Raw genomic sequence first — 57,671 nt, 5'->3', positions numbered from 1 at the left:
CACGATGTCACGCTTGCCGTTGGGCACCGGCGGCAACTTGATCGCTGGTTGCGCCGGTGTCACCGGTACTGCGGGCGTGGTGGCTGGCGCCTGGGTGACCGGCGGCGGCGTGGGGTTGCTGGCGGCAACCGCATCGGCTTCCTGGTCGTACAGGTCGACCACCAGGCGATTGCCGTACTGGGCGTTGGGTGCAAGGGTGAAGCTTTTGGGCGTGACAGCCTTTTTCAGGTCGACCACCACGCGCAGGTCGGTGGCGGTACGCTGGGCCGAGCGCACGCTGGTGATAGGCGTGTTCGAGGTGGAGACGTTCAATGGCGAGGCGAGCGTCGCACCATTGATGTCGATGACCAGGCGATCAGGCGCGCTGAGCGTGAAGACGCTGTGCTGCACCGGGCCCGACAGATCGAAGACCAGGCGAGTGTTGTCCGGCGCGCGCCACAGGCGCATGCTCTTGACTTGTGTGACGGCCAGAGCGTCAACGGTCACCGCTGTCAGCAGCAGTCCAACGACGGCGACCAGTGCGCGAATGCGCAGCATACCTTTCCCCACTTACGATTTGTTTTCGGCAGCCAGAGCGGCACACCAGGCTTCACCGCGAGCCCCCTGCGGCGACAGGTTCAGCGAGCGGCCGCCCGCCTGGGGGCTTATGGTAATGGTCAGGTCGGGCTTTGGCAAAACGCCCGCGCCCTTCTGCGGCCATTCGAAAAGACACAGCGGATCGCCTTCGAAATAATCGCGAATTCCCATGAACTCTAGCTCTTCCGGGTCGACCAGGCGGTAAAGATCGAAATGGAAGGCGCGGATATCGCCTATTTCATAAGGTTCGACCACGGTGAAGGTCGGGCTTTTTACTGCGCCAGTGTGACCCAATCCACGGATCAGGCCTCGCGACAAGGTGGTCTTGCCGGCGCCCAGATCGCCTTCCAGAAAGATCACGCCATGGCCGCCGGTGACCTTGGCGAGCGCTGCGCCGAACGCAACGGTAGCCGGCTCGTCGGCCAGAAACAGGGTTATGCCTGACACGCTGAATGCTCCTCCAACAATTCTCGAATGACCGGAGCCAGATCGCTGGCCGCCAGACCTCTGCCCTGCGCGCCCAGGCGTTCGCCAGCGCAGGCGTGTAACCAGACGCCCAGGCCCGCCGCCTGCCAGGCGTCCAGGCCCTGGGCGAGCAACGCGGCCAGCACGCCGGTCAGCACATCACCCAGGCCGGCACCGGCCATGGCCGGGTGGCCTCGTTCGCACAGCCGCAACTGGCCGCTCGGGTCGGCGACCAGGGTTCCGGCGCCCTTGAGCACGCAGACACTGTCGTAGCGACGCGCCAGTTTACGTGCAGCCCCGGGCCGGTCGGCCTGCACGGCCTCGGTGGAAACGCCCAGCAAGCGCGCGGCCTCCCCAGGATGCGGGGTCAGGATGCTGCCGCCCGGCAAGGCCAGGGGCGTGCGCGCCAGCAGGTTGAGCGCATCGGCGTCCCAGACCTGCGGCAGGTGCGCATTGGCGACTGCCGACAGCAGGCTGCGGCCCCAGGCCGCCTGGCCAAGACCAGGCCCGACCACCAACACCGAAGCGCGCTCCAGCACCGCCATCAACTGGTTGGCCGAACTGACGCCCAGGCACATGGTTTCCGGCAGGCGGCTGAGGCTCGCGCCCACATGCTCGGGGCGTGTCGCCACGCTGACCAGCCCGGCACCACAGCGCAGCGCGGCCTCGGCACTGAGCAGCACGGCGCCGCCGGTACCCAAGTCGCCGCCAACCACCAGCACATGGCCAAAATCGCCCTTGTGGGCAGTTGCTGGCCGCGCAGGCAGGTGCGCGACGGTCACGCTGCTGAGCGTTTGCGGGGTATTGGCGTGGTGTTTGGTCTGAGGCATGGGGTCAAAGGCTCCGATGTCTGGCAGAATTATACGCACCTGAGCCTGCAATGCCTTGTCCATCCATGTCCGCCTCCTCTCTAGACCTTCCAGTACTGGCCCAATCGATCAAGGATTGGGGTCGCGAACTCGGTTTTGCCCACGTGGGCATCGCCGATGTCGAGCTTGGCGAGCATGAACAGCACTTGCAGCGCTGGCTTGAAGCCGGCCATCACGGCGAGATGGACTATATGGCAGCGCACGGCACGAAACGTTCGCGCCCTGCCGAACTGATCCCCGGCACCTTGCGGGTGGTTTCGCTGCGCATGGACTATCTGCCCGGCGATACGCAGATGGCCCAGCGCCTGGCTCAACCGGAAAAAGCCTATATCTCTCGCTACGCACTGGGCCGCGACTACCACAAGCTGGTGCGCAAGCGCGTGCAGCACCTGGCCGACCGCATCCAGGAAACCATCGGCCCCTTCGGCTACCGCGCTTTCGTCGACAGCGCTCCGGTACTGGAAAAGGCCATCGCCCAACAGGCCGGGCTCGGCTGGATCGGCAAGAACACCCTGCTGCTCAACCGTAAGGCGGGCAGCTACTTCTTCCTCGCCGAGCTGTTTGTCGATCTGCCACTGCCCGCCGACGAAGCCCAGACCAGCGAGCATTGCGGGCGCTGCCAGGCGTGCCTGGACATCTGCCCCACCGCGGCCTTCGTCGGGCCCTACCAGCTCGATGCGCGGCGCTGCATCTCGTACCTCACCATCGAGCTCAAGGGCGCGATCCCGCTGGAGCTGCGACCTCTGATAGGCAACCGGGTGTTCGGTTGCGACGACTGCCAGATCGTCTGCCCCTGGAACCGCTTCGCCAAATCGACCGGCGAGGACGACTTCAAGCCGCGCCACGGGCTGGACAACGCCGAGCTGGCGGCACTGTTCCTGTGGGACGAAAAGACCTTTCTCAGCCGCACCGAAGGCTCGCCGCTACGTCGCGCCGGTTACGAGCGCTGGCTGCGCAACCTGGCGGTCGGGCTGGGCAATGCACCTTCGACGATCGCCGTGCTCGAGGCCCTGAAAGCGCGGCGCGAGCATCCTTCGGCATTGGTCAGGGACCACGTGGAGTGGGCGTTGGCGCGGCACGAGGCGGCGGGCTGACAGGAACAGTACGACCTTTTCGCGCTCCGACTTGCCCGCGAAAAGGCCGCATTCGATCCCGAAGACTCAATGCTCGTCGTTGTAGTGGAACTTGGGCATTTCCCAGTGAAAGCGGATGGCCAGCAAACGCAAGAGGAAGCCGCCAAACAGCGTCAGCAGCATCGCCTGCTCGGCCGGCACCTTGAAGTACACGCAACCCAGATAGAACCAGGCCGCAGCGAACGACACGCTGGCATACAGCTCCCGACGAAACACCAGCGGAATGTCGTTGCAGAAGATATCGCGCAAGATCCCGCCGAACACACCGGTGATCACCCCGCTGATCGACGCCACCAGCATCCCCTGGCCCATTTCCAGTGCAGTCATGCAGCCGATCAAGGTGAAGGCCACCAATCCGAGGGCGTCGAGGACCAGGAACAGCGAGCGCAGGTGACGCATCAGCGGCGCGATGAAGATCGTCAGCAATGCGGCGAAACTGGTCAGCACCAGGTATTCGGGGTGCTTCACCCAGGTCAGCGGGTAGTGCCCGAGCAGTACGTCGCGCACCGAGCCGCCACCCAGGGCGGTGATGCAGGCGATCAGTACCACGCCGAACCAGTCCATGCCGCGCCGGCCAGCGGACAAGGCGCCAGTCATGGCTTCGGCAGTGATGGCGATGAGGTAGAGCATCAACAGCATGGCGCAGATCCGTGCGAGAAAAGGCGCGCAGTCTACTCAGTCGCGCGTGGCACCAAAAGGGGGCGTATGCACGCCCCCTGATTCATCAGACCTTGATGAAATGCTCGCGGTAGTGACGCAGCTCGGCGATCGACTCGCGGATGTCATCCAGTGCCAGGTGGGTGCTGCCTTTCTTGAAGCTGTCGCGCACGTCCGGCGCCCAGCGCGCAGCGAGCTCCTTGAGTGTGGAGACATCGAGGTTGCGGTAGTGGAAGTAGCCTTCCAGCGCGCGCATGTGACGATAGAGGAAGCGGCGGTCCTGACAGATGCTGTTGCCGCAGATGGGTGACTTGCCCTTTGGTACCCACTGCTCGAGAAAGGCGATGGTCTGGGCTTCAGCTTCGGCCATGTCGATACGGCTTTCGCGCACGCGCTGGGTCAGGCCCGAGGCGCCATGGGTGCGGGTGTTCCACTCGTCCATGCGCGCCAGGACTTCGTCGCTGTGATGAATGGCGATCACCGGGCCTTCGGCCAGGGTGTTCAGCTCGCTGTCGGTGACGATAGTGGCCATCTCGATGATGACGTCGTTGTCCGGATCCAGGCCGGTCATCTCCAGATCGATCCAGATCAGGTTCTGTGGGTTGTGCATGAATGAGCTCCTCGAATAGGCCAACATATTAGCCTAGTGGAGCGTGCTAAACTGCCTGCCGTTTTCTTTTGCCCCGCCAACACGGAACCTCCATGGCCAAACGCCAGCTCAACCGCCGCCAGAACTGGCGCATCGAAAAGATCCAGGGTGAACGCGCCGCCCGCGCCGCCAAACGCGAGCAGCACGCCCTGCAAGAGCTCGAAGGCGGCGACCTGGGGCCCGAACAACTGGGCCTGGTGATCGCCCACTTCGGCGTCACGGTCGAGGTCGAGGCCCAGGACGGCGACGTCGCAGGCCAGGTGTTCCGCTGCCACTTGCGCGCCAACCTGCCTGCCCTGGTCACAGGCGACAAGGTGGTCTGGCGGGCCGGCAACCAGGGCAACGGTGTGATCGTCGCGCAGATGCCGCGCAGCACCGAGCTGTGCCGGCCGAACAACCACGGCCAGCTCAAGCCGGTCGCGGCCAACGTCGACCTGATCGTGATCGTCTTCGCCCCAGCACCCGAGCCCCAGGCCAATCTCATCGACCGCTACCTGGTTGCTGCCGAGCACGCTGGCATCCGCCCGCTGCTGTTGCTGAACAAGGCCGACCTGATCAACGACGACAACGCAGCGACGCTCAATGCGCTGCTGGCGGTGTACCGCGATCTCGGTTACCCGCTGCTGGAAGTGTCCGCACACCACGGCGATGGCATGCAGCGCCTGCAGCAGACACTGGACGAGCACATCAGCGTGTTCGTCGGGCAGTCGGGTGTGGGCAAGTCGTCGCTGGTCAACAGCCTGCTGCCGCAAGCGCAAACGCGGGTGGGCGATCTGTCGGAGTGGTCGGGCCAGGGTACCCACACCACCACCACCGCACGGCTCTACCACTTCCCCAACGGCGGCGACCTGATCGACTCCCCCGGTATCCGCGAGTTTGGCTTGGCGCATGTCAGCCGTGACGATGTGGAAGCGGGCTTCATCGAGTTCCGCGACCTGCTCGGCAACTGTCGCTTCCGCGACTGCAAGCATGACCGCGAGCCCGGCTGCGCGTTGCTCAAAGGGCTGGAGGAAGGGCGTATCTCGGCGCAGCGGATGCACAGCTACCGCTCGATCGTGGCAAGCCTGACGCAAGACACCTACTGAAGATGCAGGAGCGGCGTTGCGCCGCTCCTGCAGATGACGGCCTCAGTTTTCCTTGGGCTCGTCCATCTTCAGCACGCCATCCTCGAAGATGTTCAGCTTCTGGCGCAGCTCGCGCGGCTGCATCGGCGTCGAGCCATCGGCCGGCGCGGCGGAGGCACCAGGGGCTCCTGGCGCCGCATCGGCAGGCGGGGTTGGGTTGGCCGGTGCCTCAGGTGCACCCTGCTCGCCCTCGATATCCCGCTGCGCTTTTTTGGTCAGCACGATGATGTCGATCCGGCGGTTGACCGGGTTGAACGGGTTTTCGCGGTCGAACAGCGACGACGAGGCGTAACCCACCACTCGCGCCACCTGGCCATCCGGATAACCACCCGCCACCAGCGCACGTCGCGCGGCGTTGGCACGGTTGGCCGACAGCTCCCAGTTGCCGAAATCACCGGTACCGGCATAAGGCTTGGCATCGGTGTGGCCGCTGACGCTGATCTTGTTCGGCACGGCCTTGATGGTGTCGGCCATCGCCAGCAGGATGTCTTCGAAGTAGGGCTTCAGGCGCGCACTGCCGAGGTCGAACATCGGCCGGTTCTCGGCATCCATGATCTGGATGCGCAGGCCGTCCTGGGTGATCTCGAACAGGATCTGGTCCTTGAACTTCTGCAGTTGCGGATTTTCCTCGACCTTGTTCTGCAGCTCCTGCAGCAGCAGTTGCAGCCGCTCCTGCTCGACCTGGTCGGCCATGGTCTCGATCCGGTCCTTGTCCATCTGCACGCTGGTGTCAGGCGTCGGCTCGGACTTCTCCTCCGGGTTGATGGTCTTTTCCGGGGCCAGCTGCGGCGAGCCGCCCAGGTCGATGACGTAGGGCGTACCGCTCTCGGAGAAGCCGATCGGATCCTTGAAGTAGCCGGCGATGGCGATCTTCTGCTCCGGGGTGGCCGTGGACAGCAACCACAGCACCAGGAAGAACGCCATCATCGCCGTGGCGAAGTCGGCGAAGGCGATCTTCCAGGAGCCGCCATGGTGGCCGTCGCCGTAGCGCTTGACGCGCTTGACGATGATGGGCTGATTGTTCTCCATGGCTTAGCGACCGCGAACCGCTTGTTCCAGTTCGGCAAAGCTCGGACGGTGCGCCGGGTACAGCACCTTGCGCCCGAACTCGACGGCCAGCGACGGCGGCATGCCGGACGCCGAGGCCACCAGCGAAGCCTTGATCGCCTCGTAGACGTTCAGTTCTTCCTTGGCGTCGTGGCGCAGGCAGTTGGCCAGCGGGCCGAAGAAACCATAGGCCGCGAGAATACCGAAGAAGGTCCCGACCAGCGCAGCACCGACGTGCAGGCCGATGGATTTCTGGTCGCCATCGCCCAGCGAGGCCATGGTCACCACGATGCCCAGTACCGCCGCCACGATACCGAAGCCGGGCATGGCGTCGGCAACGCTGGTCACCGCATGGGACGGGTGCTCGAGGTCTTCCTTCAGGCTCAGCAGCTCCATGTCGAACAGGCCTTCGAGCTCATGGGGCGCCATGTTGCCGGTCGACATGATGCGCAGGTAGTCGCAGACGAACGCGGTCATCCGCGCATCGCCCATGACTGCAGGGTACTTGGCGAAGATCGGGCTGGCCGCGGGATCCTCGATGTCACCCTCGATGGCCATCATGCCCTCGCGGCGACTCTTGTTGAGAATCTCGTAGATCAGGCCCAACACTTCCAGATAGAAGGTATGGGTGAAGCGGCTGCCAAACATCTTCAGCGACTTCTTCATGACGTGCATGGTCATGTAGCCAGGGTTGGCCTGGAGAAACGCGCCAAAGGCCGCACCGCCGATGATCAGCACTTCGAACGGCTGGATCAGCGCCGCGATCTTGCCGTGGGAGAGGACGTATCCGCCGAGGACACTCGCGAATACGACGATGATGCCGATAATTTTAGCCATAGATTGGAAGCACTTGCTGTCGTGGTCAGGGTCAGGGGCGGAAGCTTGGAAACTCTTCTTCTCCTTATCGGCAGAACTGCGCCAGACTATAGCCACTCAATGCGAAAAGCCAGTTTGGACTGATGTCAAAATGCCAATCGAAACCAAGGTGCCAGCGCAGATCCCCTCCTCTCTAGACGCCTGGGTAAGGCTGCTCGATGGCATCCGCGTGCCGGTGCCCAAAGAGAGTCATGACCGGGTTCTGGCGGCCATCAACGACAATCGCCGCTCGCTGCGCGACATCGCCGAACTGATGCAGGACAGCCCGTCGCTGGTGCTGTGCGTGATGCGCGAAGCCAATCACCCGAACCACGCCAGCCAGGCCGAGCCCGCCGAAAGCCTGGAAATCGCCCTGAACCGTCTGGGCCTGAGCCGCATCCTGCAACTGATGGGACGCCTGCCATCGATACCGGGAGACGACATTCCGCCGGTGCTGCGCCAATTCCTGCTGATCAGCCAGCACGCCACCCAGCAAGCCAACGGCCTGTTCGCCAGCCGCCTGGCGCGCCTGTGGCAGGAAATCCACTGGGGCAGCCTGCTGTTCCTCTCGCCACTGTGGGCACTGGCCCTGGCTTACCCCAAGCTGCTCGACACCTGGGAACTGCGGGTCATTCACAAGGGTGAAGAGGCTTCAGAGGTGGAGCATGCACTGTTCGGCGTGCGCATCATGGAGTTGTGCCGCGCCGTCGCCACGCACTGGCGCCTGCCGGAATGGGTCACCCAGGGTTATCGCCTGCTGCTCGAAGAACGCGAACAACTGGCCCAGGTACTGAACATCGCCCGCGAGCCTGACGAGTTGAGCAAGCAGCATCGACTGGACGAAGAGCCCGGGCTGCGCCGCTGGTTCAACCAGCCGGCCAATACCGTGCTGCTGGCCAACGGCCTGGCGCTGTCGGCGCAGGTCGGCTGGGACAACCCGCACTTGCTGCGCTGGCAACTGCTCACCGCCATGTACCTGCAAACCACGCTGGATGATGTGCAACAGCAAGTGCACCAGCAAGCAGCGGCCAGCGCGCGCCACCATGCCCGGCATGCACTGTTCCACCCGGCCGAGGCGCTGATCTGGCCCTGGCAGCAGCGGCGCCCGCACCCAGACATGCTCACCCCACCACCGCCACCTGCCCAGGACCTGCAACGCTGGCGCACGCTGTGCGGCGACCTGCTGGCCCAGCCCAGCCCGTTCACCAACACCGTGCACCTGGCCACCCAGGCGCGCGAGGCACTGCTGGCTTGCGGCATGCAGCGGGTGCTGTTGCTGCTGCTCGACAAACCCAATGACTGCCTGCGCGTACAGCAGAGCGCCGGGTTGCCGCGCGAAGCCTCAGCGCTGACATTGGCAGCAGGCCAGAGCAAGCTGCTGCAAAAACTGCTGAGCAAAGCCTCGCAACTGCGCCTGACGCCCGACAATCATGCCCAGTTTTCCGCCCTACTGCCCGCACCGCTGCGTGCGTTGTTCCCCAGCGAGCACTTGCTGTTGCGCTCGCTGGCCGTGAACGACCAGGTATTGATGCTGGCGATCGCCGACCAGGGCGGCAGGCCGCTTGCGGACGTGAGCGTGCAGGCCTTCGGAAAAACCGCACAATGTATCGAGCGCGCGCTGGCCAGCTTCGCCAACCGCAATGCCTGAACCTTGCGCTACAATCGCACCTCCCTTGCTCCCCGGAGACCGTGGATGACTGATTTTTCCGGCTTGCCCCTGGTGATCGAAGCCGCCGACCTGCTGCCACGCCTGGATTCGCCCGAGCTGATCCTGGTCGACCTGAGCAGCGCCAACCGCTATGTCAGCGGCCACATCCCAGGCGCGCGGTTCGTCGAGGGCAAACGCACCCAGCTGGGACAGCCTCCGGCTCCCGGCCTGCTGCCGGCCCAGGCCGACCTGGAAAAGCTGTTCAGCGAGCTCGGCCACCGAGACGACGCAGTGTACGTGGTATACGACGACGAAGGCGGCGGCTGGGCCGGGCGCTTCATCTGGCTGCTCGACGTGATCGGCCACGCGCGCTACCACTACCTCAACGGCGGCATCCAGGCCTGGCCTGCGGACAAGCTCGTCACTGAAGTGCCAGCAGCCGCCAGCACGCCTGTGCGCCTGCGCCTGCGCGCCGAACCCACCGCCACCCGCGAATACCTGCAAAGCCGCCTGGGCGCCGACGACTTGGTGGTCTGGGACGCCCGCGGCCCGCAGGAATTCAACGGCGAGAAGGTCCTGGCAGCCAAGGCCGGCCACATCCCCGGCGCGGTCAACTTCGAGTGGACTGCAGGCATGGACCTCAACGACCACCTGCGCATTCGCAAGGACATCGCCGAAGTACTGCAGCAATTGGGCATCACCCCTGACAAGGAAGTGATCACCCACTGCCAGACCCACCGTCGCTCCGGATTCACCTACCTGGTGGCCAAGTCACTCGGCTATCCACGGGTCAAGGCCTACGCCGGCTCGTGGAGCGAGTGGGGCAATCACCCGGACACGCCTGTAGAAGTTTAAGGAAACTGCATGAAATCCCGTCTGTTCATCATCAGCCAGCACCTGCTGCCGCACCACCTGCTGTCGCGCCTGGCCGGCTGCGTCGCCGAGTGCCGCGCTCGCTGGTTCAAGAATGCCTTCACCGCCTGGTTCGCCAAACGCTACCAGGTGAATATGTCCGAGGCGCTGGTCGAGGACCTCACCGCCTACGAGCACTTCAACGCCTTCTTCACCCGCGCCCTCAAGCCGGGGGCGCGCCCCCTGGATGAAACCCCGGGCGCGATCCTGTGTCCGGCCGACGGTGCGGTCAGCCAGCTCGGTCCGATCGAGCACGGCCGTATTTTCCAGGCCAAGGGCCACAGCTTCAGCGCCCTCGAGCTGCTCGGCGGCGACCCGGCGCTGGCCGCGCCGTTCATGGGCGGCGAGTTCGCCACCATCTACCTGTCGCCGAAGGACTACCACCGCGTGCACATGCCGCTGGCCGGCACCCTGCGTGAGATGGTCTACGTGCCGGGCCGCCTGTTCTCGGTCAACCAGACCACGGCTGAGAACGTCCCCGAGCTGTTCGCCCGCAACGAGCGCGTGGTTTGCCTGTTCGACACCGAACGCGGGCCGATGGCGGTGGTGCTGGTGGGTGCGATGATCGTTGCCTCGATCGAGACAGTCTGGGCCGGGCTGGTCACACCGCCCAAGCGCGAGCTGAAGACCTTCCGCTACGACGAAGCCAGCCGCGCGCCGATCCATCTGGAAAAAGGCGCGGAACTGGGGCGTTTCAAGCTGGGTTCGACCGCGATCGTGCTGTTCGGGCCAGAACAGGTGAAGTGGGCCGAAGCCCTCGGCGCCGGGTCTGCCGTGCGCATGGGTGAGCAACTGGCGCTGCCGGTACAGGGCTGACCCGGGATCGCTGGGGCTGCTTTGCAGCCCCGCTGTTTCAAAGGTTCACACGCGCCCGTCGCGGTCACGCCAGCCCAGCAGATACAGCACGCCATCCAGCCCCAGCGTGGAAATCGCCTGTTTGGCAGACTGACGCACCAGCGGCTTGGCGCGGAAAGCCACGCCCAGGCCGGCCAGCGACAGCATCGGCAGGTCGTTGGCGCCGTCGCCCACGGCGATGGTCTGCTCCAGTTGCAACCCTTCCTTGTGCGCCAGCTCCTGCAGCAGGTCAGCCTTGCGCTGGGCATCGACGATCGGCTCGATCGCCACGCCCGTCACCTTGCCATCCACCACTTCCAGCTCATTGGCGAACACGTAGTCGATGCCAAGGCGTGCCTGCACCTGCTTGGCGAAGTAGGAAAAACCGCCGGAGAGGATTGCAGTCTTGTAGCCCAGGCGCTTGAGTTCAGCGAACAGGTGTTCGGCACCTTCGGTCAGGCGCAGCGAAGCGCCGATTTCGTCCAGCACGCCGACGTCCAGGCCCTTGAGCAATGCCATGCGCTCCTTGAAGCTGGCACGGAAATCCAGCTCGCCACGCATGGCGCGCTCGGTGATCGCCGAAACCTGTTCGCCGACACCTGCTGCCTTGGCCAACTCGTCGATCACCTCGGCTTCGATCAGCGTCGAATCCATGTCGAACACCGCCAGGCGGCGATTGCGACGGAACAGGTCATCCTGCTGGAAGGCGATGTCGATACCCTGCTCGGCCGACAATGCGAAGAAATCGGCGCGCAGGGACTGGGCGTCGGTCGGCTCACCGCGCACGGAGATTTCCAGGCAGGCGCGACTCTTGTCGGTGCTGGCGTCGAGCGCCACACGTGCCGAGAGGCGCTCGATCCGCTCGATGGTCAGGCCGTATTGGCTGATGACCGCACTCACACGCTGCAACTGTTCGGGCGTGACCTTGCGGCTGAGCAACGTGACGATGTGGCGATTGTCGCCATGGCCGTCCACCCATTGCTGGTAGTCTGCCTCGGAGATCGGGGTGTAGCGCGCCTGCAGGTTCAGCTCATGGGCCTTGGACTGCACCCCTTGCAGCAGGCCGGTGGCGACTTCATTGTCGGGAATATCGACCAGAATGCCGAACGACAACGTGCCATGCATGACCGCAAGACCGATGTCGAGGATGTTCACACCGCCCTGGAGCAGGACGCCGGTGATGGCCGCAGTGAGACCCGGACGGTCTTCACCAGTGATGTTGATCAGGACGATTTCGCGCAAGACCGGGCTCCAACTCGATGAAAAATGCGCATTCTACCCACTTTCCATGACCATCGGGCGCCATCGATACTTTGCCGACAAAACGCGGGTCGCTATACTGCCCAGCATCTTTTCCGCCATAAAGAGCCGCGCTCTGTGAACCGGCCCACGCCTGTCAAAACCGACAACTTCTTTCTGATGATCTTCCGAGCCCTGCGCCAGCGTCGTATTCCCCTGCCATTGCGCATCGCCAGCCACAACATTTTCCTGGTGGCGCTGGCCTTGGTGATCTATGCCTGCGTGATGGGCCTGCAGTTCAAGCAGGCCATGCACGAACAGGCCGATGCCGTCGGCCAGAGCCTGACCGTGCAGACCGCGACCTCGGCTACCGAGCTGCTGGTGTCCAACGACATCCTCAGCCTCAACGTGCTGCTGGGCAATCTGGTGAAGAACCCGCTGGTGGCCCACGCGGCGATCTACAGCGTCGACAACCGCATCCTCGCCGAGGCCGGGCAACGGCCAAAAAACAGCCTGCTGGGCGAGGCCGAAGGGGTCTACCAGACCAAGATCACCTTCCAGGACGTGACCGCCGGGCAACTGCGCATCAGCCTGGACATGAGCCAGTTCCAGCAACCGATGCTGATCAGCCTGCAGAGCATGGGCATTCTCGCGGCCATCCTGCTGGCGCTGGCGCTTACCCTCAGCCTGCGCCTGGGCCGCTTCATCTCGACGCCGCTGCTGCAATTGCGTGTCTGGCTGCGTGACCCGCACCCCTATACCCCGGCCATCGAGCGCCAGGACGAAATCGGCGATCTCGCTCGTCAGCTTCATGCCCGCCTGGCCCCGCCGCCACCGCCGGAGCCGGAAGAACAGGAAGACGACGAAGATGATTTTGCCGACCTGCATGTGGAGGAGCCGCCACGCAAGGCCGCACCCAAGCCTGTAGCGGCCAGGGTGGCCGCCCAGGACGACGACGCAGACGACGACGCCTTTGCCGACCTGATCGACGACACCGTGCACAGCCCCAAGGCACTGGCCATCCCTGAGTCTGACGAACCGAACACCAGCGCCGTGCTCGCCGTGCAACTCGGCTCCCAGGAGCAACTGCGTCGTCTGCCGCGCACGCGCCTGACCGAGTTGCTGGAGCGCTACCGCGACTGCCTCGACCAGGCCGCGTCGCTGTACGAGGGTGAAGTGCACACCCTTGACGACGGCAGCACGCTGTTGCTGTTCCACAGCCGTGACAGCGGCGAGGACTACCTCACCAATGCCATCTGCTGTGGCGAATTGCTGCGCGCCCTGGGCCACGCCCTGCAGATCGAGGTCGCCGACAGCGGTATCACCCTGCAGTTGCAACTGGGACTGGCGCTGGGTGAAGACCTGCTGGGCATGGATCAGGTCGACCTGCTGATGACCGAGAAGGCCCAGGATGCCCTGGCGCTGTCGCAACACAGCCGCAACCTGCTGCTGGTCGAGCGCCAGGTCAGCGACGACGCCCTGATCCGCCAGCGCGCGCGCATTCGGCCGATCGCCAGCCCTGAAGGCGCCTGCTGTGTCGAGCGACTGATGGAGCCCTACCCGTCGATGCTCGAGCGCCAGTTGGCGCGGATGCATGAGCGTCGGACCTGAATGGCCTGATCCGCGGTGCAGTTGTAGAAGCGGCCTTGCGTCGCGAAAGGCCTGCCATCCGGCACCCACAAAAAAGCCCGCATCACTGCGGGCTTTTTCATGTCTGTCGAATCAGAATCGATAGACTTCCATATCGGTGCGGATCGGCGAAGCCATCGGAATCCTCGACTTCTCCGGTTCCTTCTTCACCTGGACCGGAGCCGCTGGCTTTTTCGGCGCCTCTTCGGCGACCGCTGGCTGGTTCGCCAGCGGCTTGACGGCGACGCTCAGTTGCTCGACCAGCTTCTGCAGCAACTGCCCCTGGGCCTGGACCTGCGAGGCCTCGCTGCCCTCATGTTGTTGCTCGAGGTGGACGATACGGTTATCGCGCACATGACCACGACGATCCAGTACGCGCCACTGGGCATCGAGAATCGCCGGCTGGTTGACGCCCGAGTCCAGGCGGGTGATCGACAGCAGTACCTGCACATCCGGCGTGAAGCCGGTGCTGGCAGATGCAAGCACGACGCGCTGGCTGTCCAGGCGCCAGGCGAGCTGGCGCACCAGCAATTGGTCGATATCCGACGAAAGGCTGCCGGCCCAGCGACCGTCGGTCGCCGCGGTCAGGCTGCCATCAGGCTGACGTTGCAGAAAGGTTTCACGTTGCAGGTAGTCGGCTACCGATACCGGACCGAGCACGACCGCCATGCCGGCAGCCTGCGAAGGCTGGCCGGGGTCGCCGCTGTCGAGTTGGTACAGGGCCACCGGCTGGTGCATGCTGCACCCGCTCAGCCCCAGCAGACCCGTCATCAGCAGCGCAAATGGAAGGCGCAGAAATTTCATCATCCCATCCAAGCGGCCGCCGCCCGGCAACCGCAGTGATACTCGTGTGGATTCCCGCGGGCACACGGCCACGCCGGCCCCGCAAGGGGTGTATCATCCGCGAAATAGTCGCCGGACTCCAGCATTTCCGCCCGGAACGACGCTGAAAACGCCGTTCCAGACGAACAACCGGTTTACTCCGGGCGCTCCACCACCATGCCGTCGACGCGCTGGAATCCACGTGGCAATTTGCTACCACGACGTCCGCGTTCGCCTTTGTAATGTTCGAGGTCATCCGGCTTCAGTGACAGGGTACGCTTGCCAGCCTGCAATACAAGCGTCGATCCCTCGGCAATCACCGCCAGATCGGTGACGAATTCTTCACGACTGGCCACACGATCACCCGGTACGCCAATGATCTTGTTGCCCTTGCCCTTGCCCAGTTGTGGCAGGTCGGCAACCTTGAACACCAGCAGGCGGCCTTCGGTGGTGACCGCTGCCAGCCAGTCCTGTTCGCGGTCGGCGACCGGCCGTGGCGTCATCACCTTGGCGCCATTGGGCAGGCTCAACAGCCCTTTACCCGCCTTGTTCTTGGCCTGCAGGTCCTCGCCCTTGACCACGAAACCGTAACCGGCATCGGACGCCACCACATACAGCGCATCATCGTCAGGCAACAGCACGCACTCGAAGGTGGCGCCCGGCGGAGGCGTCAGACGCCCGGTCAGCGGCTCGCCCTGGCCACGGGCCGATGGCAGGCTGTGGGCCGCCAGCGAATAGCTGCGCCCGGTCGAGTCGATAAGCACCGCGAACTGGTTCGAACGCCCCGCCGCTGCGGCCTTGAAGCCATCGCCAGCCTTGTACGAAAGGCCCGTGGCATCGATGTCATGACCCTTGGCGCAACGTACCCAACCTTTTTCCGACAGCACCACGGTGACCGGCTCGGTCGGCATCAGCTCGTTTTCCGACAGAGCCTTGGCCTCGGCGCGCTCGACGATTGGCGAGCGGCGATCGTCGCCATAGGTTTCGGCGTCCTTGATCAGTTCGCTGCGTACCAGCTTGCGCAGCTTCGTCTCGCTGCCCAGCAAGGCCTGCAGCTTGGCCTGCTCCTTGAACAACTCGTCCTGCTCGCCACGGATCTTCATCTCTTCCAGGCGCGCCAGCTGACGCAGGCGGGTTTCGAGGATGTAGTCGGCCTGGATCTCGGTCAGCTCGAAACGCTCGATCAGCGCCTGTTTGGGATGATCCTCGGTGCGGATGATGTGAATCACTTCATCCAGGTTGAGGAAGGCGGTGAGCAAGCCGTCCAGCAGGTGCAGGCGCTTCTCGACCTTGTCGAGGCGGAACTGCAGGCGCCGGCGCACGGTGCCGATGCGGAACTGCAGCCACTCCTGCAACAGCGCGCGCAGGTTCTTCAACTGAGGACGGCCATCGAGGCCGATGATGTTGACGTTGACCCGGTAGCTGTTTTCAAGATCGGTGGTGGCGAACAGGTGCTGCATCAGCTCGTCGGCATCCACACGATTGGAGCGCGGGATGATGACGATGCGGCACGGGTTCTCGTGGTCCGACTCGTCACGCAGGTCGGCGACCATCGGCAGCTTCTTGTTCTGCATCTGCGCGGCGATCTGCTCCAGCACCTTGGCGCCGGAAACCTGATGCGGCAGCGCGGTGACAACGATGTCGCCGTCTTCGACTCGGTACACCGCGCGCATCCGAATCGAGCCCTTGCCGGTTTCGTAGATCTTCTGGATCTCGGCCCGTGGCGTGACGATCTCCGCTTCGGTTGGGTAGTCAGGGCCCTGGATGTGCTCGCACAGCTGCTCGATGGTCGCCTTGGGCTCGTCGAGCAGGCGCACGCAGGCGCTGGCGACTTCGCGCAGGTTGTGCGGCGGCACGTCGGTGGCCATGCCCACGGCGATACCGGTGGTGCCATTAAGCAGGATGTTCGGCAAACGTGCCGGCAATACCTGCGGCTCCTGCAGGGTGCCGTCGAAGTTCGGCACCCAGTCGACGGTGCCCTGGCCCAGCTCGCTGAGCAGCACTTCCGAGTAGCGCGACAGCCGCGCCTCGGTGTAACGCATGGCGGCGAACGATTTCGGATCGTCCGGCGCACCCCAGTTGCCCTGACCGTCGACCAGCGTGTAGCGGTAGCTGAACGGCTGCGCCATCAGCACCATGGCTTCATAGCACGCCGAGTCGCCGTGGGGGTGGAACTTGCCGAGCACGTCGCCGACGGTACGCGCCGACTTCTTGTGCTTGGAATCGGCATCCAGCCCCAACTCACTCATGGCATAGACGATGCGCCGCTGCACCGGCTTGAGGCCGTCGCCGACGTGCGGCAAGGCGCGGTCCATGATCACGTACATGGAATAGTTGAGGTAGGCCTGTTCGGTGAAGTCGGCCAGGGAACGGCGTTCGACGCCTTCGAGACTGTCCAGTAAGTCGCTCATGCGAGCCTCGTCATTTCAGGTTCTGGCGCAGCAGCATGGTGCCGCCGCGCTGAGTAAATTCAAGTTGTTTCAAAGCGCTCATGCCGAGCAGCACCGTCTGTCCGTCCAGCCCCGGCACCACCAGGGCACGCACATCACGCAGGCGGATATCCCCCAGTTGCAGGCTATCGAGCCGCGTGCGATAGCCCTCGGTGCGGCCATTGGCGGTACTGAGCATCACCGGCGCGCCGCGCTGCAGCGCCAGATCGCGAGCCAGTGCCTCGGGGATCGCCACATCGGTGGCACCGGTATCGAGCATGAAGTGCACGACCTTGCCGTTGATCGCGCCATCGGCGACGAAGTGGCCCTGGCCATTACTCAGCAGCCGCACCTCGATAAAGTCTTCGCCGCGTTCGGACTGCACGACACTGTTGGGGTTCTGCTGACGATCCTCCCACTGCCCGAAAAAGCGCGTGGCGAGAAACATCGCTGCCGCCCAGGCGAGGACCATCAGGACCCGGCCAGCCCGCTTGCCCGCTGGCTGGCTCAAGGCTTCGCGCTCCAGCCGCCCGCTGGCGCGGCAAAGCGCCAGACGATAGGGCGGTTTTCACCATCGGCACGGGTGCCGTTGTTGTTGTCCAGGCCGATCCAGGCACCGTCCTTGTCGATCACCAGGGCTTCGGCCAAGCCGAACGGCTGGTCGTAGCGACGTGTGTCGACCAGGGCATCGGCGGCGAACGACCAGCAGCGCTCGACCGCACCGGTGTCGGCGTCACGCCGGCAAATGCGGAAGGCATTGCGTTCCAGGGTGAACAGTTTGCCGTCGAACAGTGCAAGGTCCGCGAAATCTCGCGACAGCGCCCGCGAGCCTGGCATCTGTGACGGTTGCATCTCCACCCCTGCCTCGCTGAGCAGCACACAGCTGCGTCCGCAGGTCCATACCGCTTGCTGACGCTGCACGGCGATCAGCCCACGACGCTCGCGCTCGGCAGCCAACCACAGGCGGTCACCGGCCGGATTGATGGCCAGGCCCTCGAACAAGGCATTGAAGTGCAACAGCATGCCGCTGGCACGGGCCTGGCGAACCATGGCCGGATCGATCCTCAGCCAGTTCGGCTCGCCCTCGACCGGCAATTGCAGCACCGCCGCATGCGCCTCGCTGACCACATAGAAGTTGCCCGCGCTGTCACAGGTGATGCCTTCGAAATCCAGCTCGCCGCCACGGATGAACGACACTGCCCAATTTCGCGACTTCAGCCCCCAGGGCAGCCCGCTCTCCGGTACCGGCGGCGGGGTGAACACCAGGGCCTCGGCACGCCACACGCCATCCTGCTGTTCAAGCCGGTAGATTCGATCGTCGTCGCGGTCCGAGACGCCCCACAGGGCGCCACGGCACTGGGCCAGGCCCGACAGGTTACCGCCGCGCATGCCCTCGATCGGGTGCTCGGCGGTGAGCTTGAGCTCTGGCCAGTCGCTGGCGAAACTCGTCAGGCTGGCCAGCGCGAGCAAGGCTGCGACAAGCAGACGAATCAAACCAGGACCTCGGCCAGGTTGCCTTTGGTCTCCAGCCAGTTCTTGCGATCGCCCGCACGCTTCTTGGCGAGCAGCATGTCCATGATCTCGGTGGTACCGGCGAGGTCATCCAGGGTGAGCTGCACCAGGCGCCGGGTGTTCGGGTCCATGGTCGTTTCGCGCAATTGTGGCGGGTTCATTTCGCCCAGCCCCTTGAATCGGGTGACCTGGGGCTTGCCGCGCTTCTTCTCGGCGACCAGACGGTCGAGAATGCCGTCTCGCTCGGCCTCGTCGAGGGCGTAGTAGATCTCCTTGCCCAGGTCGATACGGTACAGCGGCGGCATGGCAACATAGACGTGCCCGGCCTCGACCAGCGGGCGGAAATGCTGGACGAACAGCGCGCACAGCAGCGTGGCGATGTGCAAGCCGTCGGAGTCGGCGTCGGCGAGGATGCAGATCTTGCCGTAGCGCAGTTGCGACAGGTCGGTGGCACCCGGATCGACCCCGATGGCCACGGCAATGTTGTGCACCTCCTGGCTGGCAAGCACTTCGCCGCCATCGACTTCCCAGGTGTTGAGGATCTTGCCGCGCAGGGGCAGGATCGCCTGGAACTCCTTGTCACGCGCCTGCTTCGCCGAACCACCTGCAGAGTCGCCCTCGACCAGGAACAGTTCGGCGCGCATTGGATCCTGTCCGGCGCAGTCGGCCAGTTTGCCGGGCAATGCTGGCCCTTGGGTGATGCGCTTGCGCTCGACCTTCTTGCTCGCCTTGAGGCGTCGGCCGGCGTTGCTGATCGCCAGCTCAGCCAGTTGCATGCCCAGCTCCGGGTGGGCGTTGAGCCACAGGCTGAAGGCATCCTTGACCACACCGGAAACGAACGCCGCGGCCTCGCGGGACGACAGGCGCTCCTTGGTCTGGCCGGAGAACTGCGGTTCCTGCATCTTCATCGAGAGCACGAAGGTGATGCGTTCCCACACGTCCTCGGGCGCCAGCTTGACGCCTCGCGGCAGCAGGTTGCGGAACTCGCAGAACTCGCGCATGGCATCGAGCAGGCCCTGGCGCAGGCCGTTGACGTGGGTGCCACCCTGGGCGGTAGGGATCAGGTTGACGTAGCTTTCCTGGACGCTGTCGCCACCCTCGGGCAGCCACAGCAGCGCCCAGTCCACAGCTTCTTTATGACCGGCCAGGCTGCCGCAGAACGGCTCGTCGGGCAGGCGCTGGAATTCACTGACCGAGTCGACCAGGTACGAGCGCAGACCATCCTCGTAGTGCCACTCGACCTTCTCGCCGGTGCCCTTGTCCTCGAAGCTGATCGACAGCCCCGGGCACAGCACGGCCTTGGCCTTGAGCACGTGCTTGAGGCGGCTGATGGAGAACTTGGCCGAATCGAAATACTTGGGATCGGGCGCGAAGTAGACACTGGTGCCGGTGTTGCGCTTGCCGACCGTGCCGATCACCTCAAGCTCAGTGGCCTTGAAGCCATCGGCGAAGGTCATCTGGTACTCGTTGCCGTCACGCTTGACCCGCACGCGGACCTGGGTCGACAGGGCGTTGACCACCGAAATGCCCACGCCGTGGAGGCCGCCGGAGAATTGGTAGTTCTTGTTGGAGAATTTGCCACCGGCGTGCAGCTTGGTAAGGATCAGCTCGACGCCCGATACGCCTTCTTCAGGGTGGATATCCACCGGCATGCCGCGACCATCGTCGCTGACTTCCAGCGAGTGGTCGGCGTGCAGCACGACCTGGATCGACCGGGCATGACCGGCGAGGGCTTCGTCGACGCTGTTGTCGATGACTTCCTGGGCCAGGTGGTTGGGCCGGCTGGTGTCGGTATACATGCCCGGCCGCTTGCGGACCGGGTCAAGGCCGGAGAGGACTTCGATGGCGTCTGCGTTATAGGCGCTAGCGCTGGGATTGGCCATGGGTTCTCGTCGTCAGTCTGGTGAATGCAAAAAGGTCAAAATACAGAAAAATCAAGCGCGTCATACTGCGCCCTGGCAATGCCGGCGAAGGCCAGCAAGGCCGGCAGACGCTGGGCGAAGCCTTGGAAGCTGTGGTCGCCGCCGGCCTCGATACGCAGGGCACAGGCCCGGTAATAACGCTCGGCGTGGCGATAGTCCAGCGTTTCATCGGCGGTCTGCAACCACACTTGATAGCGTGAGGCATCTTCGGGGGGTGGCATTTCCATTTCGGCCAGGGCCTGAACATGGTCGTGGGTCAGCTCCCAGGTTTCACCGCTGTAGTGGTTGCGCTGAGTACCGAGGTAGCCGTCGAAATGCTTGTGCGGGGTCACGGCCGGATTGACCAGCAGGGCCTTGAGGCCATGGCGCTCGGCCAGGTGCGTGGCATAGTAGCCGCCGAGGGAGCTGCCGAGCAGCAGCGGCGTGCCGAGTTCGGCGATGCACGCTTCGAGCTGAGCCATCGCCTGGCGCGGATGATGGTGCAGTTCGGGGACGCGCAACTGCGCGCTCAAGCCGAGCTGTTGCATCACCGCCGCGAGCTGGCGCGCCTTGGTGGACCGCGGCGAGCTGTTGAAGCCATGGATATAGAGGATGGAACCCGACATGCTGCCCCCGGAATCTGTGGCTTCGCGCCCGACGATGCGGGCACAGGGACGCGCAGTGTAGCGCGTTCGCCGGGTTTTGGCGCAAGGGTGGGATTTTCGCAACACAATCTTCAAATCCAACGACGGGCGCGACCTTCGCAGGAGCAGTAAATCTGTCAGTAACCCGGGCTGTTGAAATCCAGGGTCACCACGAAATCCCTCGCCCGCTCGACACCGGTCTCCAGCCGTCCGTCTGCATGCAGCCGCAGCCAGCGATACCCTGGCTGCTCTTCACTGACCTTGAAGTCTTCGCTGCGCGCGGCGAACTGGATGCAGGTCGAGGGCGTGGCCAGCAAGCGAATACCGTCGCGGACCTCGTCCCACTCCTGATGGATGTGCCCCCACAGCAACGCCTTCACCTGTGGATATGCCCGCAGACGCTGCAGCAGCTCATCGGCATTGCGCAAGCCGATCGGTGCAATCCAGGCGCAGCCGATATCCACCGGCTGGTGGTGGCAGCACACCAGGCAGTGGCGCTCCCCCACCGACGCCAGCGCGTTATCGAGGGTCGAGAGCTGGTCTTGTTCAAGAAGCCCATGGGTGGCACCCAGCACCGCCGAGTTGAGCATCACCACGCGCCAGGCGCCAATGTCGGTAACGGCATGGACCAGATCTGGCGCCACACGCGCCATGACCCTGGCCTCGTCATGGTTGCCCGGCAACCAACGGGTCGGCACGGCAAAACCCTCCGTCAGCTCTCGGAACGCAGCGTAGGACGCCACGCTGGCGTCCTGGGACAGGTCCCCAGTGCACAGCAACAGGTCGATGCGTGGTTGCTCGCGACGCACCTGGCTCACCACGTGGCGCAGACTGTCACGGGTGTTGAGGCCCAGCAGGGTGCCAGCCGGATCAGCGAACAGGTGGGCGTCGGTGAGCTGCACCACATGCACCGGAGCCTGTACGGAAGGAATGGGTGAATGCGACAAAGGCCGTCTCCTTGATCGGATTCGGCACGATTATGGCCGTAGAAAGCGTTGGAGCAAATACTCGAAACCAACCGACGTCACATTTCAACGCACGGTTTCGTACTCGTGGCCGCAGGCCAGGCAATGGCTCAGCCATTCACCGAGAAACAGGTTGAGCTGGGCCTTCTCGTCGGGTTGGTGCATGGCCGCGTTGGGGTACGGATAGATGCTGCGCAGGCGCCGAGCGTGCTCGGCACTCACCACTTCGGCCATGCGCGCATCGTGATAGACCTGGACCTCGAGTTGCGGCACCGGCAGCCACGGCAGGCTGTGCTCCTGGCATATCCGCAGCGTGGTGGTGTAGGGGCAGGCCAGCACTACGTCGAGCACCAGCACGCCAAGCATCTGGTCGCCCTGGGTCATGCCGATGCGTCGCGAGCTTTGCGTGGTGCGCATGTCCGGCAGCAGGCGCATCAGCCGTGCGTAATTGGCCTCGCAGGCAGCCTGCAGGCCGACGAGGTCGACCCGGTAGCGTTCGCGCAGCAGGTTCACTTCCACATCCCCCGGACTTCGTCACGGTTCAGCGCCAGCCACTGCAAGGCGATGATGCTTGCCGCGTTGGCGATGCGCCCATCGCGAACCGCCTGCAAGGCATCCTCGAACGACCAGACGCGCACGCGGATATCCTCGCCCTCTTCTTCCAGCCCGTGCAGGCCACCGGCACCCTCGCTGCTGCATCGCCCGAGGAACAGATGGACATACTCGTCACTGCCGCCAGGCGACGGGAAGTATCGGGTCATCGGCCACAGTGCGGAGAAGCTCAGGCCTGCCTCTTCTTCAGCTTCACGGTGGGCGACCTCCTCAGGTTGCTCATCCTTGTCGATCAGCCCGGCGACCAGCTCGATCAGCCAGGGGTTGTCGGTCTTGTCCAGCGCACCGACGCGAAACTGTTCGATCAGCACCACTTCGTCACGCAGCGGATCGTAGGGCAGCACGCAGACGGCATCGTGGCGCACGAACAGCTCACGGCTGATCTCGCGCCCCATGCCACCGGCGAACAGCTCGTGGCGCAGGCGCACCTTGTCGAGCTTGTAGAAGCCCTGGAAGCAATTGGCCCGTTCGACGATCTCGACCGCCTTGGGCACCGAATTCAAGGTGTCTGACATGGAATTCCTCATTACATCAACGACTGCGTCGCGCCATCCTACTCTGCGTGCCGCCACCTTTCATCCCTTTCCGGCGACCGGGACAGGCTGTCCTCACTCTGTTAGCTTAGTGGCGAACCGAAGGCCCTGCCGACGGTCCAAGGCCGATCATCCATGTTCTGCAAGGATCACCATGACGCTCGTCAAACTGACTGCCGTCGCCCTGCTGGCGTTGACCCTCGGCGCCTGCCAGAGCTTGTTCACGCCCAACTATCGCGCACCGCTCGAGGTCAAGCGCGACGCCTGGGAACACGTCAAACCCGGTTGCAGCGAGCGTGATTGCCCGCTGGTGAACATCGACACCGTGCACTTCCCGGCGCTGCCCAAGCTTGATGCCATCGTCGAGCGTCGCTTGCTGCAACTGACCGAAGACAACCAGCGCGGTACCACACCCACCACATTGCAGCAGTATGAGCAGCAATACCTGGCCAGCGCACAAGCGCGCAACAGCAGCTACCTGCAGGCCAAGGTACGCGAGCAGCATGACGGACTGGTGATCGTCGAGCTGTCCAGTTACCTGGACAGCGGCGGTGCCCACGGCATGCCGGGGCGGGCCTTCATCAACTATTCACGCAAGCAGGACAAGGTGCTCACGCTCCAGGACATGCTGGTGCCTGGCCAGGAAGAGACGTTCTGGAAGACCGTCGAGGAGTCGCACCGCGCCTGGCTGATCAGCACCGGCATGGACAAGGACGCCGAGTTCGTGAAGACCTGGCCATTCAAGCGTTCGCCGCACATCGCCCTGACGTACGGCGCGGTGGTGGTGAAATATGAGGTCTACGCGATCGCGCCCTATTCCATGGGCCACGTCGAACTGAAGATCCCTTATCCGCGCCTGAACGGCGTCATCAAGCCCGAGCTGTTTCCCGGCCGCGGATAACACCCAGCACCCCATATAGGCCACCTGCCAGCAGCAAGGCTGGGAGGGTCGCCCCAAGCTCTGGCGCCTCGTGCGCCAGCAGGTGGTAGACCACCACCCCCGCCAGCCAGGCCAGCAGCGCCGGCCAATGCAGTCCCGGCACCTGCTGCGGCAGGCGGCGACGGCGGATCACGAAGTGATCCATCAGCACCACACCGAATAGCGGCGCGAACACCGAACCGATCAACAGCAGGAAGTTCTGGTACTGGGCCAGCGGTGCCAACAGTGCAATCAGGGTGCACAGCAGACCGATCGCCAGCGCCAGGTGCTCGACCTTCAGCTTCACCAGCAGCCCCGTGGACACTGCCGCCGAATGGATGTCCGCAAAGGCGTTTTCCGACTCGTCCAGCAGGATAAGCAACAGCGGGATCCCCAGCCCTGCACCAGCCAGCGCCAGCAGCAAGGCATTCACTTCACCACTCGGAGCGAACGCCAGGGTATAGGCCACGCCCAGGCTCATCAGCCAGGCGTTGCCGATGAAAAAGCCCAGCGCGGTGCCGCCGAAGACGCGGCTGGCACGCTTGCCGAAGCGCGAGTAGTCGGCGATCAGTGGCAGCCACGATAGCGGCATGGCGATGACGATATCGAAGCCCACCGCCAGCGACAGCGAGCCATCGCCTGGGCGCCGCCAGAGGTCGGCAAGATCGGCCTTGGCGAACAGATTCCATGTCAGCCACAGGCAGGCGCCGAGCAGCAGCCAGATCCCCCACTTGCGCAACACCTTGCGCACGAAGGCCAACGGGCCGCTGACGGCCAGCAGGGTTGCCAGCGCGCCGAAGCACAGGGTCCAGAGCAGCGGGCTGTTCCAGGCGCTGCCTTCGCCGAAGGTGCGTGCGCCCAGCAGGCTGGCGGCGTCACGCATGACAATGATCTCGAACGATCCCCAGCCGACCAGTTGCAGCAGGTTGAGCAACGCCGGCAGACGCGCGCCATGGCGCCCCAGCGACAGGCGCAGACCGGCCATCGCAGAAAGGCCGGTATCGCTGCCGGTCACCCCCACTGCCGCAAGCAACAGCACCCCGACCGCCGTACCGAGCACGATCGCCAGCACCGAGCCCGCCAAGCCCAGGCCCGGTGCGAGCAAGGCACCAACCTGCAGGACCATCAGGCCGATGCCGAGGGAGAACCACAACGAGAACAGATCGCGGGCGCCGAACAGGCGCTGGCTGGAGGGGACCGGGTGATCGGGCGAGAAATGGCTGGGGGTGGTCATTGGAAGGGTCGCCAAAGGGGTTGGGATGTGTGGTGAAGCCTCCGGCCCTTTCGCGGACAAGCCCGCTCCTAGTTTGTGGGAGCGGGCTTGCCCGCGAAAGGGCCGGAGGCCTCGATACAAATGCAAAGACAGAGTGGCTCACCACCACCCTGCCGGCATCACTTACACCTTGTGATAAAGCTGGCTGCCTTCCTGGCGGAACCGCTCGGCCTGCTCGCGCATGCCCTGCTCGGCGGTCACATCCACGGCTTCGATCTTGGCCGCGTACTCGCGCACTTCCTGGGTGATCTTCATCGAACAGAACTTCGGCCCGCACATCGAGCAGAAGTGGGCAACCTTGGCCGATTCCTTGGGCAGGGTCTCGTCGTGGAACGAGCGTGCGGTGTCCGGATCCAGGCCGAGGTTGAACTGGTCTTCCCAGCGGAACTCGAAGCGCGCCTTGGACAGTGCGTTGTCGCGGATCTGCGCGCCCGGGTGGCCCTTGGCAAGGTCGGCGGCATGCGCGGCGATCTTGTAGGTGATGATGCCGGTCTTGACGTCATCCTTGTTCGGCAGGCCCAGGTGCTCCTTGGGCGTGACGTAGCAGAGCATGGCGCAGCCGAACCAGCCGATCATCGCCGCACCGATACCGGAGGTGATGTGGTCGTAGCCCGGTGCGATGTCGGTGGTCAGCGGGCCAAGGGTGTAGAACGGCGCCTCGTCGCAGCACTCCAGCTGCTTGTCCATGTTCTCCTTGATCAACTGCATCGGCACATGGCCTGGGCCTTCGATCATGCACTGCACGTCGTGCTTCCAGGCGATCTTGGTCAGCTCGCCGAGGGTTTCCAGCTCACCGAACTGGGCGGCATCGTTGGCGTCGGCGATCGAGCCCGGACGCAGGCCATCGCCCAGCGAGAAGCTGACGTCGTAGGCCTTCATGATTTCGCAGATCTCGTCGAAATGCGTGTAGAGGAAGTTTTCCTTGTGATGCGCCAGGCACCACTTGGCCATGATCGAACCGCCACGGCTGACGATGCCGGTGACGCGCTTGGCGGTCAGCGGCACATAGCGCAGCAATACGCCGGCGTGGATGGTGAAGTAGTCCACGCCCTGCTCGGCCTGCTCGATCAAGGTGTCGCGGAACAGCTCCCAGGTCAGGTCTTCGGCAACGCCGTTGACTTTTTCCAGGGCCTGGTAGATCGGCACGGTGCCGATCGGGACCGGCGAGTTGCGAATGATCCACTCGCGAGTCTCGTGGATGTGCTTGCCGGTGGACAGGTCCATGACCGTGTCCGAGCCCCAACGGATACCCCAGGTCAGCTTGGCCACTTCTTCCTCGATCGAGGAACCCAGGGCGCTGTTGCCGATGTTGCCGTTGATCTTCACCAGGAAGTTGCGGCCGATGATCATCGGCTCGAGTTCGGTGTGGTTGATGTTGGCAGGGATGATCGCGCGACCGCGGGCGATCTCTTCACGTACGAATTCGGGGGTGATCTCCTTCGGGATGCTGGCCCCGAAGCTGTGACCGGCGTGCTGCTGGTCGAGCAGGCCGGCAGCGCGGGCCTCCTGCAGTTTCATGTTCTCGCGGATGGCGACGTATTCCATCTCGGCGGTGATGATGCCCCGGCGTGCGTAGTGCATCTGCGAGACGTTGGCACCGGCCTTGGCGCGGCGTGGGTTGCGGACGTGGGCGAAGCGCAGCTTGGCGAGTTCGGCGTCGTTCAGGCGCTGCTGGCCGAAATTCGAGCTCAGGCCTTCCAGGCGCTCGGTATCGCCACGCGCGTCGATCCAGGCCGAACGCACATCGCCCAGGCCCTTGCGCACATCGATGATGACGTTGGGATCGGTGTAGGGGCCGGAAGTGTCATAGACCAGCACCGGCGCGTTCTTCTCGCCGCCGAAGTCGGTGGGGGTATCATGCAGGCTGATCTCGCGCATGGGCACGCGGATGTCCGGGCGCGAGCCTTGGACGTAGACCTTGCGCGAATTGGGCAAGGGTTGCACGGACTGCTGGTCGACTTTGGCCGACTCGCTCAGGCTGATCGCTTTTTCTTGTTTACTCATCACAGGCTCTCCAGACAGCTTCCTAGCGGGCGGAATGTCGGGGAGAACCTGAAAGGCGCGGACGCACCCCTTGGGTGGAGTGCAGTGCCGGATACATGGGGTGCCTTGGCTGCACGACAGCCTGACATTCCCGGACCTGGCACAAGAGGCTCCCCGGGAAGGCGAGCAATCTTGTTCCCTACGCAGGCGCTAACCTGATCAGGTTCAACGGGATCCGGAAACTCTCCGATCTCAGCCTTCGATTCAAGGCACCCCGACAAGAACGTGCGCAGTCTAGACTGGAGTGGTCGGCAAAGCCAAGCGCGTAAATGCACGAGAGACGAAAGGTGCAACAGGCGGATTGTTGCCGACAGCCAGCGGCACTACACTGGCGCATCGCACGAAACTCAACAGTTCAGAAATTCAATTTCGTACAAGGATTGCCCTATGCTGCGCAAACTTTCACTGGCGATTGCCGTGTCTTGTGCGTCCAACGGAGTGGTCTGGGCAGCGGATGTGCCCACGACGGTGAAGACCGACCTGGTCAGCGTCTACCAGGAAGCGGTGAACAACAACGCCGACCTCGCCGCCGCCCGCGCCGACTACGGCGCCCGCCGTGAAGTGGTACCGCAGGCCAGGGCAGGCCTGCTGCCCAATCTGTCCGCCGGTGCGGAAATGATGAACACCCGCACCAAGCTGGACGAACCCTCGATCACCTCCAACCGCAGCGGTAACTCCTGGAGTGCCACACTGTCGCAGCCGATCTTCCGTGCCGACCGCTGGTTCCAACTGCAGGCCGCCGAGGCGGTCAACGAGCAAGCGGCGCTGGAGCTGTCGGCCACCGAGCAGAACCTGATCCTGCAAACGGCCGAAAACTATTTCGCCGTCTTGCGCGCGCAGGACAACCTGGCTTCGACCAAGGCCGAGGAGGCAGCGTTCAAGCGCCAGCTCGACCAGTCCAACGAGCGTTTCGACGTCGGGCTCTCCGACAAGACCGACGTGCTGCAATCCCAGGCCAGCTACGACACCGCCCGTGCCAATCGGATCATCGCCGAGCGCCAGGTGCAGGACGCCTTCGAGGCGCTGGTGACCTTGACCAACCGCGAGTATGGGTCGCTGCAGGGTGTGGTCCACAGCTTGCCGGTGCAGGTACCGGCGCCCAACGACGCCAAGGCCTGGGTGGAGACCGCCGCACGGCAGAACCTCAACCTGCTGGCGACCAACCACGCCGTCGATGCCGCCGAGGAAACCTTGCGCCAGCGCAAGGCCGGCCATGCCCCGACCCTCGATGCCGTGGCGCGTTACCAGAAGGGCGACAACGACAACCTCGGCTTCACCAACCCTGCGCCGCAACCCGGCGTGCGCTACGGCGGTGACGTGGAGCAGACCAGCATTGGCCTGCAACTGAACATTCCGATCTACAGCGGCGGGCTGACCAGCTCACAGGTGCGTGAAGCCTATGCCCGCCTGAGCCAAAGCGAACAGCAGCGCGAAAGCCTGCGCCGCCAGGTGGTGGAGAACACTCGCAACCTGCACCGCGCGGTGAATACCGATGTGGAGCAGGTGCAGGCCCGCAAACAGTCGATCATCTCCAACCAGAGCGCCCTGGAAGCCACCGAGATCGGCTACCAGGTCGGCACCCGAAACATCGTCGACGTGCTCGATGCGCAGCGCCAGCTCTACACTTCGGTGCGCGACTACAACAACAGCCGCTACGACTACATCCTCGACAACCTTCGCCTCAAGCAGGCCGCCGGCACGCTGAGCCCGCAAGACCTTCAAGACCTGGGGCGCTACCTGAAAGCTGACTACAACCCGGACAAGGACTTCCTGCCGCCGGATCTTGCGGCCGCAGCCGCGAAGAACTTCGAGCGGCGGCCCTGAAGAACATGACAAGGGGCGAGCTGGCGGCTCGCCCGTTGTGCAGTTCAGTCCATGACAAATTTCACGGTATTTCGATTACCATCCTGCGTCAGCTCATGCGTGCAGGAGGCCAATTCGGGGCCCGTCGAGCTTGCAGAGGGCTGCAGACTCGCTGTTTCGGCCGTGTACTTGATAGTGTAGATGCAGGTGCGGTCACCGCTAGCCAGCGAGAACGACTCATGGAAGTCGTTACTCCCTAGCTCCCGTTCAACGAAATACAACCCTCCTCGACTTACATCGTCCACGTTGAACGAAGCTTGGTCGTCCACAACGAAGGTGTCGCCATACACATCGACGTTTGCGTTAGGATCCGCATGATCCACGAGCATCTCAATCCAGGGACCGTCGAATCCTCCGGTCTCGACAGGCCGAGGTGCAAGGTATGCGAATGCGGGAAGCGACGCCATGAGCAAAGCGAAAGACAGGGCAAGAGAGCGCATGTGGTAGTTCTCCAATAGGGATGCCCCAGCGGCATCCTCATGTCGAGCCTACTGACATCCCACTCAGCCACATCGCCACATAATTACCACCCTGATCTCATGCCGAACACATCCATGCAGACGGTCGAAAGAGGACATCATGAACGCGTCTGGATGAGCTTCCCAAGGGCCTCGAGCAATCGTTGCAGGGCACCCTGGTTGGCCTGCATCACCGCCCTGCCTGCCTCGCCCATGCGCCGACAATCCTGGGGAAGCTCAATCAGGCGTCGGACCGCAGCGGCCAGTCCTTCGGCGTCGTCCACCTGTTGTAACGCACCAGCTTCACGCAACATCGCGCTGATCTCGAGGAAGTTGAACACGTGCGGGCCGGTAATTACCGGCAATGCGAGCGCTGCCGGCTCCAGCGGATTGTGCCCGCCAGTGGGCACCAGGCTGCCGCCCACGAAGGTGATATCAGCCAAGGCGTAGAGGAACATCAACTCGCCCATGGTATCGCCAAGCAGGACCTGGACCTGCCCGTCTACCGCCGCACCCGAAGAACGTCGCACCGTGGTGAAACGTTCGCGACACAGTTCATGCACCGCATCGAAACGCTCCGGGTGACGTGGCACCAGGATCAGGAGTGCATCGCCATGCACCTGCAGCAGGCGCTGGTGGGCTTCGAGAATGAGCGCATCCTCGCCCTCATGAGTGCTGGCGGCAATCCACACTGGCCGCTGCAGGGCCGACCACTGCTCGCGCAACTGGCGGGCATGTGGCAGTAGTTGATCGTGCACCTTCAGGTCGAACTTGATCGAACCGGTCACCTGCACGCACTGCGCACGGGCGCCCAGACTGCGGAAACGCTCGGCCTCGGTCTCGGTCTGTACCGCAATCAGGCTCATCTCTTCGAGCATCGGCCGGGTCAGGCCGGCGAAACGAGCATAACCGCGTGCCGAACGCTCCGACAACCGCGCATTGGCCAGGGCCACGGGAATACCGCGCCTGGCGCACTGGTGGATATGGTTGGGCCACAGTTCGGTTTCCATGATGATGCCCAGCTTCGGACGCACATGATCGAGGAAGCGCGCCGCTGCCCAGGGCAGATCGTAGGGCAGATAACAATGCTGGACCCGCGGCTCGCTGGCGAACATCGCGCGGATACGCTCCGAGCCGGTCGGGGTCATGCAGGTCAGCGTAATGGGCAGGTCCGGGTAAGCCGCGAGCAGTGCCTTGACCATCGGCGCCGCAGCGATGCTCTCGCCCACCGATACCGCATGCACCCAGATACCGCCCTGGCGCATGGCCGGAAGCTTGCAGGCAAAGCGCTCGGCGATGCGCTGGCGATACGCTGGCGCCTTGCGCCCACGCAAGAACAGGCGCAGCGCGACCAGCGGCAGGCCCAGGTGAAACAGCAGGGTGTAGAGGGTTCTGTTCATGGCGCCGCAGTTTACTAGGGTCTGTCTGAAATGTGTCTGCACTCGCCCATACTACGTTGAAGACAGCCACCTCAGATTCACGGGAAAAAGGTCTGTCAGACTAGCCGATTGCCCGCAGGTGCATGGCAAAGCGCTCAGCCAGCCATTGGGCTGCCGGCCCAAGCGGCTCGTCGCGCCGCCAGGCCAGCTCGGCAACCAGCGCCGGCGGGCGCCATTCGCTATCGAGCTCGACCATGTGCGCCTGGTACGTCGGGTACTGCACCACGTGCCGTGGCAGCCAGGCCCAGCCCAGACCGCGCATCAGCAACTCGGCCATGACGTAGAAGCTGTCGGCACGCCAGACCTGAGCGCTGACCGGCTCGCCGCCCGGATAGTCGCTGTCCTGTGGGGCGATGAGCAACTGCCGGTGACGCGCCAGCTGCTGACAGGTTACCCGTCCGGCATGGGCAAGCGGATGATGCGCAGCACAGACCGTGACCATCTCGACGCTGCCCAGGGTACGGCGCTCCAGCGAGTCCGGGATGCTTTCGTGATGAAAAAACAAGCCGAGATCTGCCCGCCGCCCGACCAGCTTGCGCGCCACGTCGCCCTGTGCGCCACTGGCCAGTTGCACCTGGAGAAAGGGGAACTGGCTGGCCAGCTCATCAAGGCTGTCGATCACCGGCTGGTAGGGCATGGCTTCGTCCTGAGCCACCCGCAGCAGCGGTTCCTGGCCGCGCATCAAGGCCTGGGCGCGACCATCGAGCCGCTCGCACTGGCGCAACAACTCCTGAGCGTCACGCAGCAAGGCTTCGCCACTTTCGGTCAGACGCGGCTGACGACCACTGCTGCGTTCGAAAAGGATCACGCCAAGGTCTGCTTCAAGCAGCGCAATGGCGTTGCTCACGGCCGACTGCGCCTTGCGCTGGGCACGGGCCACGGCAGAAAACGAGCGTAGCTCGGCGACCTGGACGAAAAGCCGCAACTGTTCAAGGTTCCACTGTTCGGCCATTACCTATCTCCAGAATCGATAGGTAATGACTTTACCGCAATCAGGAACAACCTAGAATGCCAGACCAGTAACTAGAGGAAACCGATCATGAATGCCTACACCTATCTCGCCATCGCCATCTGCGCCGAGGTCATCGCCACCGCTTCGATGAAAGCGGTCAAGGGCCTGAGTACGCCGTTGCCGTTGCTGCTGATGGTGTGTGGCTATGCCGTGGCCTTCTGGATGCTCACGCTGGTGGTGCGCAGCATTCCAGTGGGTATCGCCTACGCGGTGTGGTCCGGCATGGGGATCGTGCTGATCAGCATCGCAGCGCTGGTGATCTATGGGCAGAAGCTGGATGTACCGGCCATGCTGGGGATGGCGATGATCGTAGGGGGTGTGGTGGTGATCCAGGTCTTCTCCAAGACAGCTGGGCATTGATCGATAGGCAACATTGCCGGGCACGGGCTGTATACTGGGCAATCGTTCCAGTTTTCGAGGTGCCCGCATGCCATCCGCCATTTCCACTGACGTCCTCATCGTCGGCGCCGGGGTCGCAGGCCTCTGGCTCAATGCCCGGCTGCGTCGCCAGGGCTATTCGACGGTGCTGGTGGAGCGCGCCAGCCTTGGCGGCGAGCAGACCATCAAGTCCCAGGGCATCATCCATGGCGGCACCAAGTACGCCCTGCATGGCGCGCTGACCGGCGCTTCGGAGGCCATCGCCGACATGCCGCGGCGCTGGCGCGAGGCCCTGGCCGGCAGCGGCGAGCTGGACCTGCGCGACACCCGCCTGCTCTCCGATGCCCACTATCTATGGTCGCCCGGCACCTTGGCCGGCAACCTCACCAGCTTCTTCGCCAGCAAGGCCGTGCGCGGCCGGGTCGATCAGGTCAAGGGCGAGCAGTTGCCACCGGCCCTGCAGGACCGCGCCTTCAAAGGCAAGGTCTACCGTCTGGCCGAGCTGGTCATCGATGTACCCAGCCTGCTCGGCAACCTGGCGCAACTGGCCGGTGACAGCCTGCTCGCTGGCGAGCGGATCGAACCACTGCACGAAGGCCAGGCGCTGGTCGGCCTGAAGGTCGATGGTCGCGAGATCCGCGCCCAACGCATCGTGCTCAGTGCCGGCGGCGGCACCGAGGACCTGCTGCATGCCCTCGGCCTGAGCCAACCCGCGCAGCAGCGCCGCCCCTTGCATATGGTCCTGGCCAAAGGCCCCAACCTCAAGCCGCTGTACGCCCACTGCCTGGGCGGTGGCACCAAGCCACGGGTCACCGTGACCACCCACCCGGCGGCCGATGGCCAGTGGGTCTGGTACCTGGGCGGCGACCTCGCCGAAGCCGATGGCGTGGCCCGCGAGCCAGCCGCGCAGATTGCCGCAGCGCAAAAAGAGATCGCCGGCCTGCTGCCCTGGGTCGATCAAAGCCAGGTGCGCTGGGCCACCTTGCGCGTCGATCGCGCAGAGCCCGCACAGTCGGGCCTGGTACGCCCCGACAACGCCTTCCTCAGCGAGCAGGAGCGCCTGCTGGTTGGCTGGCCGACCAAGCTGGCGCTGGCGCCAGACTTCTCCGACCGCGTCCTGGCCGCCTTCGAGCGCGATGGTATTCGCCCGAGCGCCCAGGCCGACCTGACGGACTTGCCGCGTCCCCCACTCGGCATGCCGGCCTGGGAGCAACTGCTGCCATGAGCCTGCCGACCCTGCACGATTTCCACCGTCCCTTGGGCGGCACCGGCCTGAAGGTATCGCCACTGGGGCTGGGCACGGTCAAGCTTGGCCGCGACCAGGGCGTGAAGTATCCCAACGGCTTCACCATCCCCGGCGACGACGAGGCCCGCCTGCTGCTGTCGCAGGCTCGCGAGCTGGGTATCAACCTGATCGACACCGCGCCGGCCTATGGTCGCAGCGAAGAGCGTCTCGGCCCGTTGCTGCGTGGCCAGCGTAACGACTGGATCATCGTCAGCAAGGTCGGCGAAGAGTTCGAAAACGGCCTGTCGCACTTCGACTTCAGCGCCGTCCATACCCGACGCTCGGTCGAGCGCAGCCTCAAGCGCCTGGAAACCGACCGTATCGAACTGGTACTGGTGCACTCCGACGGCAATGACCTGGCCATCCTCGAGCAGCAAGAGGTCTACCAGACACTCGCCGCGCTCAAGCAGGAGGGTAAGATCCTCGGCTATGGCTTTTCCGGCAAGACCGCCGTCGGCGGCCTGAAAGCACTGGAACAGGGCGACTGCGCGATGATCACCTACAACCTCAACGAGCAGGCGGAGCGCCCGGTGCTGGACTACGCTGCCGAACACGGCAAGGCCATCCTGGTGAAGAAGGCCCTGGCCAGCGGGCATATCTGCCTGTCTCCAGGAGTCGACCCGGTCCAGGCCAGCTTCGAGCTGCTGTTCGCCCATCCGGGGGTCAGCAGTGCTATTGTCGGCACCATCAATCCGTTGCACCTGGCCCACAACGTGGCCACCGTCGCCCGTATTCTGGGCCAGGCCTGAGCCGCTCACGCGGCCGCCGAATGCAAGGAGGAGCCTCGTGGCGCGTACGCTTATCCGCAAGAACCCGAGCAACTTCAAGACCCTGCCGCTGCATGTCGAAGCCACCCCGGAACGCCTGAGCTACCAGAGCATCGGTATGCCGCTGAACTTCGCGCAGACCCTGCAACGGCGCAAGGCGATCCAGCTGGATGACAGCGAACGCTTCGTCATCGAACTGGCCAACCTGGGCGTTTCGGTACGCCTGACCCTCAACTGGCAGAACCGCGACTACTGGGTGCTGGTGCGCCAGCGCCGCCAGGACCGCGGCGATGTCGTACTCAAGCTGATCTCCGGTTACGTACCTGCCCAGGAGCTCAACCTCCCGCTGCACACGGCCATTCAGGAAGTGGCAGAAGAATGCCTGCTGGAAACCCCGGAAGGTTGGCTGGGCGGACGTTTCAACGACACTTGGCTACCCGCCCCTTATGCCGCGGCCCTGCACTACCGCGAAGCCCTGCCCTTCACCCTGAGCCCGGCCTCGGGCGCGGCGCGGCCGGTACACTGCGGCAACCTGATGCTGCTCGAGCGACCACGGGCCTATGTGCACCTGCCCACCGCCTCGCTGCAACTGATTTACGATCTGCGCCTGCAAGTCCCCAAGGAGGCCAAGTCGCTCAGCCTGTTCCACGTCGACGAGCGCCTGGAAGGCGACCAACTGGTGGCCCGGCTCAACCGCAAGCGCCCCGACCTGTATCTGATGCCCCTGAAGGACGGCAAGCCACTGGCGGAGCTGTACACCCTGAAGAAGGACCAGCTGATACCCGCGAGCACGCGCGGGCTGTACCTGGCCGAAAGCTTCGCCCTGCAGGATGGGTGGGTGGTGAGGGAAGAGCGCGTGCGCTGGCGGGAATGGGTGCGTCAGCAAGGGTTGGTGGAGAGCCGGCCCGAGAAGCCTTCGCACCTGCAGCGGTTCAGCGACAAGGCGCGGGCGTTGCTGCAGCGGGCAAAGACCACACTGCATAAATAGCAGCAGCGGCGCCTGGCCGCTGCAACCTGCCCCGCGATCACCGGTGGTACGCGATGCAGCACCTGCTTAGTTCTTGCGGATCTTCTCGACGATCGCGGTGGTCGAGCTGTTCTCGACCAAACCCAGCACTTTCACCGTACCGCCATAGGCCTTGACGATATCCGCCCCGACCACCTGGTCGATCCCGTAATCGCCGCCTTTGACCAGCACATCCGGCTTGACCTGGCGCAGCAGGTTTTCAGGTGTTCCCTCAGGGAAACTGATGACCCAGTCCACCGCCCCCAGGCCGGCGAGCACCGCCATGCGGCGATCGACGCTGTTGATCGGACGCCCAGGCCCCTTGAGACGGCTGACCGAAGCATCGTCGTTGATCGCAACGATGAGGCGATCCCCTTGGGAACGGGCCTGCTCCAGATACGTCACATGCCCGGCATGGAGAATGTCGAAGCAACCGTTGGTGAAGACGATCTTCTCGTTGTGCGCACGCGCGTCGTCGATGGCCAGCAACAACTGCTCGAGCCCCAGCACACCGCGCTCGGAGCCTTCTTCGCGCTGGATCGCCCGGCGCAACTCCGGGGCGCTGATGGCCGCCGTACCCAGCTTGCCGACGACGATGCCCGCAGCCAGGTTGGCCAGGGCCACCGCATGCGGGAGGTCCTCGCCTGCGGCAATGGCAGCCGCCAGCGTCGAGATGACGGTATCGCCAGCACCGGTGACGTCGAACACCTCGCGGGCGCGGGCCGGCAGGTGCAAGGCCGGATGGCCGGTGCGCAGCAGGGTCATGCCATGCTCCCCACGGGTCACCAGCAACGCGCCGAGGTCAAGATCTTCGAGCAATTGCAAACCCTTGGCGACCAGATCGGCTTCATCGGCGCAACGCCCGACGATGGTCTCGAACTCGCTGAGGTTGGGGGTGATCAGGCTGGCACCGCGATAGATGGAAAAATCCTTGCCCTTGGGGTCGGCCAGTACCGGGATGCCCTTGCTGCGAGCAGCCTGGATCAGCGACTGGTGGTTCTTCAGCGCGCCCTTGCCGTAATCCGACAGCACCAGCACCTTGACGCCTCCGAGCAGCGCATCGACCTCGGCCCCCAGCGACAGCGGATCGGTGGCGAAGGGCTCTTCGAAATCGATGCGCAGCAATTGCTGGTGGCGGCTCATGACCCGCAGCTTGACGATGGTGGGCTGGTGCGCAATGCGCTGGAACACCGACCGCACACCAGCGGCCTGCAGGCTGTTGGCCAGGCTGTCGGCCGCTTCGTCCTGGCCGGTGACGCCCACCAGCGAAGCCGGGGCGCCAAGCGCTGCGATGTTCAAGGCAACGTTGGCCGCACCGCCGGGCCGATCCTCGATCTGGTCGACCTTGACCACCGGTACCGGCGCTTCCGGCGAGATACGCGATGTACCGCCATGCCAGTAGCGGTCGAGCATCACATCGCCGACCACCAGTACCGGGGCTTGATCGAAACGCGGCATGGACAACTTCATGGGCAACCCATATGGAAAAATGAACAGGGGCAGGATATTAGCACACGGCAGCCGGCGGCTTTAACGCCAACTGCGGCGGGGACAATTCCAGTGACAATCGGGGCACACACGCCCCGATTCATGAGGGTTTCAGGTGATATCGGCCTTGTCCGGCTCATCGAGTCCCATGGCGTGCAGGCGGGCATAATGGCCATTAGCCTCAAGCAGTTCGGCATGGGTACCACGCTCGACCAGGCGCCCCTGGTCCATGACCAGGATCAGGTCGGCCTTCTCGATGGTCGACAGACGGTGCGCGATCACCAGGGTGGTGCGCCCTTCCATCACATGGTCGAGCGCCGCCTGAATATGACGCTCGGACTCGGTATCCAGTGCCGAGGTCGCCTCGTCGAGGATCAGCAAGGGAGCGTTCTTCAACAGCGCCCGGGCGATTGCCAGGCGCTGGCGCTGGCCACCGGACAGCAGCACGCCATTCTCGCCGACCTCGGTGTCGAAGCCCTTGGGCAGTTGGTCGACGAACTCCTTGGCGTAAGCGTCGGCCGCGGCAGCCTCGATGGCCTCGCGCGGCGCACCGGCCAGGTCGCCATAGGCGATATTGTTGGCCACGGTGTCGTTGAACAGGGTGACATGCTGGGTCACCTGGGCCACATGCCGGCGCAGGTTACGTAGGCGATAATCCTCGATTTCCACACCATCGAGCAGGATCTCGCCCTTGTTGTGGTGGTAGAAACGCGGGATCAGCGCCGCCAGCGTCGACTTGCCGCTGCCAGAACGCCCCACCAGGGCGATCATCTGCCCGGGCTCGGCGACGAAGCTGATGTCGGTCAGCACCTGACGCTCGGTGCCTGGATAGGTGAAGCTCAGGTTGCGCACCTCCAGACGGCCCTCGACACGCTCCTTCTCCACGGTACCGCCGTCCACCTCGGGCTTCTCGTCGAGCTGCTCGAAGATGCTCTCGGCGCCGGCCAGGCCCTTCTGAATGGTCGAGCTGACCTCCGAAAGCTGGCGAATCGGCTTGGGCAACAAGCCAGCCGCCGTGATGTAGGCGACCAGGTCGCCAGCCGAGGCATCACCACGCAGGAACAGCACCAGAAACATCAGCGCGGCCATGGCGCTGTAGATCACCAGTTGCAGGGCCGGGGTGTAGAGGGCGCCGGTCTTGTTCATGCGCAGCTGCTTGTCGGTGTTGCTCTGGCTGGCATTTCGGAATCGACGCTCTTCGTAGGCTTCGCCGCCGAAGCTGCGCACCACACGGTAGCCCTGGATGGTTTCGGAGGCCACGTGGGTGACGTCCCCCATGGCCACCTGGATCTTCTTGCTCTGCTTGCGGAATTTCTTGCTGGCAGTACTCACCATCACTGCAATGACCGGCAGGATGGCAACCATCACCAGGGTGAGCTTCCAGTTCATCCACATCAGGTAGATGAACAGGAACACCACGGTCAGGCCTTCACGGATCACCACCTTGATCGCGTCGGTGGCGGCACCGGTGACCATGGTGACGTTGAAGGTGATGCGCGAGATCAGGTGCCCGGAGTTATGGCTGTCGAAGTAGCGGTTGGGCAGCACCAACAACTTGTTGAACAGCTCCAGGCGCAGGTCGTGGACCAGGCAGAGGGAGACCTTGGCCAGATAGTAGTTACCGAGGAACGACCCGAGCCCTTGCCAGGCAGCGATCAGGATGATCAGCAACGGCACCGCCTGCAGCAATTGCAGGTCGCGCAGGTAGGGGACGTCGGGGAACAACACCGCTTGCGGATTGCTCAGGCCATCGACGAAGTACTTGAGGATCCCCGCCAGCATCGGCTGGGTCGAGGCAAAGATCACGAAACCGATAATGCTCAGCAGGAAAATGCCGATGTAGGGTTTCACATAGCCCAGCAGCCTGAAATAGATCTTCAGGCTGGTGGGGTTGTCCGCCGGTCGCGGTGTTTCGGCCATCATCGAGCTCGCTGTTCAGGTTGAACCGGAAATTTTACCACAGGCTTTTCGCTCGGCATGCACCCACGGCAACATCATCGCCAGACCGACCGGCAACCAGCTGATGAACCACTCCGCGCGGGGGGTACCGGTGAGGCTTGCGGCATCGAGTTGCATGGCCACGGTTGAAAACACCCAAACTGCCAGCGCCAGCTTGCCCAACATCGTCTCGCGGGCACGCAGGATCTCGCGCAGCGCGAACAGCCATACTGCTATCCACAACAGCATACCGGGCAGCCCCAGTTCGACGGCAACGTGAGTGAGCATATTGTGGGTATGGTCGAACTGGATCCCCAGTGCCTCCACGCGGTAGAACGCACCAAGCCCCAGGCCGGTCCATGGGTGCTGTTCGATCATCTGCACGGAGGACTGGAATATTTCAGGCCTGTAGGAGGAACCCCGCTGCATGATCAGGTCCTGGAACAGGAATACCGCAGCAACTGTGATCAGCAGCGACGACACGGCGATCAGCTTGCTGAGCCGATCACGCATCCAGAATGGCGCCAACAGCACAGTGAGCAGCAAGGCCACGCCCGCCCCGCGGCTCTGGCTGAAGGCAATGAAGGCACCCAGGCAGGCCAGGGCCAGCAGCCAACCCGACTGCACGAGGCGATTGCGCGGGCAGTCGTAGAGCATCACGACGGCCATGACACCGACGACGTAGGCGCCCAGGATCGGATGGCTGATTTCACCGATTCCCTCCAGACGAGAAACCAGCAGGTTACCGGCGACGTGATAGAAGCGGTAGACCGAAATCAGTGCAGCAATCGCCATCAAAACGCCACCGATGCGCAACAACACTCGTACACGGTAGGCCCCAAGCTGCGCGAGCAACGGGAAAGCCAGAAGGGACAGCAGGATATAGATCAGCCGCTTACCCTCGCGACCGCCCTCTTCGGTGGATGACCACACCAGGCTCAACGCTCCCCAGACCAACAAAAGTGCGATCGCCGACCAGAGCGCCGGCTGACGGCGCCACCCGCTCACTAAAAGATGTCGGGCGGACCAGGCGAATACCAGGGTCGGTAGCCAGAGGAACAGGATAAGGCCTTGCTGATAGAGCTTGTTGCTCGGTGCCAAGGCGATCGCCGCCAGGAACCAGACGAAACCGAATCCGAGCCAGGCCTGGGCCCAGCGTTTTTCATACAGCATTCCTTCCCCCGATCAGTCCAATGACACCGTCATGGTGCAACCGCATTATTTTCGGCATTATTGCCAGTCATTTTGCTTGCAGAAGACAAGGCACCCATCCATGCAATGCTCCCGACTCTCCCAGCCCGACTTCGATCAGCTGACACTCGGCGCCAGGGTTCTGGAGGCCGACAGTTACGGCGCCAAAGTCTACCTGCTCGAGGATGGCAATATCCTCAAGGTTTTTCGTCGTAAACGTCTGATTTCATCTGCGCTGCTGCGCCCCTACTCCCAGCGGTTCATCGACAACGCAGCGCGCCTGGTGCAACTGGGCATCCCTACTCTGGAAGTGATCAGCCATCACAAACTGGATCTGCCGGGGCGCACCGCAGTGCTCTATCGCCCGCTGCCGGGTGAAACCCTGCTGCAGCGCTCGCGCCTACCGGGGTTCAGCTGGAATGACTACCTGCCTGCACTGATCGCACTGATCCGGCACCTTCATCGTTCAGGGATCTACTTCCGCTCATTGCACCTGGGCAACGTCGTGGTTACCCCCGAGCAACAGCTGGGCCTCATTGATGTCGCCGACATGCGCTTTCTGCGCCCTCCGCTGTCGGCACGCATGGTTCGACGCAACGTGCAGCATCTGGCGAACTACATCGAGCGGGAGCGACTGGGCGATCACTTCCCGCTCACCGAACTGAAGTCAGCGCTGCTGGAGCGCTGAACATCAGCCCCGCAACAAAGCCCGCGAGCCCTGGCTGAATGCCTGCCAGGCCTGCTCCGGGTCCAACGCATCACGCTGCCTGGCAGCCGTCTCCTTTGCGCTGAGTGTGTTGCACTCCCCGATCGCACGCGCCCAGGCGGCCTGGTCTCCTACCGGCAGGTAGCGCCCGGCCTGTCCCAATTGCTCGCGAAACACCGGCAGGTCGCTGCATAGCACCGGCACATCGGCCAGCACGGCTTCCTGCAGTACCATCCCCAACCCCTCCGAGCGCGAAGGCACCAACAGCCAGTCGAAGGCACGGTAGAGTTGCGACAAATCGGGACGGTAACCACATAGCTGCACACTATCGCCCAGACCGAGCGACTGGATGCGGGCGTTGAGGCGCGCTCGCAGCTCGCCGTCGCCGAGGATCACCATACGGGCGTCCGGTTGCTGCCGGTGGACCAGAGCAAAGGCCTCGATCAGCATCTCGAAGCCCTTGCTCTCCACCAGCCGACCCACCGCGCCGAATACAGGCCCTGGACGCTGAACAATGGCAAGCAACCGCCTGGCGTGGTCACGCTCGAGGAGCGCCGCGCCGAATACCTGGGGATCCAGTGCGACACGCAGGGTATCGACCGATCGACCAAGGGCCTGCTCCAGCGCCTGGGCAAGGGTGCGGGAAACCGCGGCAATGCTCAGGCGGTGCGCCTCGACCGCGCGCAGCAAGCGAATGTCGCTGCCGCGCATGCGGGTCGAGCCATGAAAGAGCACGGTCACTCGTGTCTCCGGGAAATGTCGCATCAACGGCAGCACAAGGCGCGCAACACCCATGCCGTCGAGCAGCAAGACGTCGGGGCGGGTCTGCTGCAGTGCCTTGTACAAGCGGTGCCGCAGCACAGGTGTCCACCAGCGCCAGAAGCTGCGGCCTTTGAGCGTGCGAGGCGGCATGTGCCACTCTCGGATCGCGCCCTCGCCGCAGCACAGGCCATCGCCCAGCAGCAGCCAATTGGTGATCTCGGCCCCTTCTGCTACATGGCACAGCATCTGACGGTGCACCTTGTGAACTGACATGTACGGGGCACCTCCCGACCACATCACATTGACAACATTCATCGGCATAGCTCCCTCATACCCGACAGGCCAACCGCCAGGTCAACCGATTCAATGAGCAAGAAAGCCGATTCCAATACCGACCAATGTTCCTGCAACGAGCGTGGCAACCAGCTTGATCCGGTCACGCTGGCGACGCTTGACCTTGCGCTGGACTTCCTCGGGCAAGGTCACATGGCTACCGAAACCAGTATGCAGCACCGCATCGCCCTCGAGCGTGACGGCGGTCAGGCCCAGCTCGGCATAACGGCGCGACAGCGCCTTCTCTCCAGAATAGGCAGCAAATGGTGCACAAGTCTGGTAATCGCTCAGCCGACGCAATCCTGGATTCAGAGAGAAAGCCTGCCAATCGGCTTTTTCTGAAAGCAAGGGGTAGCAGGGCACATTGGCGATAATCTGACGGTCTCCCAGGCGGATGTACGGGCTGTGGATCGCCAGGTCGTGAGCATGGCTGCGCAGCCATACCTGCAGGATCTGCGGGCTGGCCTCGAGGATCAGCCGGGAGTCCTCGACAAAGTGCTGGCGATAGAAGCTCCAGTCATCCTCGCAATGGAAGATGTAGGGCGTCTTGACGTGGCTGTAGGCCAGGTCGATCGACGCCAGTTGCCCCAGCTTGGGCCGGTTGACGAACACCTTGCAGTGGGCCTTCCAATGCTCGGGGACGGCAGCGTGAACCGCATCGTCTCCCGAGTCTTCGGTGATGAACACCTCACGGATCGACGCGGTGTTGTAGCGGTCGAAGCTTTCCAGCGTTGTCTTGAGCAGGTCGAAACGCCCGCAGCTGGTTACCACCAGCGTGATGTCACTGTTTTCCGAGAAGCGCACTGGGCTCCCTCCGCCTTGCGGCCATTTCCAATCCGTCCGATGGACAGCTTGATGTGGTTCAAAGCCCCAGTTTCAGACGCAGACGCTGCCACGCACTAAGCGGCGCTCGTGGTCTGAGGGGGGGCATCATGTGGTCGACGATGCTACGCCCGACCTGGGCAAAACTAAAGCCAGAAACCGCCAGTTCGCGGCCATTGGCGGCGATGCGTTCGGCGAATGCCGGATCGGCGCGTAATGTCCGCAACTTCTCCTGCAGCACCGGGATGCTGTCGTACAGCACCACGTTGTGCATGTCCTCAAGACCCAACGCACGGTTTTCCGCCTCGCCCTGGTCGAAAGCCAGCAGCACGCAGCCACAGGCCATGGCCTCGAAGTTCTTGATCATGTACTCGCCCATGCCAACGTCGGCACTGACGAAGAAGCGAATACGGTTGAGCGTGTTGCAGTAGTCTTCGCCGGACTTGGTACGAGTCACCACCAGGTTTTCCACCTGCCCCAGTTCATCGAGCAACGCCTTGCGGCCGCTATAGGCGACGCTCTTGGTGCTGCCGACAAAGGCCAGTTCGATATCACGCTCACGCCCCTGGTCGGTCAGCAATTGCTCGTCATAGCCCTTGGGCACGAACACCGCATCGAAACCTTCCTGGCGCAGGCGCTCGCTGACCATGTAGCCAGAGCTGATCACTCGCGCCCAAGGCAGTTTGCGGTAGTGCGCGCTGAACTTGCCGGTGTATTTGCAGGGAATGTAGTTCTGGTAGGCATCGTGCTCGAGGATCACCAGATTAGGGATCGTGCGAATGAAGCCGACCTGGCGGATCTCCTGCTTGAAGCGCAGGAAAAAGACGATACGGTCATAGCGCTCGACGTCCACTTCACGCTTGAAGTAGCGCCGCAGGTTGCGCTGGTCGTCGCTCGACAACCAGCGCAAGTCGCACTCGCAGTTGGCCGCAACGCCGTCGTACAGGCGATCGAGGATGGCCCGTTGTTCCTTCTGCACCAGAAATAGGACTTTCATTGCATTCCTTGGGGGCGTGACGCCATCGCGGTCAATCATCGGGCACTCACTGCTCGCGGCGCCAGAACAGTTCATGTCGACGCACCGCCTTGCGGAAGAATTCGTTCTCCCCGTAAGGCGACGGTCGACGCCCGGCCAGCCAGCGCTGCAACAGACGCCGCAGGCGACGCTTGAACGGCGCCGGAGGCTGCAGGTCGTGCATCATGCCCAGCGCCATGGCCTTGTCGCGCTGGGTCGGCACGTCCAGCACCAGGCTGCAGGGCGCCCAGGGCTGGCCAGCTTCGAGTTGCGGCGGCAGGGCAATGCCATCACCGCTGTCACCCATGGGCCAGCGGTCGTTGTCGTGCAGGTGGTTGGCGTAGCACAACAAGGTCTGCGGCTGCCAGTCCAACCCCTGCAGGGCTTCGAGCACAGCCGCTTGGGCACAGAGATGATCCGGGTGTGGATCGAGCTGCGGGTGCGGCATGACCAGAATCTCTGGGCGGGCCATCTGCAGCAGCACGCGCAAGTCGGCCAGCAGGTTGTTCCAGGTCGGCGCACCATCGGCATCGGCCGGCAGCGGAAACGGATTGAAACGACGGAACGGCCGGATATCGGCCATGTCCGCCTCACGCGAGGCCGCAGGCTGATCGGGCGCAGCCTGCATGGCAGGCAATTGCAGACAGAAATAGCCCAACTGCACGCAACGGGCCTCCGGCACCCCGGCCCAACGTGGCACGGCAATACTGTCCCAGGCGCGCAGGCGCCCTTTGAGCTGCGCCGCCTCGGCCTTGGCCAGGCCCATCTGTTGGTAGTGCTCGGCCTCGATCTCGCCAGCGGTCAGTGTGACCACCCAGGCTTCGTCGGCCTGGCTGTAGAGCCCATAAGCCGCCAGCTCTGCATCGTCAGCATGGGGCGCGATCACCATGACCCGACGGCGGCGCAACTCCACAGCCGGGGTTATCCACAGGCGCGGCTCGCCCAGCAGTCGGCAGTGGCGCCCGAGCAGGCGCAGTCGCCCATCGCGCAGTGCCGCGCCAAGGCCGGTCAAGTTGAGAAAACGCACACCATCGACGCCGCGCTCGAAGGTCTGGCTGTCATGCATGGCGTCCGCGACCAGCTCGACCCGAGGATCGAGAAAGCGACCAAGCCACCCAGACTTCACACGAACCTCGAGGATCAGCGTGTCATCATCGCTGAACGATGCAGCGCTCTTCAGCACGCCGTCTTGAATGCCGACGGCCTCGACACGGCTGTGCTCGCCGAAGTCGAAGGCATAATCTTCGCCGGGCGCGTAGAACAGATGGTCGGCGAACCAGGCTTCGTGGGCGGCCCAGACCAGCGGCAGCAGCAACAGTGGCAGCCACCACCAGCTCAGCGCGCCCAATGCGATCAGCAGCAACAACCCGATCACCAGCCCGAGGCGCTTGTTGCGCCGGTGGCGCTTGAGCAATTGCTGCTTGCGACTCATGCCTGGTACACCGGGACCGGGTTGCACCAACGGTCCTTGTATTCACGGTCGGCACGGCCGAATGAGAAACGCAGGGCCTTGCCACGGGCGTTGGCGTCTTCCCAGGCGGCCTGGGTATTGAGGAAGCTCAGCACGCTGCCGGGGCTGAACGCCTTGGTCTCAGGGTCAACACCACCGTTGACGTACTCGACGCTGATCCATTCGGGCGACTCGACCCGGTAAATCAGCTGGATGGCAATCGGCTTGTCCTCGAGAAACAGCACCGAGCCGATCAGCAGCTCGCGCAAGCGCTCGACCACCTCAGCCATACGCGCAGCGCCGGTCGCAGGGAAGTTCCAGCGGCGCTGGAACAGGTCGCAGTACATCGCGGCGATCTCGGCACCACTGAAGTCGGTGATCGGACGCACCACGCCACCGGCCTCCTCCAGCAGGCGCAGTTCGCGGCGCTGGTTGTAGCGAAACTTCTTCGACAGATCTTCATGCGGGCGCGCCATGGCCAATTGCTCGGCCTGGGGTTTCAAGCCCTCGAAGCGCCCGTGATTGAGCTCCGACAGGTAGCGCCCGGCGTGGCGCAAAGGCGCAGCAGCATCAACCGCTGCAGGCAGGATGAGCTCGGCATTGCCCAGGTCGAACAGCCCCTTCTTGCCATGACGCTTGAGAACATCCTTGGACAAGGCCAGGTGCCGTCCCCAGGTGGGGACTGCCGCCACGAGCTCGCCGCCTTGACGCCAGCCCAGGTAGCGCACCGGAATCTGTGCAAGTTCAGCCAGTTGCTCGACCACCAACGGATGAGTGGCGACACTGCCGCCGAAACGCTGCCAGGTGTGCGCATACTCGTTCGCATCGATAACGGCCCAGCCGCGTTCGCGCCAGGCCTTCAGATGATTGAGCATCAGTTGCGAGCCTCCAGTGCACGCACCTGTGGTAATTGCCAGAACGCCTGGCGCACGGCTGCGTCGGAAAATCGCTCGCGCAGACGCCGCAGCATCAGTTGCGCGCATTCGCGACGCTGATCGTCGCTCAGCCCGGCCATGTGCTTCAGCCCCTGCGCCAGTTGCCCGGCGTCGCCCAGCGGGAACAGCACACCTACCCCTTCGACTACCTCGCGCGCACCGCCACAGGCCGTGGCCAACAAGGGCACGCCAGCGACCATCGCCTCCAGCAGGACCATGCCGAAGGGTTCGTGGTCAGAGCTCAGGGCAAACACATCGAACGCCTGGAAATAGCGGCGGGCATCCGGCACCTGGCCAAGAAAGTCGACACGGTCGGCAATCCCCAGTTCGGCTGCCTGGGCCTTGAGCGTGTCTTCCAGCCGCCCCTTGCCCAGCACCACCAGACGCGCGTTGGCCGGTAGGCCCGGCAACGCCTCGGCGAAACCGCGCAGCAGGGTCGCCTGGTCCTTGTCCGGGTGCAGACGGCCGACGTTGCCGACGATCCACGCCTGTGCATCGAGCCCGAGGGCACGCCGCGCCTCGTCGCGCGGCACGAGACTGGCCTGCAGCGCCTCGACGTCGATACGGTTGTACAGCGTCTGGATGCGTTCGTGCGGCCATTGCGCCAGACAGCGGCGCATGTCGTCACGCACCGCGTCGGACACACCCAGCAGGCTCAAGCGTTTGCGAAACAGGTTGGCGAACAGGCGCCGCCCCTTGCGCTGGTAATCGCCGAAGGCATGATGCACGCCGATCACCGGCAAGCCGGTACCCAGCAGCGCGACATAGATCGGCTTGAAGCGGTGGGCGATGCAGAAGCTGAAACGGCGCTCGGCCGCGATCTTGCGCAGCGCGCGGATCGCGCCCAGCTTCAGGCCGCGTACGGCCTTGGAGCTGAACTCGAGAAACAGCACTTCGTCGGATGCACAGCCTGCAGCCACCTGCGCGTTGGCCTTGCCGGTAAGGAAGACCGTGGTGACCTTGTAGCCACGCCCTTCGAACAGGCTGGCGTACTGACGGGCGCAGTCGAGGAACGGCCCGTCGTAGCCATGGCAGAACTGCAGGACACGCAGGTCAGAGCGGCTGGTCATACGCGGCCGCGCCGTCCTTGACCACCAGGATGTCTTCCATGATCAGGTATTGCAGGTCCGAACCGTAGAACATGTTCAACGCGTCGGTAGGCGAGCAGATCATCGGCTCGCCACGGCGATTGAGCGAAGTGTTCAGCGACACGCCGTTGCCGGTCAGTTCCTCGAGCGCCTTCATCATGTCGTAGTAGCGCGGGTTGTACTCACGCTTGAGCACCTGGGCACGCGAGGTGCCGTCCTCGTGCACCACTTCCGGCACACGGGTCTTCCACTCTTCGGCCACTTCGAAAGTGAAGGTCATGAACGGCGCGGGATGGTCGATCTTGATCATCTGCGGTGCAACGGTGTCGAGCATCGACGGGCAGAATGGTCTCCAGCGCTCGCGGAACTTGATCTGCTCGTTGATACGATCGGCAACGTTCGGCACGCTCGGGCAGCCGATGATCGAACGACCACCCAGTGCACGCGGGCCGAACTCCATGCGGCCCTGGAACCAGGCCACCGGATTGCCGTCGACCATGATCTTGGCGATGCGCTGCGGCATGTCGCTGAGCTTGCGCCACTTCGGCGCATTCGGATGGCGGGCACAGGCAGCGATAACGTCCTCGTTGGAGTACGCAGGGCCGAGGTAGACGTGCTCCATCTTCTCGACCGGCACGCCACGGGCGTGGGACACGTAGGCCGCCGCACCGACCGCGGTACCGGCGTCGCCGGAGGCAGGCTGGACGAACAGCTCCTTGAGGTCGGGGCGGGCGATGATCTTCTGGTTCAGCTTGACGTTCAGCGCACAGCCACCGGCGAAGGCCAGCTTGCCGGTCTCTTTGAGGATGTCGCCCAGGTAATGGTCGATCATCTGCAAGGCGAGCTTTTCGAACAGCGCCTGCATGCTGGCCGCGTAATGGATGTACGGCTCGTCGGCGATATCGCCTTCGCGCTTGGGGCCCAGCCATTCGATCAGCTTGGGTGAGAAGTAGAAGCCCTTGCCCTTCTCTTTATAGCGACGCAGGCCGATAACGTTGGCGTACTCGGTGTTGATCACCAGTTCGCCGTTCTCGAAGCTGGCCAGACGGGAGAAATCGTACTTGCTGGCGTCGCCATACGGGGCCATGCCCATGACCTTGAACTCGCCATCGAGCATCTCGAAGCCCAGGAACTCGGTGATCGCGCCGTACAGGCCGCCCAGCGAATCCGGGTCGAAGAACTCCTTGATCTTGTGGATCTTGCCGTTTTCGCCGTAGCCGAAGAAGGTGGTGGCGTACTCGCCCTTGCCGTCGATACCCAGGATCGCGGTCTTTTCCTTGAAGCCCGAGCAGTGATAAGCGCTGGAGGCGTGGGCCAGGTGGTGCTCGACCGGTTCGATCTTGACCTTTTTCGGGTCGAAGCCCAGTTGCTCCAGGCACCAGACGATCTTCTTGCGGTAGCGCTTGTAGCGACGGTTGCCCATCAGGATCGCATCGAGGGCGCGGTCCGGGGCGTACCAGTAGCGCTTGGCGTAGTGCCAGCGGGCCTTGCCGAACAGGCTGATGGGGGCGAACGGAATGGCCACCACATCAACGTCGGACGGTTTGATACCGGCCTGCTCCAGGCAGAACTTCGCCGATTCGTAGGGCATGCGGTTCTTCGCATGCTTGTCACGCACGAAGCGCTCTTCTTCTGCAGCGGCAACCAGCTTGCCGTCGATGTACAAGGCCGCGGAAGGGTCATGGCTAAGGGCGCCGGACAGGCCAAGAATCGTCAATGCCAAGGGACTAGCCTCTTCATTCGGTAGAGATGCGCCAGCGGCCTCGTGGGCGGCTGGCGGCTAAAGGGCGGGATTATAACGCAAAGATCAGGGACACACTGCCCCTTGTGGGAGCGGGGTTATTCGGCGATCAGCCAGTCCATGCGGAAGCTGCCCGCCGTCTGTGCCAGCTCCCTGGCCAGCCAGGGCAGCAGCTCCTTGAGCTCCTCCTCCAGCCCCCATGGCGGGTTGGCGATGGCGAGGCCCGAGCCGTTCAGCCCCTGCGGACTGTCCTGGTGATGCACATAGAGTTCGACGCGCAGCAGCTTGGGCGCGCCGGTGCTGGTCAGGTCCTGGTAGAAACGGGTCAGCGAGCGCTGGTCCTTGATCGGATACCAGATGGCCGCGACGGTCTGGCGCATGCGACCGATCGCCTCCTTCATCGCCACGGTGCAGCGCTTGAGTTCGTCGGCCTGCTCGAAGGGCGGGTCGATCAGCATGATCGCGCGCTTTTCCTGCACCGGCAGCAGCGCGCGCGGCACATGCCAGCCCTCGCCCAGGTGCACGGTGACCCGCGGATCCTTCTTCATGTTTTCCTTGAGCAAAGGCCCGTCTTCGGGGTGTTTCTCGTTGAGCAGTGCGCGATCCTGCTGGCGCATCAGGCGCCGTGCCAACTCCGGCGAGCCGGGGTAGTAGCGCAACTCGCCATCGGCGTTGAGGCGCTTGATGATGCGCAGGTAGTCAGCGGTGGCAGCCGGCAGGTCTTCACGATTCCACAGGCGGGCAACGCCTTCGAGATATTCACCGGTACGCGTGGCCTGGTCGCCTTGCAGGTCGTACAGACCCAGGCCGGCGTGGGTGTCGATATAGGCGAACGGCTGTTCCTTGCGCGACATCAAGGCGATGAGGCGGGTCAGCACGATGTGCTTGAGGACGTCGGCATGATTGCCGGCGTGGAAGGCGTGACGATAGTTCATGGCAACTCCTGCGGGGGCGGCAAGTTTACCTTGCCTTGCGGGCGGAGTCAGGCCTGGCCGTCGATCGGCACAAGGACCATTCGCGGGCAGGCCCGCCCCCACAGGAGCGGGCCCGCCCGCGAAGCAGCCGTCGCCGGATCAGCAGGTGTTACTTGTCTGCGTGATATGCAGCATCAGCCGTTTCAAACCGCGAAACCATGCTGCTGCTCGGACGCCCCAGCTTGCTCACCACGATGATGGCGATGGTGGCGAACAGGAAGCCCGGGATGATTTCGTACAGGCCAAGCCCGACGTAGTTCTTCCACAGGATCACGGTCAGTGCACCCACCACGATCCCCGCCAGGGCACCGTTGCGGGTCATGCCCTTCCACAATACCGACAGCAGCACCACCGGCCCGAACGCAGCACCGAAGCCCGCCCATGCGTAAGCCACCAGGCCCAGCACACGGTTGTCAGGGTTCGCCGCCAGGGCGATGGCGATCAGTGCCACGGCCAGCACCATCATTCGACCGACCCAGACCAGCTCGGTCTGCGAAGCACCCTTACGCAGGAAAGCCTTGTAGAAGTCCTCGGTCAGCGCACTCGAGCACACCAGCAACTGGCAGCTCAGGGTGCTCATGACCGCCGCCAGGATGGCCGACAGCAGCACACCGGCGACCCACGGATTGAACAGGATCTTCGCCAGCTCGATGAACACACGCTCGTGGTTCTCCGTGACCGGGCCGGCCAGATCGGGGTTGGCCGAGAAGTAGGCGATGCCGAAGAAGCCCACGGCGCAAGTGCCGGCCAGGCACAGGATCATCCAGGTCATTGAGATGCGGCGTGCGTTGGCGATCGACTTCACCGAGTCGGCTGCCATGAAACGCGCCAGAATGTGCGGCTGACCGAAGTAGCCCAGGCCCCAACCCATCAGCGAGATGATGCCGATGAAGGTAGCGCCGCGGAACATGTCGAAGTTCGCCGCGTTCTGCGCTTCGATCGCCAGCATCGTGGTGTCGAAGCCGCCGGTGGAGATCAGCACGATGATCGGGGTGAGGATCAACGCGAAGATCATCAGCGACGCCTGCACGGTGTCGGTCCAGCTCACCGCCAGGAAACCACCGACGAAGGTGTAGGCGATGGTCGCCGCAGCACCTGCCCACAGCGCCGTCTCGTAGGACATGCCGAAGGTGCTTTCGAACAGACGCGCGCCGGCAACGATGCCCGAGGCGCAGTAGATGGTGAAGAACACCAGGATCACGATGGCCGAGATCACCCGCAGCAGGCCGCTGTTGTCTTCGAAACGGCTGGCGAAGTAGTCGGGCAGCGTCAGCGCATCACCGTTGTGCTCGGTCTGTACCCGCAGACGGCCGGCGACGAACAGCCAGTTCAGGTAGGCACCGACAGTCAGGCCGATGGCGATCCAGGCCTCCGACAGGCCCGACATGTAGATGGCGCCCGGCAGGCCCATCAGCAGCCAGCCGCTCATGTCGGAAGCGCCAGCAGAAAGCGCGGTGACCACGCTGCCGAGGCTGCGACCGCCGAGGATGTAGTCGGAGAGGTTCTTGGTAGAGCGATAGGCCGCGAAGCCGATCAGCACCATTGCCGCGATGTAGATCACAAAGGTGATCGTGATTGGATTGCCCATGGTTGTGCCCTGGCGTTGTTGTTATCTCTTGCACCCGACTTTCGTGAGACGGTTGCACCCAGGCGGCGAATCCTATGCAACAACATGAATCGGGTGCAACCATTTTTCATTTGCAAGTTGCACCTGGAAATGTCTTTTCAGTTAAAACCCCTTTTTTGCTCCTTTTTGAAGCAAAAGCGACGCTTTTAATAAGCAAAGGCAGCAAAAACGACCCTTTCCGCTGTTTAGAGTCTTGCGCCAGACGAGTTGCACCTTTTTCATGAAAAATTCGGGTTGCACCCGGTTGCACCCGAGAGGTGCCTGGCGCTAATCTTGCCGCCAGCTTAGCCACGCCCGTGGCAATAACGAGGATAAGAAATGGCGACGACCACCCTTGGGGTCAAACTCGACGACCCGACCCGTGAGCGACTCAAAGCGGCTGCGCAGTCCATCGACCGCACCCCGCACTGGTTGATCAAGCAAGCGATCTTCAATTACCTGGAGAAGCTCGAGGGTGGTGCAACCCTGAACGAAATCAACGGCCACGCCGCACAGCTCGGTGACGACGCCGGCGAACTTCCGGCCGACCACGCCCACCAGTGCTTCCTCGAATTCGCCGAAAGCATTCTGCCGCAGTCCGTGCTGCGCGCAGCGATCACCGCAGCCTACCGTCGCCCCGAGCAAGAAGTGGTGCCGATGCTGCTGGAGCAGGCACGCCTGCCGGCCCCGCTGGCCGAAGCGACCAACAAGATGGCCGCAGGCCTGGCCGACAAGCTGCGCAACCAGAAGAGCGCCAGCGGCCGCGCCGGCATCGTCCAGGGCCTGCTGCAGGAGTTCTCGCTGTCGTCCCAGGAAGGCGTGGCGTTGATGTGCCTGGCCGAAGCCCTGCTGCGCATCCCCGACAAAGGTACCCGCGACGCGCTGATCCGCGACAAGATCAGCACGGGCAACTGGCAGCCACACCTGGGCAACAGCCCATCGCTGTTCGTCAATGCCGCCACCTGGGGCCTGCTGCTGACTGGCAAGCTGGTCTCCACCCACAACGAATCCGGCCTGACCTCCTCGCTCACCCGCATCATCGGCAAGAGTGGCGAGCCGATGATCCGCAAGGGCGTCGACATGGCCATGCGCCTGATGGGCGAGCAATTCGTCACCGGCGAGACCATCGCCGAAGCCCTGGCCAACGCCAGCCGCTTCGAATCCAAGGGCTTCCGCTACAGCTACGACATGCTCGGCGAAGCCGCGCTGACCGAGCACGACGCCCAGAAGTACCTGGCCTCCTACGAGCAGGCGATCCACTCGATCGGCAAGGCATCGCACGGGCGCGGCATCTATGAAGGCCCGGGCATCTCGATCAAGCTCTCGGCGCTGCACCCGCGCTACAGCCGCGCGCAATACGAGCGCGTGATGGAAGAACTGTACCCGCGCCTGCTGTCGCTGACCCAACTGGCCAAGCACTACGACATCGGCCTGAACATCGACGCGGAGGAAGCCGACCGCCTGGAGCTGTCGCTGGACCTGCTCGAACGCCTGTGCTTCGAGCCGTCACTGGCGGGCTGGAACGGTATCGGTTTCGTCATCCAGGCCTACCAGAAGCGCTGCCCGTACGTGATCGACTCGGTCATCGACCTGGCCAAGCGCAGCCGTCACCGCCTGATGATCCGCCTGGTCAAGGGCGCCTACTGGGACAGCGAGATCAAGCGCGCCCAGGTCGAAGGCCTGGAGGGGTACCCGGTCTACACCCGCAAGGTCTATACCGACGTGTCCTACATCGCCTGCGCCCGCAAGCTGTTGTCGGTGCCGGAAGCCATCTACCCGCAGTTCGCCACGCACAACGCCCACACCTTGTCGGCCATCTACCATATTGCCGGCCAGAACTATTACCCAGGCCAGTACGAGTTCCAGTGCCTGCACGGCATGGGCGAGCCTCTGTACGAGCAGGTCGTCGGCAAGATCGCCGATGGCAAGCTGAACCGTCCGTGCCGTGTCTATGCGCCGGTCGGCACCCACGAAACCCTGCTGGCCTACCTGGTGCGCCGCTTGCTGGAAAACGGCGCCAACACCTCGTTCGTCAACCGTATCGCCGATCACTCGATCTCCATCCAGGAACTGGTCGCCGACCCGGTCGCGAGCATCGAGCGCATGGCCACCCAGGAAGGCAGCATCGGCCTGCCGCATCCGCGCATTCCACTGCCGCGCGACCTCTATGGCAGCGAGCGCGCCAACTCGGCCGGCATCGACATGGCCAACGAACACCGCCTGGCGTCGCTGTCCTGCGCCATGCTGGCAACCGCACACAACGACTGGAAGGCTGCCCCGCTGCTGGCCTGCGCCACCAGCCAGGAAGCCGCTGCGCCAGTGCTCAACCCAGCCGATCACCGCGATGTGGTGGGCCATGTGCAAGAGGCGAGCGTCACCGACGTCGACAACGCCATCCAGTGTGCCCTCAATGCCGCGCCAATCTGGCAAGCCACCCCGCCGGCCGAGCGCGCCGCGATCCTGGAGCGCACCGCCGACCTGATGGAAGCCGAGATCCAGCCGCTGATGGGCCTGCTCATCCGCGAGGCTGGCAAGACCTTCGCCAACGCCATCGCCGAAGTGCGCGAAGCCGTGGACTTCCTGCGCTACTACGCAGTGCAGGCGCGCAACGACTTCAGCAACGACGCCTGCCGCCCGCTCGGCCCGGTCGTGTGCATCAGCCCATGGAACTTCCCTCTGGCGATCTTCACCGGCCAGGTGGCCGCCGCACTGGCCGCCGGTAACCCGGTGCTGGCCAAGCCGGCCGAACAGACCCCGCTGGTCGCGGCCCAGGCCGTGCGCCTGTTGCTCGAAGCCGGTATCCCTGAAGGCGTGCTGCAATTGCTGCCGGGGCGCGGCGAAACCGTCGGCGCCGGCCTGGTCGGCGACGAGCGGGTCAAGGGCGTGATGTTCACCGGCTCCACCGAAGTCGCGCGCCTGCTGCAACGCAACGTCGCCGGTCGCCTGGATGCCCAGGGTCGTCCGATCCCGCTGATCGCCGAAACCGGCGGGCAGAACGCGATGATCGTCGACTCTTCGGCGCTGACCGAACAGGTGGTGATCGATGTAGTGTCGTCGGCCTTCGACAGCGCCGGCCAGCGCTGCTCGGCGCTGCGCGTGCTGTGCCTGCAGGAAGATTCCGCCGACCGCGTGATCGAGATGCTCAAGGGCGCCATGGCGCAGAACCGCATGGGCAACCCCGAGCGCCTGTCGGTGGACATCGGCCCGGTGATCGACGCAGAAGCCAAGGCTGGCATCGAGAAGCACATCCAGGCCATGCGTGAGAAAGGTCGCAGCGTCTACCAGGTGGCCATCGCCGAATCCGAGGAGTGCAAGCGCGGCACCTTCGTCATGCCTACCCTGATCGAGCTGGAAAGCTTCGACGAACTCAAGCGCGAGATCTTCGGCCCGGTGCTGCACGTGGTGCGCTACAACCGCAAGCACCTCGACCAGCTGATCGCGCAGATCAACGCCTCCGGCTACGGCCTGACGCTGGGCGTGCACACCCGCATCGACGAGACCATCGCCAAGGTGGTGGACAACGTCAACGCCGGCAACATGTACGTCAACCGCAACATCGTCGGTGCCGTGGTCGGCGTGCAGCCATTCGGTGGTGAAGGGCTGTCCGGCACCGGCCCGAAAGCCGGTGGCCCGCTGTACCTGTACCGCCTGCTGTCGACCCGTCCGGCTGACGCCATCGCCCGCCACTTCCAGCGCGCCGACGGTGAGACCAAGGCCGACACCACCCTGCGCGACCAACTGCTCAAGCCGCTGCAGGTGCTCAAGGCCTGGGCTTCGAGCGACCAGCCCGAGCTGGTGGAACTGTGCGAGCAGTTCGCCGAACAGTCGCAAAGTGGCATCACCCGTGTCCTGCCTGGCCCGACCGGCGAGCGCAACACCTACACCGTATTGCCTCGCGAGCATGTGCTGTGCCTGGCCGACAACGAGGCTGACCTGCTCGCGCAGTTCGCCGCGGTGCTGGCAGTGGGCAGCTCGGCGGTGTGGGCCGACGGCGAGCCGGCCAAGGGCCTGCGCGGACGCCTGCCGAAAGACCTGCAAGGCAAGATCAAGCTGGTGGCCGACTGGAGCAAGGATGAAGTGGCGTTCGACGCGGTCATCCACCACGGCGACTCCGACCAGTTGCGTGCGGTGTGCCAGCAGGTCGCCAAGCGTGCCGGTGCCATCGTGGGTGTGCATGGGCTGTCCAGCGGTGATCAGCAGATCGCGCTGGAGCGGTTGGTGATCGAGCGTGCGGTGAGCGTGAATACCGCGGCTGCGGGGGGTAACGCCAGCCTGATGACCATCGGCTGACCGTACTGACGCCATCGCGGGCAAGCCCGCTCCCACCGGTTCAGCAGCGAAACGGTGGTCGCGGGCAACCCACCTATTGTTTTTTTTTCGATTTCCAGAACTTGAATCTGGATAAAACGGGTGACTTTTTGGTCACCGGTTGCTCCGGCAAAACATGCAAAAGCGTTATCTTTTGCAGGCTGGGCACATGCTTCTGGAGGTTATAATTTACCGCTCCACTCTCGGTAGATGTGGCCAGCAATACAGTCTGCTGGGTAATCGCATCAACCTTAGCTATAAAGTCCCCTGTCGCCACATCCTTCAGGCTGAAGACCTGTCTCGAGCTGATCGATACCTCGTCCGGTTCGCCTCTTGTGCCCCTGTGAATCTGGTATTCAGAGGCCGCGCCCGGGGCCGCTGACCATATGCCGCGCACCTGGCCTTCCTCGGTGAACGCCCCGCCGGCAGGCTCGATGGAGTAGAGTAAGCTGGTTATCTCGGCAGCAAGTGCTTGATGCGCAAGCATCGAAATAACCTCTAGCTGCTGCGGGCTGAAGTACTTCTCGACGTTGTGTACAAACAAGGGCGTTTCCTCGCCGTTTTCTATCAGAGTGTACGTGCTACGCATAAAGTCCTTGGCAAACTGTTCAGTCACCCCTAGATCCTCCGCGAGCTGCGCAGCCGGACCAAGAGCTTCTTGCTCGCTGTTGCCCGACGGACCTATGACCCTTTCCAGTTCAGTGGGTTGATACGCTTCACTCTCACGCATCCAATACACCGTTAATTTCTTTCGATGTTGCGTGTCGTGACTGACATTGCCCTTTAGTACAACCCCAGGCTTCAGATTTTTAAAAATCTCCGGAAACTCGATCAACTTGTCCAACGCAGCGAAGTCAGCCCCGAACTCCGACTCAAAACTGTGTAATCCGTTGGCATCCCTGCGCGTCACCGGATTGTTGCGCACCATGCAATACAAGTTAAGGCCATCCACCGCACCCGCCGGGTCTGCACTCAGCCACCGCCCGACCCACGGCTGGTAGTAGCGATAACCGTAGTAGTACAACCCAGTCGCATCTCGTTCCTTGCCTGAATAACGCAAGGTCTTGTAACTCCCTTCAAGCTCGCTACGGGCTGCCCACAACGCGGTTCCCCCAAAAGGGTAATACGCTTCATGGCTGATCAGTCTGCCCGCGCCGTCGACCTCCAGGATGCCGTTGCCCAGTGGCGTGTCGTAGCTGTAGCGCAGTTGATCGTTCGCCAACCCGTCAGGCACCTCGCTGCACCAGTGCAACATTCGCACCTGTGCATGACCGGCCTCACCGACCGAAATAACCTGCAACTCCTCCTCAAGGGAGGCATCGCGGGTAGTGCAGCGCAATTCAAGCCCGGGTAAATAGGTGACTCGAAGCGTGTGCTGGCTTGCAGCGCTCCACTGCGTGTTGACTTTCAGGACTCGCATGCTCGCATTGTCATAACGGTAGTGCTCATGGTCATCCTGCCCCTCCTCGCGTTGCTGGGAGATGACCTGATGCAACTCCCCTTGAGGCGTCCAGCACAAGGGATTGCCGGGTAACAGCGAGATCTGCTGACCCTTTGCCGTGAACAACGCCTCAACCTCGGCAGGTGTCTTCGCCATCATGCCCAGCACCGCCCGATTGCTGCGGTCACTGACTGCGATCTCGACGACACGACAGTGATTGCTAGCAGGCACCCGGTGCACCATGCGCGTCAGGTTGCCAGCAGTGTCATAGATAAAGTTGCGGGTATAACAGGTAAAGAGCGTCTCATCATGGGGAGAAGGAGACGGCGTGTTGTACTCTCCCGACCGCGATGACGCATTGACCTGCTCCCTTCC

50 protein-coding genes and 1 riboswitch (2 of these 51 cut by a window edge) are annotated in these 57,671 nt (G+C 63.6%); of the genes, 15 read left to right on the top strand and 35 right to left on the bottom strand.

The annotated features are described in order from the left end of the window. The 3 genes in view from ACNFHO_RS20410 to ACNFHO_RS20400 are tightly spaced (each overlapping or abutting the next) and all read right to left on the bottom strand, a layout consistent with a single transcriptional unit that may run on beyond the window. A protein-coding gene (locus ACNFHO_RS20410; RefSeq protein WP_196759876.1) for an N-acetylmuramoyl-L-alanine amidase crosses the window boundary here: on the bottom strand, positions 1 to 549 show its 5' portion. The gene continues 897 nt to the left of window position 1, outside the view; the window shows 549 of its 1,446 coding nt (coding positions 1-549); it begins with the start codon at positions 547 to 549; its stop codon lies beyond the left edge, outside the window. Next, complete coding sequence (gene tsaE, locus ACNFHO_RS20405) at positions 550 to 1,014, bottom strand: tRNA (adenosine(37)-N6)-threonylcarbamoyltransferase complex ATPase subunit type 1 TsaE (RefSeq protein ID WP_371105594.1); 465 nt, start codon at positions 1,012 to 1,014, stop codon at positions 550 to 552. Then, complete coding sequence (locus ACNFHO_RS20400; RefSeq protein WP_063546900.1) at positions 1,011 to 1,871, bottom strand: NAD(P)H-hydrate dehydratase; 861 nt, start codon at positions 1,869 to 1,871, stop codon at positions 1,011 to 1,013. The genes tsaE and ACNFHO_RS20400 overlap by 4 nt, the downstream gene beginning before the upstream one ends. Before the next feature lie 65 nt (positions 1,872 to 1,936). Here ACNFHO_RS20400 and queG point away from each other — a divergent pair, with 65 nt between their 5' ends. Further along, the gene (queG, locus tag ACNFHO_RS20395; protein WP_063546409.1) at positions 1,937 to 3,004 is read left to right on the top strand and encodes a tRNA epoxyqueuosine(34) reductase QueG; all 1,068 of its coding nucleotides are present in this window, start codon (positions 1,937 to 1,939) and stop codon (positions 3,002 to 3,004) included. Positions 3,005 to 3,070: 66 nt separating this feature from the next. Here the strand turns inward: queG and ACNFHO_RS20390 are convergent, their stop codons facing one another. Both ACNFHO_RS20390 and orn read right to left on the bottom strand, forming a co-directional pair. Continuing rightward, entirely contained in the window at positions 3,071 to 3,682 is a 612-nt protein-coding gene (locus tag ACNFHO_RS20390) for a trimeric intracellular cation channel family protein (protein ID WP_054893179.1), read from the bottom strand. Between the two features lie 85 nt (positions 3,683 to 3,767). Beyond that, positions 3,768 to 4,310 (bottom strand): oligoribonuclease, encoded by a 543-nt coding sequence (gene orn, locus ACNFHO_RS20385; protein ID WP_054893178.1) that lies wholly within the window; start codon positions 4,308 to 4,310, stop codon positions 3,768 to 3,770. A 92-nt stretch (positions 4,311 to 4,402) separates the two neighbouring features. Here orn and rsgA point away from each other — a divergent pair, with 92 nt between their 5' ends. Further along, positions 4,403 to 5,434, top strand: a complete 1,032-nt coding sequence (gene rsgA, locus ACNFHO_RS20380) for a small ribosomal subunit biogenesis GTPase RsgA (RefSeq protein ID WP_063546413.1) — start codon at positions 4,403 to 4,405, stop codon at positions 5,432 to 5,434. Positions 5,435 to 5,476: 42 nt separating this feature from the next. On the opposite strand, the gene motB is transcribed toward rsgA, so the two are convergent. Next, entirely contained in the window at positions 5,477 to 6,502 is a 1,026-nt protein-coding gene (gene motB / locus ACNFHO_RS20375; protein ID WP_153774214.1) for a flagellar motor protein MotB, read from the bottom strand. A gap of 3 nt (positions 6,503 to 6,505) precedes the next feature. Continuing rightward, positions 6,506 to 7,357, bottom strand: coding sequence for a flagellar motor stator protein MotA (gene motA, locus ACNFHO_RS20370; RefSeq protein ID WP_054893175.1), 852 nt, complete (start codon positions 7,355 to 7,357; stop codon positions 6,506 to 6,508). A gap of 130 nt (positions 7,358 to 7,487) precedes the next feature. Between motA and ACNFHO_RS20365 the strand changes: the two genes are divergently transcribed. The 3 genes from ACNFHO_RS20365 to asd are packed head-to-tail and all read left to right on the top strand — an operon-like array spanning position 7,488 to position 10,751. Further along, positions 7,488 to 9,023, top strand: a complete 1,536-nt coding sequence (locus tag ACNFHO_RS20365) for an HDOD domain-containing protein (RefSeq protein ID WP_063546417.1) — start codon at positions 7,488 to 7,490, stop codon at positions 9,021 to 9,023. A 45-nt stretch (positions 9,024 to 9,068) separates the two neighbouring features. Then, positions 9,069 to 9,878 (top strand): rhodanese-like domain-containing protein, encoded by an 810-nt coding sequence (locus ACNFHO_RS20360; RefSeq protein ID WP_063546419.1) that lies wholly within the window; start codon positions 9,069 to 9,071, stop codon positions 9,876 to 9,878. Positions 9,879 to 9,887: 9 nt separating this feature from the next. After that, complete coding sequence (asd, locus tag ACNFHO_RS20355) at positions 9,888 to 10,751, top strand: archaetidylserine decarboxylase (RefSeq protein WP_054893172.1); 864 nt, start codon at positions 9,888 to 9,890, stop codon at positions 10,749 to 10,751. A gap of 45 nt (positions 10,752 to 10,796) precedes the next feature. Here asd and serB read toward each other — a convergent pair whose 3' ends face one another. Beyond that, positions 10,797 to 12,011, bottom strand: coding sequence for a phosphoserine phosphatase SerB (gene serB, locus ACNFHO_RS20350; protein WP_054893171.1), 1,215 nt, complete (start codon positions 12,009 to 12,011; stop codon positions 10,797 to 10,799). A 135-nt stretch (positions 12,012 to 12,146) separates the two neighbouring features. Between serB and ACNFHO_RS20345 the strand changes: the two genes are divergently transcribed. Next, complete coding sequence (locus tag ACNFHO_RS20345) at positions 12,147 to 13,619, top strand: histidine kinase (RefSeq protein ID WP_416767171.1); 1,473 nt, start codon at positions 12,147 to 12,149, stop codon at positions 13,617 to 13,619. A gap of 111 nt (positions 13,620 to 13,730) precedes the next feature. On the opposite strand, the gene ACNFHO_RS20340 is transcribed toward ACNFHO_RS20345, so the two are convergent. The 9 genes from ACNFHO_RS20340 to ACNFHO_RS20300 form a co-directional block, all read right to left on the bottom strand. Next, the gene (locus tag ACNFHO_RS20340; protein ID WP_416767170.1) at positions 13,731 to 14,441 is read right to left on the bottom strand and encodes a PqiC family protein; all 711 of its coding nucleotides are present in this window, start codon (positions 14,439 to 14,441) and stop codon (positions 13,731 to 13,733) included. Between the two features lie 173 nt (positions 14,442 to 14,614). Next, positions 14,615 to 16,870: a DNA topoisomerase IV subunit A gene (gene parC / locus ACNFHO_RS20335; protein WP_416767169.1), complete on the bottom strand. Its 2,256-nt coding sequence runs from the start codon at positions 16,868 to 16,870 to the stop codon at positions 14,615 to 14,617. 10 nt (positions 16,871 to 16,880) lie between these two features. Next, positions 16,881 to 17,399, bottom strand: a complete 519-nt coding sequence (locus tag ACNFHO_RS20330) for a retropepsin-like aspartic protease family protein (protein WP_054893167.1) — start codon at positions 17,397 to 17,399, stop codon at positions 16,881 to 16,883. Further along, positions 17,396 to 18,382, bottom strand: a complete 987-nt coding sequence (locus ACNFHO_RS20325; protein ID WP_200603076.1) for an esterase-like activity of phytase family protein — start codon at positions 18,380 to 18,382, stop codon at positions 17,396 to 17,398. Before ACNFHO_RS20325 ends, ACNFHO_RS20330 begins: the two co-directional genes overlap by 4 nt. Beyond that, a complete protein-coding gene (parE, locus tag ACNFHO_RS20320) occupies positions 18,379 to 20,283 on the bottom strand; it encodes a DNA topoisomerase IV subunit B (RefSeq protein WP_063546429.1) in 1,905 nt (634 codons plus the stop codon). Before parE ends, ACNFHO_RS20325 begins: the two co-directional genes overlap by 4 nt. 35 nt (positions 20,284 to 20,318) lie before the next feature. Then, complete coding sequence (locus tag ACNFHO_RS20315) at positions 20,319 to 20,927, bottom strand: YqiA/YcfP family alpha/beta fold hydrolase (RefSeq protein WP_416767168.1); 609 nt, start codon at positions 20,925 to 20,927, stop codon at positions 20,319 to 20,321. A 155-nt stretch (positions 20,928 to 21,082) separates the two neighbouring features. After that, positions 21,083 to 21,892: a 3',5'-cyclic-AMP phosphodiesterase gene (gene cpdA, locus ACNFHO_RS20310; RefSeq protein ID WP_226938354.1), complete on the bottom strand. Its 810-nt coding sequence runs from the start codon at positions 21,890 to 21,892 to the stop codon at positions 21,083 to 21,085. Positions 21,893 to 21,976: 84 nt separating this feature from the next. Then, positions 21,977 to 22,429: a DUF1249 domain-containing protein gene (locus tag ACNFHO_RS20305; protein WP_054893162.1), complete on the bottom strand. Its 453-nt coding sequence runs from the start codon at positions 22,427 to 22,429 to the stop codon at positions 21,977 to 21,979. Further along, the gene (locus ACNFHO_RS20300) at positions 22,420 to 23,037 is read right to left on the bottom strand and encodes an NUDIX domain-containing protein (protein ID WP_054893161.1); all 618 of its coding nucleotides are present in this window, start codon (positions 23,035 to 23,037) and stop codon (positions 22,420 to 22,422) included. The genes ACNFHO_RS20305 and ACNFHO_RS20300 overlap by 10 nt, the downstream gene beginning before the upstream one ends. Positions 23,038 to 23,209: 172 nt before the next feature. On the opposite strand from ACNFHO_RS20300, the gene ACNFHO_RS20295 reads away from it, so the two are divergent. After that, entirely contained in the window at positions 23,210 to 23,956 is a 747-nt protein-coding gene (locus ACNFHO_RS20295; protein ID WP_054893160.1) for an RsiV family protein, read from the top strand. On the opposite strand, the gene cytX is transcribed toward ACNFHO_RS20295, so the two are convergent. Then, entirely contained in the window at positions 23,925 to 25,208 is a 1,284-nt protein-coding gene (gene cytX, locus ACNFHO_RS20290) for a putative hydroxymethylpyrimidine transporter CytX (RefSeq protein ID WP_416767167.1), read from the bottom strand. The genes ACNFHO_RS20295 and cytX overlap by 32 nt on opposite strands. Positions 25,209 to 25,370: 162 nt before the next feature. Next, positions 25,371 to 27,251, bottom strand: a complete 1,881-nt coding sequence (gene thiC / locus ACNFHO_RS20285; protein ID WP_323453094.1) for a phosphomethylpyrimidine synthase ThiC — start codon at positions 27,249 to 27,251, stop codon at positions 25,371 to 25,373. A 158-nt stretch (positions 27,252 to 27,409) separates the two neighbouring features. Further along, positions 27,410 to 27,517, bottom strand: a riboswitch (TPP riboswitch). A gap of 160 nt (positions 27,518 to 27,677) precedes the next feature. Between thiC and ACNFHO_RS20280 the strand changes: the two genes are divergently transcribed. Beyond that, the gene (locus ACNFHO_RS20280) at positions 27,678 to 29,114 is read left to right on the top strand and encodes a TolC family outer membrane protein (RefSeq protein WP_054893157.1); all 1,437 of its coding nucleotides are present in this window, start codon (positions 27,678 to 27,680) and stop codon (positions 29,112 to 29,114) included. Between the two features lie 44 nt (positions 29,115 to 29,158). Here the strand turns inward: ACNFHO_RS20280 and ACNFHO_RS20275 are convergent, their stop codons facing one another. The 3 genes from ACNFHO_RS20275 to ACNFHO_RS20265 all read right to left on the bottom strand — a co-directional run bounded on the left by ACNFHO_RS20275 (position 29,159) and on the right by ACNFHO_RS20265 (position 32,002). Continuing rightward, positions 29,159 to 29,593 carry a hypothetical protein gene (locus tag ACNFHO_RS20275; protein ID WP_414154387.1) on the bottom strand — a complete coding sequence of 145 codons (435 nt, stop codon included), beginning with the start codon at positions 29,591 to 29,593 and terminating at the stop codon, positions 29,159 to 29,161. A gap of 137 nt (positions 29,594 to 29,730) precedes the next feature. Further along, the gene (gene waaA / locus ACNFHO_RS20270) at positions 29,731 to 31,011 is read right to left on the bottom strand and encodes a lipid IV(A) 3-deoxy-D-manno-octulosonic acid transferase (RefSeq protein ID WP_063546445.1); all 1,281 of its coding nucleotides are present in this window, start codon (positions 31,009 to 31,011) and stop codon (positions 29,731 to 29,733) included. 100 nt (positions 31,012 to 31,111) lie between these two features. Further along, positions 31,112 to 32,002, bottom strand: coding sequence for a LysR family transcriptional regulator (locus ACNFHO_RS20265; protein WP_112899311.1), 891 nt, complete (start codon positions 32,000 to 32,002; stop codon positions 31,112 to 31,114). Positions 32,003 to 32,089: 87 nt separating this feature from the next. Between ACNFHO_RS20265 and ACNFHO_RS20260 the strand changes: the two genes are divergently transcribed. The 4 genes from ACNFHO_RS20260 (at position 32,090) to ACNFHO_RS20245 (ending at position 35,480) form a co-directional block, all read left to right on the top strand. Continuing rightward, positions 32,090 to 32,422, top strand: coding sequence for a DMT family transporter (locus ACNFHO_RS20260; protein ID WP_112899312.1), 333 nt, complete (start codon positions 32,090 to 32,092; stop codon positions 32,420 to 32,422). A gap of 67 nt (positions 32,423 to 32,489) precedes the next feature. Beyond that, positions 32,490 to 33,665: an NAD(P)/FAD-dependent oxidoreductase gene (locus ACNFHO_RS20255; protein WP_416767166.1), complete on the top strand. Its 1,176-nt coding sequence runs from the start codon at positions 32,490 to 32,492 to the stop codon at positions 33,663 to 33,665. Further along, entirely contained in the window at positions 33,662 to 34,474 is an 813-nt protein-coding gene (locus ACNFHO_RS20250) for an aldo/keto reductase (protein ID WP_372821930.1), read from the top strand. The genes ACNFHO_RS20255 and ACNFHO_RS20250 overlap by 4 nt, the downstream gene beginning before the upstream one ends. Before the next feature lie 37 nt (positions 34,475 to 34,511). Then, complete coding sequence (locus tag ACNFHO_RS20245; RefSeq protein ID WP_063546453.1) at positions 34,512 to 35,480, top strand: hypothetical protein; 969 nt, start codon at positions 34,512 to 34,514, stop codon at positions 35,478 to 35,480. A 66-nt stretch (positions 35,481 to 35,546) separates the two neighbouring features. On the opposite strand, the gene hldE is transcribed toward ACNFHO_RS20245, so the two are convergent. The 3 genes from hldE to ACNFHO_RS20230 form a co-directional block, all read right to left on the bottom strand. Continuing rightward, positions 35,547 to 36,968 (bottom strand): bifunctional D-glycero-beta-D-manno-heptose-7-phosphate kinase/D-glycero-beta-D-manno-heptose 1-phosphate adenylyltransferase HldE, encoded by a 1,422-nt coding sequence (hldE, locus tag ACNFHO_RS20240; protein ID WP_416767165.1) that lies wholly within the window; start codon positions 36,966 to 36,968, stop codon positions 35,547 to 35,549. A 129-nt stretch (positions 36,969 to 37,097) separates the two neighbouring features. Further along, positions 37,098 to 38,906: a lipid A export permease/ATP-binding protein MsbA gene (gene msbA / locus ACNFHO_RS20235; RefSeq protein ID WP_054893200.1), complete on the bottom strand. Its 1,809-nt coding sequence runs from the start codon at positions 38,904 to 38,906 to the stop codon at positions 37,098 to 37,100. 15 nt (positions 38,907 to 38,921) lie between these two features. After that, positions 38,922 to 40,097: an O-antigen ligase family protein gene (locus tag ACNFHO_RS20230; protein ID WP_416767164.1), complete on the bottom strand. Its 1,176-nt coding sequence runs from the start codon at positions 40,095 to 40,097 to the stop codon at positions 38,922 to 38,924. 100 nt (positions 40,098 to 40,197) lie between these two features. Between ACNFHO_RS20230 and ACNFHO_RS20225 the strand changes: the two genes are divergently transcribed. Next, entirely contained in the window at positions 40,198 to 40,803 is a 606-nt protein-coding gene (locus tag ACNFHO_RS20225) for a hypothetical protein (RefSeq protein ID WP_063546459.1), read from the top strand. A 3-nt stretch (positions 40,804 to 40,806) separates the two neighbouring features. Here ACNFHO_RS20225 and ACNFHO_RS20220 read toward each other — a convergent pair whose 3' ends face one another. The 9 genes from ACNFHO_RS20220 to putP form a co-directional block, all read right to left on the bottom strand. Next, positions 40,807 to 41,898: a glycosyltransferase gene (locus ACNFHO_RS20220; RefSeq protein WP_416767163.1), complete on the bottom strand. Its 1,092-nt coding sequence runs from the start codon at positions 41,896 to 41,898 to the stop codon at positions 40,807 to 40,809. Positions 41,899 to 41,946: 48 nt separating this feature from the next. After that, positions 41,947 to 42,720: a glycosyltransferase family 2 protein gene (locus ACNFHO_RS20215; RefSeq protein WP_416767162.1), complete on the bottom strand. Its 774-nt coding sequence runs from the start codon at positions 42,718 to 42,720 to the stop codon at positions 41,947 to 41,949. A gap of 58 nt (positions 42,721 to 42,778) precedes the next feature. Then, the gene (locus ACNFHO_RS20210; RefSeq protein WP_063546465.1) at positions 42,779 to 43,735 is read right to left on the bottom strand and encodes a glycosyltransferase; all 957 of its coding nucleotides are present in this window, start codon (positions 43,733 to 43,735) and stop codon (positions 42,779 to 42,781) included. Positions 43,736 to 43,781: 46 nt separating this feature from the next. Further along, positions 43,782 to 45,185: a PIG-L deacetylase family protein gene (locus ACNFHO_RS20205; protein WP_063546467.1), complete on the bottom strand. Its 1,404-nt coding sequence runs from the start codon at positions 45,183 to 45,185 to the stop codon at positions 43,782 to 43,784. Next, complete coding sequence (locus tag ACNFHO_RS20200) at positions 45,182 to 46,078, bottom strand: antimicrobial resistance protein Mig-14 (RefSeq protein WP_416767161.1); 897 nt, start codon at positions 46,076 to 46,078, stop codon at positions 45,182 to 45,184. The genes ACNFHO_RS20205 and ACNFHO_RS20200 overlap by 4 nt, the downstream gene beginning before the upstream one ends. Then, the gene (locus ACNFHO_RS20195) at positions 46,078 to 47,208 is read right to left on the bottom strand and encodes a glycosyltransferase (RefSeq protein ID WP_416767160.1); all 1,131 of its coding nucleotides are present in this window, start codon (positions 47,206 to 47,208) and stop codon (positions 46,078 to 46,080) included. Before ACNFHO_RS20195 ends, ACNFHO_RS20200 begins: the two co-directional genes overlap by 1 nt. Next, positions 47,192 to 48,949: a carbamoyltransferase gene (locus tag ACNFHO_RS20190; RefSeq protein WP_065863816.1), complete on the bottom strand. Its 1,758-nt coding sequence runs from the start codon at positions 48,947 to 48,949 to the stop codon at positions 47,192 to 47,194. The genes ACNFHO_RS20195 and ACNFHO_RS20190 overlap by 17 nt, the downstream gene beginning before the upstream one ends. A 116-nt stretch (positions 48,950 to 49,065) precedes the next feature. Continuing rightward, a complete protein-coding gene (locus ACNFHO_RS20185) occupies positions 49,066 to 49,902 on the bottom strand; it encodes a 23S rRNA (adenine(2030)-N(6))-methyltransferase RlmJ (RefSeq protein WP_054893140.1) in 837 nt (278 codons plus the stop codon). Positions 49,903 to 50,050: 148 nt separating this feature from the next. After that, positions 50,051 to 51,529, bottom strand: a complete 1,479-nt coding sequence (putP, locus tag ACNFHO_RS20180; protein ID WP_416767159.1) for a sodium/proline symporter PutP — start codon at positions 51,527 to 51,529, stop codon at positions 50,051 to 50,053. 74 nt (positions 51,530 to 51,603) lie between these two features. Between putP and ACNFHO_RS20175 the strand changes: the two genes are divergently transcribed. Further along, positions 51,604 to 51,792, top strand: coding sequence for a hypothetical protein (locus ACNFHO_RS20175; protein ID WP_416767158.1), 189 nt, complete (start codon positions 51,604 to 51,606; stop codon positions 51,790 to 51,792). 94 nt (positions 51,793 to 51,886) lie between these two features. Beyond that, positions 51,887 to 55,837: a trifunctional transcriptional regulator/proline dehydrogenase/L-glutamate gamma-semialdehyde dehydrogenase gene (gene putA / locus ACNFHO_RS20170; protein ID WP_416767157.1), complete on the top strand. Its 3,951-nt coding sequence runs from the start codon at positions 51,887 to 51,889 to the stop codon at positions 55,835 to 55,837. Between the two features lie 73 nt (positions 55,838 to 55,910). On the opposite strand, the gene ACNFHO_RS20165 is transcribed toward putA, so the two are convergent. Beyond that, on the bottom strand, positions 55,911 to 57,671 hold the 3' portion of the coding sequence (locus ACNFHO_RS20165) for an RHS repeat-associated core domain-containing protein (protein ID WP_416767156.1). It continues 1,146 nt past the right edge of the window; only the last 1,761 of its 2,907 coding nucleotides appear in the window; the start codon falls outside the window, past its right edge — the gene reads right to left on this strand; the stop codon is at positions 55,911 to 55,913.

It is taken from the genome of Pseudomonas sp. NY15374 (genome assembly GCF_048068255.1).
Taxonomy (GTDB): Bacteria; Pseudomonadota; Gammaproteobacteria; order Pseudomonadales; family Pseudomonadaceae; genus Aquipseudomonas; species Aquipseudomonas machongensis.
This window is presented reverse-complemented; position numbering and strand designations above follow the sequence as displayed.

Coding starts and splice junctions, on each gene's coding strand:
- ACNFHO_RS20400 (WP_063546900.1), bottom strand. CDS start 1,871: ATGCCTCAGACCAAACACCACGCCAATACCCCGCAAACGCTCAGCAGC.
- queG (WP_063546409.1), top strand. CDS start 1,937: ATGTCCGCCTCCTCTCTAGACCTTCCAGTACTGGCCCAATCGATCAAG.
- ACNFHO_RS20390 (WP_054893179.1), bottom strand. CDS start 3,682: ATGCTGTTGATGCTCTACCTCATCGCCATCACTGCCGAAGCCATGACT.
- orn (WP_054893178.1), bottom strand. CDS start 4,310: ATGCACAACCCACAGAACCTGATCTGGATCGATCTGGAGATGACCGGC.
- rsgA (WP_063546413.1), top strand. CDS start 4,403: ATGGCCAAACGCCAGCTCAACCGCCGCCAGAACTGGCGCATCGAAAAG.
- motB (WP_153774214.1), bottom strand. CDS start 6,502: ATGGAGAACAATCAGCCCATCATCGTCAAGCGCGTCAAGCGCTACGGC.
- motA (WP_054893175.1), bottom strand. CDS start 7,357: ATGGCTAAAATTATCGGCATCATCGTCGTATTCGCGAGTGTCCTCGGC.
- ACNFHO_RS20365 (WP_063546417.1), top strand. CDS start 7,488: ATGCCAATCGAAACCAAGGTGCCAGCGCAGATCCCCTCCTCTCTAGAC.
- ACNFHO_RS20360 (WP_063546419.1), top strand. CDS start 9,069: ATGACTGATTTTTCCGGCTTGCCCCTGGTGATCGAAGCCGCCGACCTG.
- asd (WP_054893172.1), top strand. CDS start 9,888: ATGAAATCCCGTCTGTTCATCATCAGCCAGCACCTGCTGCCGCACCAC.
- ACNFHO_RS20340 (WP_416767170.1), bottom strand. CDS start 14,441: ATGAAATTTCTGCGCCTTCCATTTGCGCTGCTGATGACGGGTCTGCTG.
- parC (WP_416767169.1), bottom strand. CDS start 16,870: ATGAGCGACTTACTGGACAGTCTCGAAGGCGTCGAACGCCGTTCCCTG.
- parE (WP_063546429.1), bottom strand. CDS start 20,283: ATGGCCAATCCCAGCGCTAGCGCCTATAACGCAGACGCCATCGAAGTC.
- ACNFHO_RS20315 (WP_416767168.1), bottom strand. CDS start 20,927: ATGTCGGGTTCCATCCTCTATATCCATGGCTTCAACAGCTCGCCGCGG.
- ACNFHO_RS20300 (WP_054893161.1), bottom strand. CDS start 23,037: ATGTCAGACACCTTGAATTCGGTGCCCAAGGCGGTCGAGATCGTCGAA.
- ACNFHO_RS20295 (WP_054893160.1), top strand. CDS start 23,210: ATGACGCTCGTCAAACTGACTGCCGTCGCCCTGCTGGCGTTGACCCTC.
- cytX (WP_416767167.1), bottom strand. CDS start 25,208: ATGACCACCCCCAGCCATTTCTCGCCCGATCACCCGGTCCCCTCCAGC.
- thiC (WP_323453094.1), bottom strand. CDS start 27,251: ATGAGTAAACAAGAAAAAGCGATCAGCCTGAGCGAGTCGGCCAAAGTC.
- ACNFHO_RS20280 (WP_054893157.1), top strand. CDS start 27,678: ATGCTGCGCAAACTTTCACTGGCGATTGCCGTGTCTTGTGCGTCCAAC.
- ACNFHO_RS20275 (WP_414154387.1), bottom strand. CDS start 29,593: ATGCGCTCTCTTGCCCTGTCTTTCGCTTTGCTCATGGCGTCGCTTCCC.
- waaA (WP_063546445.1), bottom strand. CDS start 31,011: ATGAACAGAACCCTCTACACCCTGCTGTTTCACCTGGGCCTGCCGCTG.
- ACNFHO_RS20265 (WP_112899311.1), bottom strand. CDS start 32,002: ATGGCCGAACAGTGGAACCTTGAACAGTTGCGGCTTTTCGTCCAGGTC.
- ACNFHO_RS20260 (WP_112899312.1), top strand. CDS start 32,090: ATGAATGCCTACACCTATCTCGCCATCGCCATCTGCGCCGAGGTCATC.
- ACNFHO_RS20255 (WP_416767166.1), top strand. CDS start 32,490: ATGCCATCCGCCATTTCCACTGACGTCCTCATCGTCGGCGCCGGGGTC.
- ACNFHO_RS20250 (WP_372821930.1), top strand. CDS start 33,662: ATGAGCCTGCCGACCCTGCACGATTTCCACCGTCCCTTGGGCGGCACC.
- hldE (WP_416767165.1), bottom strand. CDS start 36,968: ATGAAGTTGTCCATGCCGCGTTTCGATCAAGCCCCGGTACTGGTGGTC.
- msbA (WP_054893200.1), bottom strand. CDS start 38,906: ATGGCCGAAACACCGCGACCGGCGGACAACCCCACCAGCCTGAAGATC.
- ACNFHO_RS20230 (WP_416767164.1), bottom strand. CDS start 40,097: ATGCTGTATGAAAAACGCTGGGCCCAGGCCTGGCTCGGATTCGGTTTC.
- ACNFHO_RS20225 (WP_063546459.1), top strand. CDS start 40,198: ATGCAATGCTCCCGACTCTCCCAGCCCGACTTCGATCAGCTGACACTC.
- ACNFHO_RS20220 (WP_416767163.1), bottom strand. CDS start 41,898: ATGAATGTTGTCAATGTGATGTGGTCGGGAGGTGCCCCGTACATGTCA.
- ACNFHO_RS20210 (WP_063546465.1), bottom strand. CDS start 43,735: ATGAAAGTCCTATTTCTGGTGCAGAAGGAACAACGGGCCATCCTCGAT.
- ACNFHO_RS20205 (WP_063546467.1), bottom strand. CDS start 45,185: ATGAGTCGCAAGCAGCAATTGCTCAAGCGCCACCGGCGCAACAAGCGC.
- ACNFHO_RS20200 (WP_416767161.1), bottom strand. CDS start 46,078: ATGCTCAATCATCTGAAGGCCTGGCGCGAACGCGGCTGGGCCGTTATC.
- ACNFHO_RS20195 (WP_416767160.1), bottom strand. CDS start 47,208: ATGACCAGCCGCTCTGACCTGCGTGTCCTGCAGTTCTGCCATGGCTAC.
- ACNFHO_RS20185 (WP_054893140.1), bottom strand. CDS start 49,902: ATGAACTATCGTCACGCCTTCCACGCCGGCAATCATGCCGACGTCCTC.
- putP (WP_416767159.1), bottom strand. CDS start 51,529: ATGGGCAATCCAATCACGATCACCTTTGTGATCTACATCGCGGCAATG.
- ACNFHO_RS20175 (WP_416767158.1), top strand. CDS start 51,604: ATGCAACAACATGAATCGGGTGCAACCATTTTTCATTTGCAAGTTGCA.
- putA (WP_416767157.1), top strand. CDS start 51,887: ATGGCGACGACCACCCTTGGGGTCAAACTCGACGACCCGACCCGTGAG.